Source organism: Herbaspirillum chlorophenolicum, assembly GCF_001189955.1.
In the GTDB taxonomy this organism is placed as follows: domain Bacteria; phylum Pseudomonadota; class Gammaproteobacteria; order Burkholderiales; family Burkholderiaceae_D; genus Herbaspirillum; species Herbaspirillum chlorophenolicum.
Genome location: NZ_LFLT01000036.1, coordinates 1 through 43,718 on the forward strand (window position 1 = coordinate 1; position 43,718 = coordinate 43,718).

Annotated in this window: 34 protein-coding genes; 17 read left to right on the forward strand and 17 right to left on the reverse strand. The window is 62.1% G+C overall.

The annotated features are described in order from the left end of the window. Positions 1 to 258 precede the first annotated feature (258 nt). The 10 genes from AKL28_RS18280 to AKL28_RS18325 all read left to right on the forward strand — a co-directional run bounded on the left by AKL28_RS18280 (position 259) and on the right by AKL28_RS18325 (position 10,027). Positions 259 to 1,275 carry a patatin-like phospholipase family protein gene (locus tag AKL28_RS18280; RefSeq protein ID WP_050469590.1) on the forward strand — a complete coding sequence of 339 codons (1,017 nt, stop codon included), beginning with the start codon at positions 259 to 261 and terminating at the stop codon, positions 1,273 to 1,275. 93 nt (positions 1,276 to 1,368) lie between these two features. Then, positions 1,369 to 2,274 carry an alpha/beta fold hydrolase gene (locus AKL28_RS18285; protein WP_050469591.1) on the forward strand — a complete coding sequence of 302 codons (906 nt, stop codon included), beginning with the start codon at positions 1,369 to 1,371 and terminating at the stop codon, positions 2,272 to 2,274. Positions 2,275 to 2,423: 149 nt separating this feature from the next. Continuing rightward, positions 2,424 to 3,266: a 3',5'-nucleoside bisphosphate phosphatase gene (locus AKL28_RS18290; RefSeq protein WP_050469592.1), complete on the forward strand. Its 843-nt coding sequence runs from the start codon at positions 2,424 to 2,426 to the stop codon at positions 3,264 to 3,266. 76 nt (positions 3,267 to 3,342) lie between these two features. After that, positions 3,343 to 4,218: a protease HtpX gene (gene htpX / locus AKL28_RS18295; protein WP_050469593.1), complete on the forward strand. Its 876-nt coding sequence runs from the start codon at positions 3,343 to 3,345 to the stop codon at positions 4,216 to 4,218. 75 nt (positions 4,219 to 4,293) lie between these two features. Beyond that, positions 4,294 to 4,929, forward strand: a complete 636-nt coding sequence (locus tag AKL28_RS18300; RefSeq protein WP_050469594.1) for an L-threonylcarbamoyladenylate synthase — start codon at positions 4,294 to 4,296, stop codon at positions 4,927 to 4,929. Between the two features lie 90 nt (positions 4,930 to 5,019). Then, the gene (locus tag AKL28_RS18305; RefSeq protein ID WP_050469595.1) at positions 5,020 to 5,682 is read left to right on the forward strand and encodes a site-2 protease family protein; all 663 of its coding nucleotides are present in this window, start codon (positions 5,020 to 5,022) and stop codon (positions 5,680 to 5,682) included. A gap of 30 nt (positions 5,683 to 5,712) precedes the next feature. Then, positions 5,713 to 6,912 (forward strand): tryptophan--tRNA ligase, encoded by a 1,200-nt coding sequence (locus AKL28_RS18310; protein WP_050469596.1) that lies wholly within the window; start codon positions 5,713 to 5,715, stop codon positions 6,910 to 6,912. Positions 6,913 to 7,084: 172 nt separating this feature from the next. Further along, positions 7,085 to 7,963, forward strand: a complete 879-nt coding sequence (gene dapA / locus AKL28_RS18315) for a 4-hydroxy-tetrahydrodipicolinate synthase (RefSeq protein WP_050469597.1) — start codon at positions 7,085 to 7,087, stop codon at positions 7,961 to 7,963. Between the two features lie 58 nt (positions 7,964 to 8,021). Beyond that, positions 8,022 to 9,206: an outer membrane protein assembly factor BamC gene (gene bamC / locus AKL28_RS18320; protein WP_050469598.1), complete on the forward strand. Its 1,185-nt coding sequence runs from the start codon at positions 8,022 to 8,024 to the stop codon at positions 9,204 to 9,206. 35 nt (positions 9,207 to 9,241) lie between these two features. After that, on the forward strand, positions 9,242 to 10,027 hold the full coding sequence (locus AKL28_RS18325) for an MBL fold metallo-hydrolase (RefSeq protein ID WP_050469599.1): 786 nt from the start codon (positions 9,242 to 9,244) through the stop codon (positions 10,025 to 10,027). A gap of 426 nt (positions 10,028 to 10,453) precedes the next feature. On the opposite strand, the gene AKL28_RS25110 is transcribed toward AKL28_RS18325, so the two are convergent. Both AKL28_RS25110 and AKL28_RS18335 read right to left on the reverse strand, forming a co-directional pair. After that, entirely contained in the window at positions 10,454 to 10,711 is a 258-nt protein-coding gene (locus AKL28_RS25110; protein WP_082221567.1) for a hypothetical protein, read from the reverse strand. Between the two features lie 328 nt (positions 10,712 to 11,039). Further along, positions 11,040 to 12,161 (reverse strand): cupin domain-containing protein, encoded by a 1,122-nt coding sequence (locus tag AKL28_RS18335; RefSeq protein WP_050469601.1) that lies wholly within the window; start codon positions 12,159 to 12,161, stop codon positions 11,040 to 11,042. Positions 12,162 to 12,390: 229 nt separating this feature from the next. Between AKL28_RS18335 and AKL28_RS18340 the strand changes: the two genes are divergently transcribed. After that, positions 12,391 to 12,930 carry an FKBP-type peptidyl-prolyl cis-trans isomerase gene (locus tag AKL28_RS18340; RefSeq protein ID WP_050469602.1) on the forward strand — a complete coding sequence of 180 codons (540 nt, stop codon included), beginning with the start codon at positions 12,391 to 12,393 and terminating at the stop codon, positions 12,928 to 12,930. A gap of 113 nt (positions 12,931 to 13,043) precedes the next feature. Here AKL28_RS18340 and AKL28_RS18345 read toward each other — a convergent pair whose 3' ends face one another. The 5 genes from AKL28_RS18345 to AKL28_RS18365 all read right to left on the reverse strand — a co-directional run bounded on the left by AKL28_RS18345 (position 13,044) and on the right by AKL28_RS18365 (position 21,619). Continuing rightward, a complete protein-coding gene (locus AKL28_RS18345) occupies positions 13,044 to 13,970 on the reverse strand; it encodes a hypothetical protein (RefSeq protein ID WP_156226399.1) in 927 nt (308 codons plus the stop codon). 43 nt (positions 13,971 to 14,013) lie between these two features. Continuing rightward, positions 14,014 to 16,719 carry a DNA mismatch repair protein MutS gene (gene mutS, locus AKL28_RS18350; RefSeq protein WP_050469603.1) on the reverse strand — a complete coding sequence of 902 codons (2,706 nt, stop codon included), beginning with the start codon at positions 16,717 to 16,719 and terminating at the stop codon, positions 14,014 to 14,016. Between the two features lie 501 nt (positions 16,720 to 17,220). Next, a complete protein-coding gene (locus AKL28_RS18355) occupies positions 17,221 to 18,804 on the reverse strand; it encodes a DHA2 family efflux MFS transporter permease subunit (protein WP_174525355.1) in 1,584 nt (527 codons plus the stop codon). A 32-nt stretch (positions 18,805 to 18,836) separates the two neighbouring features. Continuing rightward, a complete protein-coding gene (locus AKL28_RS18360; RefSeq protein ID WP_050469604.1) occupies positions 18,837 to 20,069 on the reverse strand; it encodes an HlyD family secretion protein in 1,233 nt (410 codons plus the stop codon). 5 nt (positions 20,070 to 20,074) lie between these two features. After that, positions 20,075 to 21,619 (reverse strand): efflux transporter outer membrane subunit, encoded by a 1,545-nt coding sequence (locus tag AKL28_RS18365; RefSeq protein WP_082221568.1) that lies wholly within the window; start codon positions 21,617 to 21,619, stop codon positions 20,075 to 20,077. A 254-nt stretch (positions 21,620 to 21,873) separates the two neighbouring features. Between AKL28_RS18365 and AKL28_RS18370 the strand changes: the two genes are divergently transcribed. Next, positions 21,874 to 22,476: a TetR/AcrR family transcriptional regulator gene (locus tag AKL28_RS18370; protein WP_050469605.1), complete on the forward strand. Its 603-nt coding sequence runs from the start codon at positions 21,874 to 21,876 to the stop codon at positions 22,474 to 22,476. A 191-nt stretch (positions 22,477 to 22,667) separates the two neighbouring features. Next, entirely contained in the window at positions 22,668 to 23,867 is a 1,200-nt protein-coding gene (locus AKL28_RS18375; RefSeq protein ID WP_050469606.1) for a branched-chain amino acid ABC transporter substrate-binding protein, read from the forward strand. Between the two features lie 25 nt (positions 23,868 to 23,892). Here AKL28_RS18375 and guaD read toward each other — a convergent pair whose 3' ends face one another. The 6 genes from guaD to AKL28_RS18405 all read right to left on the reverse strand — a co-directional run bounded on the left by guaD (position 23,893) and on the right by AKL28_RS18405 (position 33,212). Further along, positions 23,893 to 25,194, reverse strand: coding sequence for a guanine deaminase (gene guaD, locus AKL28_RS18380; protein WP_050469607.1), 1,302 nt, complete (start codon positions 25,192 to 25,194; stop codon positions 23,893 to 23,895). A 219-nt stretch (positions 25,195 to 25,413) separates the two neighbouring features. Beyond that, positions 25,414 to 26,496, reverse strand: a complete 1,083-nt coding sequence (gene xdhC / locus AKL28_RS18385) for a xanthine dehydrogenase accessory protein XdhC (RefSeq protein WP_050469608.1) — start codon at positions 26,494 to 26,496, stop codon at positions 25,414 to 25,416. A 25-nt stretch (positions 26,497 to 26,521) separates the two neighbouring features. Next, on the reverse strand, positions 26,522 to 28,891 hold the full coding sequence (gene xdhB / locus AKL28_RS18390) for a xanthine dehydrogenase molybdopterin binding subunit (RefSeq protein ID WP_050469623.1): 2,370 nt from the start codon (positions 28,889 to 28,891) through the stop codon (positions 26,522 to 26,524). A 31-nt stretch (positions 28,892 to 28,922) separates the two neighbouring features. After that, complete coding sequence (xdhA, locus tag AKL28_RS18395) at positions 28,923 to 30,407, reverse strand: xanthine dehydrogenase small subunit (RefSeq protein WP_050469609.1); 1,485 nt, start codon at positions 30,405 to 30,407, stop codon at positions 28,923 to 28,925. Between the two features lie 316 nt (positions 30,408 to 30,723). Then, a complete protein-coding gene (locus AKL28_RS18400; RefSeq protein ID WP_050469610.1) occupies positions 30,724 to 32,022 on the reverse strand; it encodes an NCS2 family permease in 1,299 nt (432 codons plus the stop codon). Positions 32,023 to 32,291: 269 nt separating this feature from the next. Further along, complete coding sequence (locus AKL28_RS18405) at positions 32,292 to 33,212, reverse strand: LysR family transcriptional regulator (protein WP_050469611.1); 921 nt, start codon at positions 33,210 to 33,212, stop codon at positions 32,292 to 32,294. 182 nt (positions 33,213 to 33,394) lie between these two features. Between AKL28_RS18405 and gcl the strand changes: the two genes are divergently transcribed. From gcl to pyk, 4 genes are all read left to right on the forward strand, one after another. Next, positions 33,395 to 35,170 (forward strand): glyoxylate carboligase, encoded by a 1,776-nt coding sequence (gene gcl, locus AKL28_RS18410; protein WP_050469612.1) that lies wholly within the window; start codon positions 33,395 to 33,397, stop codon positions 35,168 to 35,170. Between the two features lie 113 nt (positions 35,171 to 35,283). Continuing rightward, a complete protein-coding gene (gene hyi, locus AKL28_RS18415) occupies positions 35,284 to 36,063 on the forward strand; it encodes a hydroxypyruvate isomerase (RefSeq protein ID WP_050469613.1) in 780 nt (259 codons plus the stop codon). 41 nt (positions 36,064 to 36,104) lie between these two features. Next, positions 36,105 to 36,995: a 2-hydroxy-3-oxopropionate reductase gene (gene glxR / locus AKL28_RS18420; protein ID WP_050469614.1), complete on the forward strand. Its 891-nt coding sequence runs from the start codon at positions 36,105 to 36,107 to the stop codon at positions 36,993 to 36,995. Between the two features lie 186 nt (positions 36,996 to 37,181). Then, positions 37,182 to 38,600 (forward strand): pyruvate kinase, encoded by a 1,419-nt coding sequence (gene pyk / locus AKL28_RS18425; protein ID WP_050469615.1) that lies wholly within the window; start codon positions 37,182 to 37,184, stop codon positions 38,598 to 38,600. 17 nt (positions 38,601 to 38,617) lie between these two features. Here the strand turns inward: pyk and AKL28_RS18430 are convergent, their stop codons facing one another. From AKL28_RS18430 to AKL28_RS18445, 4 genes are all read right to left on the reverse strand, one after another. After that, the gene (locus AKL28_RS18430; RefSeq protein WP_156484687.1) at positions 38,618 to 39,262 is read right to left on the reverse strand and encodes a hypothetical protein; all 645 of its coding nucleotides are present in this window, start codon (positions 39,260 to 39,262) and stop codon (positions 38,618 to 38,620) included. A 26-nt stretch (positions 39,263 to 39,288) separates the two neighbouring features. Further along, entirely contained in the window at positions 39,289 to 39,813 is a 525-nt protein-coding gene (locus tag AKL28_RS18435; RefSeq protein WP_156226400.1) for a hypothetical protein, read from the reverse strand. A gap of 244 nt (positions 39,814 to 40,057) precedes the next feature. After that, positions 40,058 to 41,797: a methyl-accepting chemotaxis protein gene (locus tag AKL28_RS18440; protein ID WP_050469618.1), complete on the reverse strand. Its 1,740-nt coding sequence runs from the start codon at positions 41,795 to 41,797 to the stop codon at positions 40,058 to 40,060. A 368-nt stretch (positions 41,798 to 42,165) separates the two neighbouring features. Then, positions 42,166 to 43,539 (reverse strand): 8-oxoguanine deaminase, encoded by a 1,374-nt coding sequence (locus AKL28_RS18445; RefSeq protein WP_050469619.1) that lies wholly within the window; start codon positions 43,537 to 43,539, stop codon positions 42,166 to 42,168. Positions 43,540 to 43,718 lie beyond the last annotated feature (179 nt).

The following is a 43,718-nucleotide window of genomic DNA, read 5'->3' on the forward strand; positions in this document are numbered from 1 at the left end:
CCCGGAGGGTTCGGATGAGAAGGGGCGCATTGCGGCGTTGCGGCGCTTGCGCAGGGCACCACCCTGCGCGGCGCACCGCGCCTTGCACTGCACCCCTTCTCATCCGAACGCGGGGGCTGAAAGAGTACATAACACGCTCTGGTGTGTTATACCATGCTTAGTGCAGTGCAGCATAAACTTGTCCGATGACAGAAAAATGACATATCGGCAGGACAATAGTGTATCCGGCGGGAGGACATTGAGTCTCGAAAGGACATCATGCAAAACAAGATTGTCAGTCTGGCCCTGCAAGGCGGCGGTTCGCACGGCGCCTTCACCTGGGGCGTTTTGGACGGTTTGCTGGAAGATGGCCGCCTCGCGTTCGAGGGTATCAGCGGCGCTTCTGCAGGCGCCATGAACGCTGTGGTGATGACGCAAGGCTATGTGCAGGATGGCCGTGAAGGCGCGCGTGCCGCGCTGGAACGTTTCTGGACCAGCCTCTCGACACGCGAGCCCTTCGATTTCATCCAGCCCGATGTCGCTGCGGCCGTGGCCAATCCCGCTCCCATCCCGGGCATGCGGACCTTGCTGGCGATGACGCGCTTTTTCTCCCCTACACAGTTGAACCCGCTGGACATCAATCCCCTGCGCGACATCCTCATCGAGCAGGTCGATTTCGAACGGCTGCGCGAGCAGCGCGATGTCAAGCTGTTCATCGCCGCGACCCAGGTCAGCACCGGCATCCTGAAGATTTTCCGTAACCGTGATCTGTCGGTAGATGTGCTACTGGCTTCGGCTTGTTTGCCTTCATTCCATCGGCCGATCGAGATCGATGGCGAGGCCTATTGGGATGGCGGCTTGACCGCCAATCCACCGATCTTTCCGTTGCTGCATGCCTGTTCCGCGCGCGACGTGATGGTGGTGCTGCTGCATCCTAGCCGGCGTGCGGGTACGCCGGCCACCAGCCATGACATCGGCCAGCGTCTCTCCGAGATCAGCTTCAGCTCGGCATTCTTCACCGAACTGAGCGCACTGGCGCTGGCCAAGCGCGAGGCTGAGAATTCCGCGGTGGCCTTCGGTTCGCTGGAGCGGCGCCTGCGCCAGCTCAACATGCACATGATCGACGCCAATGAGCTGATGGAGCAATTGACCAACCTCTCCAAGCTCAATACGCAAGCCAGCTTTATCCGCAGCCTGCACCAGCAGGGACGCGAGCGGGCATCGGAGTGGCTGGAGCAGAATTTTGCGCGTATCGGCAAGGAGTCCACCTTCGACCTGGGGCGTTTCCTGCAATAAGCGGCTTAGGCGCCGATATGCGCACTTCACGCACGATCGTTCTAATTTGTCTATACTCTGCTGCTTCATCCATGCAGCACGACAGAGACGACCATGACCCAGCCTCGCGCCAACGATAAACCATCCCGATCGGAATTCCTGCAGGTGCGCGGCCTGCGCTACCACGTGCGCCACTGGGGCAATCCCGGCGCGCCGAAGATCTTCATGCTGCATGGCTGGATGGATGTCTCGGCCTCGTTCCAGTTCATGGTGGATGCGCTGCAGGGCGACTGGCATGTGATCGCCCCCGATTGGCGTGGTTTCGGTTTGTCTGAACGCACCCATGCCGATTCCTACTGGTTCCCCGATTACCTGGCGGATCTCGACGCCATCCTGGCGCACTATGCGGGCGAGGAGGCCATCGACTTGCTGGGCCACAGCATGGGCGGCAATGTCGCCTCCCTGTATGCCGGCGTGCGGCCGCAGCGTATCCGCCGGCTGATCAACCTGGAAGGTCTGGGCCTGCCTTCGGCCAAGGCCGAGCAGGCGCCGGGCCGCTTCGCGCAATGGATGGACGAGGTGCGCAACCGTCCGCTCATGCGTGGCTACGATTCGCTGCAAGAAGTGGCGGCACGGCTGCAAAAGAACAATGCGCGGCTGTCCGACGAGCGCGCCGCCTTCCTGGCGCCGCATTGGGCGGCGCAGGATGCGGCCGGCCTCTGGCAGATACTGGGCGATCCGGCGCACAAGCAGGTCAGCCCCATCCTCTACCGGGTCGATGAAATGACGGCCTGCTGGAGCCGCATCGCGGCGCCGGTGCTCTGGATCGAAGCCAAGGAGAGCGACATCTGGCGCTTCTTCGGCCAGCATGCGTTGATGCGCGACGAAATCGATCGCCGCATCGGCTTCATTCCGAAGGTGCAGGTAGAGATGGTCGGTGACGCCGGCCACATGCTGCACCACGACCAGCCTGAGCTGCTGGCGACGCTGATCGAACGCTTCCTGGCCCAGCCGGCCTGAGGCTGCCGTGCCGTGGCATTGCGTCTTCGTGCGGCGACGCCGCACGTCGATGCGCGGTACAATGGATAACGTTTCCAGCCTGTTTTGCAGCTTGTCTGACCGGTGGTGGCCATAAGCGACCAGCCCGGTATCCAGCCTGCTCTATCCTTATGTCCCAGCTCAAGTTCGACCTGCATTGCCACTCCAACGTCTCCGACGGCCTGTTGCCGCCGGAAGGGGTGGCGGCGCGCGCCAAAGCCAATGGCGTGGATGTATGGGCGCTGACCGACCACGATGAACTGGGCGGTGTGGCGCGCGCGAGGGCGGAGGCCGAGGCACTGGGCATGCACTACGTGGCCGGCGTGGAAATCTCGATCACCTGGGCCGGGCAAACGGTGCATATCGTGGGATTGCGGGTCGATGAAACCAATCGTACGCTGATCGAGGGTTTGGCCGCCACGCGTAACGGCCGTGAGCGCCGTGCGCGCGAGATCGCGAGCGAGCTGGAAAAGGTTGGCATCTGCGGCACCTTCGACGGCGCGCTCAAGCATGTCGGCAACCCGGATTTGATCTCGCGCACGCACTTCGCACGTTACATGGTCGAAGCAGGGCACTGCGCCGATACCAGAGAGGTATTTGCCAATTATCTCACCGAGGGCAAGCCGGGCTACGTGCCTCATCGCTGGGCCACGCTGAAGGAATCGGTGGACTGGATACGCGGCGCCGGCGGCGTGGCGGTGATCGCCCACCCGGGGCGCTACAAATATACGCAAACGCAATTCGGCGCGTTGTTCGACGAATTCAAGCAATTGGGCGGCGCCGCCATCGAAGTCAATACCGGCAGCCATACGCCGGAGCAATACGAGGAATATGCGCAGATAGCGCGCAGTTACGGTTTCCTGGCCTCGATGGGGTCCGATTTCCACGGCCCGGGCGAATCGCGGGTCGATTTGGGCGGTTTGCCGCCGTTGCCCAAGGGCCTTACGCCTGTGTGGCATGACTGGGGCTTGTAAGCCGGCTGTTGCCAACTCTTGAATTTCCGGTAGAGAATCCTATCTAATAACCACTTTCCCGATAGGAGTTTTCCCAATGAAACGAATCTTGCTGTTTATTGCGACCAACATTGCCGTGCTGGTTGTGATGAGCGTCATCTTGTCGTTGCTGGGCGTGGATCGCTTCCTCACACAGGCCGGCCTGAACCTGCCGATGCTGCTGGTGTTTTCGCTGGTGGTCGGCTTCACCGGGTCGATTATTTCCTTGCTGATGAGCAAGAGCATGGCCAAGTGGTCGACCGGCGCGCGCGTGATTGAAACGCCGGTCAACGGTACCGAGGTCTGGCTGGTCCAGACCGTCGGCACGCTGGCCCAGCGCGCCGGTATCGGCATGCCCGAGGTGGCGGTGTACGATGGCGAACCCAATGCCTTTGCTACCGGCGCCTTCCGCGACTCGGCATTGGTGGCGGTGTCCACCGGGCTCTTGCAAAGCATGACCAAGGACGAGGTGGAAGCGGTGCTGGGCCACGAAGTCGCCCACATCGCCAATGGCGACATGGTGACCATGACGCTGATCCAGGGCGTGGTGAACACCTTCGTGGTCTTCCTTTCGCGCGTAGTCGGTTATTTTGTCGACTCGGCCTTGCGCCGCAATAATGATAATTCCGGTCCCGGTATCGGCTATATGGTGACCGTGATGGTGTGCCAGATCGTATTCGGTATCGGCGCCTCGATCATCGTGGCCTGGTTCTCGCGCCAGCGCGAATTCCGTGCCGATGCCGGCTCGGCGCGCCTCTTGGGCAGCCCGCAGCCGATGATCCAGGCACTGGCGCGACTGGGCGGCTCCAGTCCCGCCGGCCTGCCGCAGTCGATGGCGGCCATGGGCATCAGCGACAAGCCGGGCATCATGGAGCTGTTCTCGACGCACCCGCCGTTGGAGCAGCGTATCGCGGCCCTGCGCGGCCAGCGTTAACATAAGCAAGCGACAGGAACGGCGGTGGCGACACCGCCGTTTTGCATTTTTCGGATATGAGTTGAAAGTGATGTCATGAGTCAGTTTTTCGAAATCCATCCCGACAATCCTCAATTGCGCCTGATCAAGCAGGCGGCGCAGATCATCCACAAGGGGGGGGTGGTCGCCTTGCCGACCGATTCCTGCTATGCGCTGGTCTGCCAGCTGGACAACAAGGACGCAGTCGAACGCGTGCGCCGTATCCGCGGCGTGGACGACAAGCATCATCTGACGCTCCTGTGCCGCGACTTGTCTGAAATTTCCCAGTACGCCAAGGTCGACAACCGCCAGTACCGCTTGCTCAAGGCCGCCACGCCGGGCGCCTATACCTTCATTCTGGAGGCCACCAAGGAAGTCCCGCGCCGCCTTTCCCACCCCTCGCGCAAGACCATCGGCCTGCGCGTGCCGCAGAACCGTATCGCCCACATGCTGCTGGAAGAGCTGGGCCAGCCGCTCCTGGGCACCACCCTGAACCTGCCGGACGACGAATTGCCGCTGACCAACGCCGACGACATCCGCGCCCAGCTGGAAAAGCAGATCGAACTGGTGATCGACAGCGGGGCCTGCAGCCTGGAGCCCACCACGGTGATCGACCTCACCGATGACAACGAAGTGGTGCTGGTGCGCCAGGGTCGGGGCGATGCCAGTATCTTCGGCCTGCAGGCGGCCTGAGCGCCTGTCCGCAATTCCCCAGCAGGGCCGGGTTCCGAAGTTTTGGAATTTCCCCGGCCCGGTCTTGCCTCTCTGATAAAATCCCCGCCCATGAACGATCTCATCCAGACTGTCGCGGTGTATGCGCTTCCCGTTTTGTTCGCCATTACACTGCACGAGGCAGCGCACGCCTACGCGGCAAAGTTTTTCGGTGACAACACGGCGTATTCGATGGGGCGCATGAGCCTCAATCCGCTCAAGCACATCGACCCCTTCGGCACCATCCTGATCCCGGTACTGCTGTATTTCGCTACCAGCGGCGCCTTCCTGTTCGGCTATGCCAAGCCGGTGCCGATCAATTTCGGCCATTTGCGCCGTCCTAAGCGCGACATGGCCTGGGTGGCGCTGGCCGGGCCGGGCGCCAATTTCCTGATGGCGCTGCTGTGGACGCTGGTGATCTACGGGCTGGTGCTGGGCGGCGTGCAAGAGGAGTTCTTCATGCTCATGGCCAAGGCCGGCGTGCTGACCAACCTGGTCATGTTTGCCTTCAACCTGTTCCCGATCCCGCCGCTGGACGGCGGACGCGTGCTGACCAGCCTGTTGCCGAACAAATATGCGTATAAATTCGCGCAGATCGAACCCTACGGCTTTTTCATCGTGATGGCGCTGGTGCTCCTCAAGGTGATCTACACTTGGTGGATGGCGCCGGTCATGTATGCCGCAAGCCTGTTGCTGCAACTGATTACGTACCCGATCACTTTCCTGTTCCATTGAACAGCCACTGCCAAGAACACAGCCACCGCCATGTATCCTGACCGAGTCGTCTCCGGCATGCGCCCCACGGGCGCGCTGCATCTGGGCCACTATCACGGCGCCCTGAAGAACTGGGTGAAGTTGCAATCCGAATTGCCTTGCCTGTTCTTCGTCGCAGACTGGCATGCGTTGACCACCCACTACGACGATCCGTCCGTCATCGAAACCAGTACCTGGGAAATGGTGATCGACTGGCTCGCTGCCGGCGTCGACCCTTCGCAGTCGACCCTGTTCATCCAGTCGCGCGTGCCCGAGCATGCCGAGCTGCACCTGCTGCTGTCGATGGCCACGCCGCTGGGCTGGCTGGAGCGCGTGCCGACCTACAAGGACCAGCAGGAAAAGCTGTCCGACCGCGACCTGGCGACCTACGGCTTCCTCGGTTATCCATTGCTGCAGGCCGCCGATGTGCTGATCTACCGCGCCAGCCAGGTGCCGGTAGGCGAGGACCAGGTGCCGCATATCGAAATCATGCGCGAGATCGCGCGCCGCTTTAACCACCTGTACGGCAAGGAAAAGGGTTTCGAAGAGAAGGCCCGCGCGGCCGTCAAGAAACTGGGCGGCAAGCGCTCCAAGCTGTATCTGGAACTGCGCACGCAATTCCAGGAGAAGGGCGATGACGAAGCGCTGGAGCAGGCCAAGGCGATGCTGGACGATGCGCAGAACCTGTCGATGATCGACCGTGAGCGTTTGTTCGGCTACCTCGAAGGCAGCCGCAAGCTGATCCTGACCGAGCCGCAGGCGCTGCTGACGGAAGCGTCGCGCCTGCCGGGGCTGGATGGCGCCAAGATGTCCAAGAGCTACGGCAATGCCATCGCCCTGCGCGAAGACAAGGAATCGGTCACGAAAAAGGTGCGCACCATGCCGACCGACCCGCAGCGCGTGCGCCGCAGCGATGCCGGAGATCCGGACAAATGCCCGGTATGGCAATTCCACATGGTGTATTCTCCGCCTCAGGTGCAGGAATGGGCTGCCAAGGGGTGCCGTTCAGCCGGGATCGGTTGCCTGGAATGCAAGCAGCCGGTAATCGATGCCATCTTGCAAGAGCAGCAACCGATGCTGGAACGGGCGCAGCCTTACCTGGACGACCCGTCCCTGGTGCGGGCGATTGTGGCCGATGGCTGCGAAAAGGCGCGTAAATTGGCGCAAGACACCATGCGCGACGTGCGCGAGTCGATGGGGCTGGGGTATTGATGCCGAAGCGGAAAGGGCTGTGCAGCCCTTGTCCACATGCCGGAAAGCTTACGTCCGGTCCGGTTTTTTTACTTCCGCTTTCATCTATCCGCCCCGCGAATTGACCGATCCCGGCCTCTATCCGCTACAATCGGTCTTTTATTTCTGACCATACTTCAAAAGTACGCACATCATGATCAAGGGTAGCATTGTTGCAATCGTCACTCCCATGCATCCGGACGGCAGCCTCGATTTCGACGGCCTGCGCAAACTGATCGACTGGCACATCGCCGAGGGAACCGACAGCATCGTCATCGTCGGCACTACCGGCGAGTCGCCCACTGTTTCGATGGAAGAACACTGCGAACTGATCAAGGTCGCGGTGGAGCATACTGCCAAACGCATTCCCATCATCGCCGGCACCGGCGGCAACTCGACGGCTGAGGCCATCGAACTGACCGAGTTCGCCAAGAAGATCGGCGCCGACGCTTCGCTGCAGGTCGTGCCTTACTACAATCGCCCGACCCAGGAAGGCATGTATCTTCACTTCAAGAAGATTGCCGAGTCGGTCGACCTGCCGGTCATCCTGTACAACGTGCCAGGCCGCACCGTGGCCGATATGAGCAACGAAACCATCCTGCGCCTGGCGCAAGTGAAGGGCATCGTCGGCGTCAAGGACGCCACCGGCAACATCGGCCGCGGCACCGACCTGATTCGCCTGGCGCCGAAATCGTTCGCCATCTATTCCGGCGACGACCCGACCGCGATTGCTCTCATGCTGTACGGTGGCGCCGGCAACATCTCGGTTACCGCCAACGTCGCGCCGCGCGACATGCATGAACTGTGCGTGGCTGCCATGGGCGGCAACATCGCGCGTGCGGTCGAACTGAACAACAAGCTGCTGCCATTGCATAACAAACTGTTTGTCGAACCCAATCCGGTGCCGCTGAAGTGGGCCATGCAGGAGATGGGTTTGATCGGTTCCGGCATGCGCTTGCCGCTGGCGCCGCTGGGCGCCGGCTTCCACGATACCGTGCGCGCGGCTTTGCGCGAGTCGGGTGTATTAAAATAACGGACTTGGCTGCTTCGGCCGTCTTCTGAAAAACGATCCCGCTTTCAATAGTAACGATATGACTAATCGCAAGAACGTTCGTCCTGTAGTCCGCACCGCGTACAGTACTCTTACCCAACGCAGCATCGTCGTCGCACTGGCTCTCGCGGCACTCGCAGGATGCTCGTCGGTTGGCAGCATACTCGAAGGCGACCGTATCGATTACAAGAGCGCGGAAAAGGCTCGCGGCCCACGACTGGAAGTCCCTCCCGACCTGACTCAGCTCCAGCGCGACAACCGCTATTCGATCCCCGAGGCAAACAAGGGCGTGGCTACCGCTTCCGGCTATACGCTGGAGCAACAGACCAAGCCGACGGCTGAAGTCGCCTCCGTGGCGCCGCAAGCCAACGGCAGCGACATCCGCATCGAGCGCGACGGCACCCAGCGCTGGCTGGTGGTCAAGCAGTCGCCCGAAGTCCTGTGGCCGCAGATCAAGGATTTCTGGCAGGACAGCGGTTTCCTGATCAACATCGAATCGCCGGACACCGGCGTGATGGAAACCGACTGGGCTGAAAACCGCGCCAAGATCCCGCAAGACTTCGTGCGCAACACACTGGGCAAGGTATTCGACTCACTGTACTCGACCGGCGAACGCGACAAGTTCCGCACCCGCCTGGAGCGCGGCCCGAACGGCACCACTGAAATCTTCATCAGCCACCGCGGCGCCGAAGAAGTGCTGACCGGCTCGGCCAAGGAAACCTCGGTATGGACCGCGCGTCCGTCCGACCCGGGCCTGGAAGCTGAATTCCTGGCGCGCCTGATGGTGCGCCTGGGCGCCGAAGAAACCAAGGCCAAGGCTGCCGTGGCCAATGCCCCGTCGCTGCAGGCGCGTTCCAAGCTGTTGAAGAGCACTTCCGGTTCCAGCGTCCAGGTCGATGAAAGTTTCGACCGCGCATGGCGCCGCGTCGGCCTGGCACTGGACCGTGTCGGCTTCACAGTGGAAGACCGCGACCGCACCCAAGGTACCTATTTCGTGCGCTATGTCGACCAGAACCAGGACGCCAAGGACAAGAAGGATCAGGGCTTCTTCTCGCGCATCTTCTCCAGCTCCAAGGATAAGGACAAGACCGCCGCCAAGTACCGCATCGTGGTCAAGGGCAGCGGCGACAGCAGCAACATCGTGGTCCAGAACGGCGAAGGCAAGCCTGAGGTCTCCGATACCGCTGACAAGATCCTCGGTCTGTTGAACGACCAGCTGAAGTAAGTCGATGTAATGGCAATGCGTTATCGGGGCCGCACATGAAGTTCGCGAGCCTCGGTAGCGGCAGCGAAGGCAATGCGCTGCTGATTTCGGCCGCAGCCGGCTCAGATCGTCCCAATGCGGGGACGACCGTGATGCTGGACTGCGGCTTTGCTTTGCGCGAGACCGAAAGGCGCATGCTGCGCGCCGGCATCGATCCTTCGGATATTTCCGCCATCGTGGTGACCCACGAACATTCCGATCATGTCAGCGGCGTATTCAAGTTCGCACGCCGTTACCGTATTCCTGTCTGGCTCAGCTACGGAACCTATCAGGCAATCGCGGACCATGCCGCCGATGTCGACATCCAATTGTGCGCAGACGGCCAGAAGATCGCCATCGGCGACCTTGAACTCACTCCCTACACCGTGCCGCACGACGCACGCGAACCAATCCAATACATCGCGAGCGATGGCGACCGGCGCCTTGGTGTGCTGACTGACGCCGGGCAATCGACATCGCACATGATCCAGGCATTGGGCGCCTGCGATTCGCTTCTTCTCGAATGCAATCACGATCGCGCCATGCTGGAGAATTCTTCTTATCCGGCTTTTCTCAAGCGCCGCATCGGTCGGGCGTATGGACACCTGGCCAATGAAACCAGCGCCGAGATCCTGCAGTTGCTCGACAAGAGCCGCCTCAAGCATGTGGTCGGCGCTCACTTGAGCCGCCAGAACAATACTCCCGAACTGGCCCGCGCAGCCTTGGAGAGCATCCTTGGCAGCAGCTTCGGTGGTATCGATATCGCCTGCCAGGACGAGGGTTTCGGCTGGCTCGACGTGTAAAGAAAAAGCGAGCAGGTCAGTTGTCTGTCAGCTTTGTCGAAAACATCCCTGAAACATTCTGTTGCGATTTCATGTCGGGTTGCACCTTCGGCTTGCCGATATCCGATGTCTTTTTCCTATCCCGATACAAAGGCAGGAATTCTCATGCAGGCATTGAGGGCAAGAAGCCAAATGGGCAGTGACTGGATTAAACGGAAGTGAAGGGGCCGTGAAGGGCGCTAAATGCGCATGTCAGGACTTTGTCAGGGCTGGTGAGGAAGAAGGGTGTCCTGGCCGTAAAAATGCGTCAGGGCTGTTCTATTGAAGGATAGGAGGGACCTTTGTGCGCCGCCTGATCTGCCGATGGTGATCGGAGAGATGCATGGACAAAATTGCGGACGAAAAAAAACCGGTCCTGAGACCGGTTTTTTGAAAATAATCTGATGATTATTTTGCCGGAGCAGCGTCAGCTGGCTTAGCAGCGTCAGCAGCAGGAGCAGCGTCAGCCGGCTTGGCGGCGTCAGCAGCAGGAGCAGCAGCGGCGTCAGCAGCAGGAGCGGCAGGCGCAGCAGCAGGAGCTTCAGCAGCTGCAGGTGCAGCAGCAGGTGCTTCAGCAGCAGGTGCTGGTGCAGGAGCTTCTTCCTTCTTACCGCAAGCAGCCAGGGCAACAGCCAACAACGAAGCGATCAACAGAGTCTTTTTCATGAATATTCCTTCAATATTTAAAAATTGTGCGATGAATAATTACCGGTAATTATCGCTCTACAGGAGGCTCTCGCCGTACTTGGAAACCTTGCGGTTTCGTTTCGGTTCTTGCTTCTTTTTACTGCCGAAACTTGCTCGGACAACGAAAACTTTCCAGCCCGTCATTATAGCTATTTTTTGCCGAAATCACACCGAAATCATTCTTTTTCGTAAGAATTTGTAAGTTCTTACAATTAAAACCATGAGGCCGGAGGGCCTTTATCCAAGCCGTTTTCCGTCGATTGTCGAATGGTCAATCCGGTGTGTTTTGGGGAGATTTTGAAGCAAATCAAGAGAACTCTATCCACCCGCTTTCATGCCATTGATGCAGGGCTTCGAGCAGGTCTTCCGAGGCGTCTGCGAATTCCGATTTTTCCAGCCGGCGATGGTTGGCCAGTTTCATGAGGATGGTTTTGTCGGCGCGTCCGACCTGGAACGACTCGCCGTTGATGAACACGTTCGAACCGCGATAGAGCATCTGCGATTTGCGATGCAATGCCAATCCGCGCTTTTTCGCGCCCTGGAAAAAGCGAGCAAACGATAACTGCTCGGCGGGCGGTTCGAAGAACACGCTGGGTTTGGGTTCCGACAAGTGCTGGCCGAGGAAAATGGTGATGTCGTCGTCGGTGAAACGGATCTTGTTCAATTCGTCTCGCATGCGGCCGATCATGCCGGTCGGCAGTTCTGCCGGGTTGGCACTGTGCTTGAGGTCGGGATCGGCATAGCGGCCGGGCAGGTCGATGGTGTCCATCATGAAGTCGAGGAAGGACTCGCCCAGTTCCTGGTAGGCCGGCGCGCGAAATCCGATGGAATACGTCATGCATTCGCCGACTGCGGTGCCGTCGTGCGCGTAGTGCGGCGGCAGGTAGAGCATGTCGCCCGGTTCGAGCACGAATTCTTCTTCCGGCTGGAAGTTGCTCAATATTTTCAGCGGCACGCCATCTTCCAGCGACAGGTCGTCCTGTGCGCTGATGCGCCAGCGGCGCTGGCCATGCGCCTGCAGCAGGAACACGTCATAGGAATCGAAGTGCGGACCGACGCCACCGCCATCGCTGGCATAGCTGATCATCAGGTCGTCCAGGCGCGCGTCGGGGATGAAGCGGAACCGGCGCAGCAGCGCATCGGCATCGGGGTGATGCAGGTTCACGCCTTGCACCAGCAGCGTCCATGCTTTTTGCTTGAGTGCGGGCAGTTTGGCGATGGGGCCGTGTTGCATGTCCCAGCCATCCGGGCGGTGCGTGATCAGGCGCGACTCGACGTCGTCCCTCCTGGCCAGGTCGAACAGTTCTGCACGCGGCAGCGGCGCCTGAAAGCCGGGAATGGCCTGGCGGATCAGCAGTGGTTTCTTGTGCCAGTAGTCACGCAGGAATTGGGCGGGCGTGAGGCCGCCGAGCAGGGCAAGTTTTTCCATGGCGACATTATAGAACGGCGCAAAGGCGGTGCAGTTTGATGCAGGTATAATCCCGCTTTGATTTATCGAGCTTTGATTTAAGAAGAGTCCTTGCCGCGCGGGAATGGCAAGGGGGAATGCTCTTTGGCCCCACTATGCCCAGCCATGAACGGCAAGCGCCGCAGAAAGCGGCATTGAAAGCATGGCAGGCCGCTCCCGCACCCAATACCGTTAGTAAAGGACCCATACGATGAAAATCGCAAAGAACACCGTAGTCTCCGTGAAATACAAATTGTCGGACGCGCAAAACAACCTGATCGAGGAAAGCAGCGAGCCGATGGTCTACCTTCACGGCGGTTACCAGAACACGCTGCCCAAGATCGAAGAAGCGCTGGACGGCAAGGAAACCGGTTTCAACACCACCATCCAGGTCGAGCCGGAAGATGCCTTCGGCGAGTACGACTCCAACCTGGTCAAGATCGAACCGCTGTCGCGCCTGCCGCAGCCAACCGAAGTCGGCATGCAGTTCGAAGGCTCGCCGGACGATGATGGCGAAGAATCGGTCATCTTCACCGTCACCGAAGTAGCCGACGGCAAGGCCGTGCTGGATGGCAACCATCCGCTGGCCGGCATCGCGCTGCGCTTTGAATTGTCCGTGACGGAAGTGCGTGCCGCCTCCGAAGAGGAAATTACCCACGGCCACGTGCATGGCCCGCATGGACATCATCACCATCATGATGACGATGCCGGTGAAGACGGCGACCATTTCCGCAGCCACCCGCTGAGCTGATCCGGACTCCGGCTCGCTTCAAATGAAAACGCCCGCAGCATTTGCTGCGGGCGTTTTGCTTTCCGGGAGCGGGGACCTGTTCAGATCCCGGAACATGCCGGGGAAATGCGAGTTCAGCGCCGTTCGCCATCCGCATCGGCCACCGCAAACAATTGCGGCAGATGGTCGTCCACCACGATCTTCAGCCAGCGCTCTCCCGTGCCTACGCTGCCCAGGTTGCCGCTCCACAGGATATGCGGCGGGGCCTTGTTCTTTATGGTTTCGCCATGCACGACCAGTACCCGGCCCCGGTACTTGCCGGCCAGATCGGAGAAGGTGCGGCGCATCTCGGCGAAACCGTCGCGCTGGGTACGGAAAAAGGAGCGCTTTGGGGGCGAGCCAAAGGGATTACCGTCGGTGAAGAACACGATGGCGGCCGACTTTTTCAGGGCAGCGAAGGCGAACAAGTGCTGCAGCCAGTTGCGGTTGGCGATCAGGCGGTCTTCGAACTCGTTGTTGCGGCCGCCGTCGAGCAAAAAGTGGTTGTTGCCGGCCGGCAGGTTGACGGTGGCGAACAGGACGTTGCCGACCTCCCAGCGCGAATTCTCTGCATAGCTGCGGAACTTGGCCGTGAGCGATTGGCGCAGCAGCGGCAGCTTGCTGGCGCCGAAAGAGAATTCCCCGGTGTAGAACAGTTCGCGCATGCGCGCCAGGCGCTCGATGGCGTCGGAACGTTGTTCGTGGTCTCGGCAGGAAATCCAGTCGCTGGCGGCCAGCGACATGATCACGCCATTTTGCGCGTGCGAGAGGATGTCATGCCGCTGGCTGTACAGCGCATCGTCGCAAGGCTCGGAAGGCGATTTGATGCCGTTGACCACGACGAAGGCCAGATTGTCGGCATCGGTTTCGGCAATTGCCCGGCGCAAGGGTTCTTCTCCACTGCCGCCGGCAAACGCATGGCTGATCATGCCGAAAGCGAAGTCTTGCGGCGCTGCCGATGCCGGCCATGCCGCCAGGGCAGCGGCAACGGCAAGCAGGGCAGTGGGCAGGAAGCGTGTCATTGTCGGTTCGGCATCGGTTTCGGTCTGCGGTCAAGCCACCAGGTCAGTTGTTCCGGCTCAGTTCCTTCAGTTTGTAGAGCGCATCCAGCGCCTGGCGCGGGGTCAGCGCATCGGGGTCGATTTGCCCCAGCGACTGCAGTACGGCTTGCGCTTGCGGATCCGGTTCGACTGCAATGGGCGGCGCTTGTTCAGCCGTTATCCCATCCCCCTCCTGTGCGGCAGTGTGCACCGGTTCTTCGTCGCGTTCGATGAATTGCTGGGTACTGAACAGGTCGAATTGCGGCGTCGGCTGCATGGACTGGCTTTCCAGCGCGGAGAGGTGCTTGCGCGCGGCGCGGATTACCGGCGCCGGCACGCCGGCCAGCTGCGCCACTTGCAGGCCGTAGCTCTGCGAAGCCGGGCCGCTTTGCACTGCATGCAGGAACACGATGGTGTCCTTATGCTCGACTGCCGACAAGTGTACGTTGGCAGCGGTCGGGTGGATTTCCGGCAGTTGCGTCAGCTCGAAATAGTGGGTGGCAAACAGCGTGAAGCTGCGGGTCACATCGATCAGGTGCTTGGCGATGGCCCAGGCCAGTGCCAGGCCGTCGAAGGTCGAAGTGCCGCGCCCGACTTCATCCATCAGCACCAGCGAATGTTCGCTGGCGTTGTTGAGGATGGCGGCCGATTCGGTCATTTCGACCATGAAGGTGGAGCGGCCGCCGGCCAGGTCGTCGGCCGCGCCGATGCGGGTGAAGATGCGGTCGATCGGGCCGATCACCGCACCAGTCGCCGGCACGAAACTGCCGACATAGGCCAGCAGCGTGATCAGCGCCACCTGGCGCATGAAGGTCGACTTACCGCCCATGTTGGGGCCGGTGATCAGCAGCAGCTTGCGTTCGGCGGCCAACTGGCAGTCGTTGGCGATGAAGCGCTCGATCTGGTTTTCCACCACAGGGTGGCGACCCTGTTCGATCTGGATGCAAGGTTCGGCCACCAGCTGCGGCGCGCACCAGTTGTTGCGCGCGGCGTGGTCGGCCAGCGCCACCAGCGTGTCGAGCTGGGCCAGCGCATGGGCGATGGCCTGCAGCGTCACGATATGCGGCGCCATGTCGTTCAACAGCTGTTCGTACAGGAATTTCTCGCGTGACAGTGAACGTTCCTGCGCCGACAGCGCCTTGTCCTCGAAGGCCTTGAGCTCGGGGATGATGTAGCGCTCGGCGTTCTTGAGCGTCTGGCGGCGGCGGTAATCCTCCGGCACCTTGTCGCTCTGGCCGTTGGTGACTTCGATGTAGAAGCCGTGCACCTTGTTGTATTCGACGCGCAGGTTGGCGATGCCGGTGCGCGCGCGTTCGCGCGCTTCCAGATCCAGCAGGTACTGGCCGGCGTTTTCCGACAGGCCGCGCAGTTCGTCCAGCTCGGCATCGTAGCCGCGCGCGATCACGCCGCCGTCGCGCACCATCGCAGCCGGTTCCAGCATGATGGCGCGTTCCAGCAGGTCCAGGCATTCCACTGGTGTGGCCAGCGCTTCATGCAATTGCTTGAGCAGCGGCGCATCGGCATCGCGCGCGCACATGTCGACGTAGGCGCGCAGCGAGCCAAGCTGCTGCAGGCCGGCGCGCAAGCCCGCCAGGTCGCGCGGGCGCGCCGACAGCAGGGCGATGCGGGTGGTGATGCGTTCGATATCGGGCACTGCCGCCAGCGTGGCCGACAGGCCCGAGCAGGCATCGGTGCGCATCAGCGCATTGATGGCGGCGTGGCGCGCGCGCGCCACGGCCTGATCGCGCAATGCGTGGTGCAGCCAGTGGCGCAGCAGGCGCGAACCCATCGCGGTGCGGCAATGGTCGAGCGTGGAGAACAGCGTCGGCGCCAGCGCATTGGCATCCTGGGCGCGGATGGTCTCGGTCAGTTCAAGGTTGCGGCGGGTGGCTGCATCCAGGCCGATGAATTCGTTTTCCGATTCGACAGTAAGTGCGCGCACATGCTGCAGGCCGCGGCCTTGCGTGGATTGCGCATAGCGCAGCAGCGCGCCGGCGGCGCCGATGGCCGTCGTCAGGCCTTGCGCGCCGAAGCCGTCCAGCGTCGCTACCGACAATTGCTCCAGCAAGGCCTTCTCACTGCTGGGCTGGTCGAAATGCCAGTCGGGCACAGTCACGGCGCGATTGGGCAGCAGCGATTCGCATTGTTCCAGCTGGCTGTCGGCGATCAGGATTTCGGCCGGCGAGATGCGTTCCAGTTCCTGCTTGATGCGGGTTTCCAGCACATTGGCATCGACCGTGAACTCCATCAGCTTCAATGCGCCGCTGGCCATCGACAGCCACGATAGGCCGACCTGCACTTGCTTGCGTGGGCGGCCGCCGGCGATCTGCATCGCCAGCAGGCAGCGTTCGGCCTTTTCCGGCAGCAGGTCGGAGTCGGTCAGTGTGCCGGGGGTGACTACGCGCACCACCTTGCGATCGACCGGTCCCTTGCTGGTGGCCGGGTCGCCGATCTGCTCGCAGATTGCCACCGACTCGCCCAGCTTGATCAGGCGCGCCAGGTATTGCTCGACGGAGTGGAACGGCACGCCGGCCATCTTGATCGGCGTGCCGTTGGAAGAACCACGCTGGGTCAGCGTCACGCCCATCAGGCGCGAGGCCTTCTCGGCGTCGTCGAAAAACAGTTCATAGAAGTCGCCCATCCGGTAGAACAGCAGGGTCTGCGGATGGTCGGCCTTGATGCGCAGGTATTGCTGCATCATCGGCGTATGGGCGGCGAGGTCTTTGGTCATCAGGCTATTGGTTCCGGTCCCGAAGCTCGGGTATTGCGTGTTAGGGATTGCGTTTGCCGGGCTCGCCGTGGCGCAAGAAGCGCCCACAGCTGGCGGCAGGGAAGGCTGGCCGGGCGGTAGCGGAAAGCGCTGCGCCCGGCATGCCATAAATCAAAAATGCGGACCTGGGTCCGCATGCATGAGGTGGGATTGTACGCGCAATGGGGCGGTGCAGCCAAGCGAGGTGCGGAGCGAATGTTCTTCTGCGGGGAAAGGGGCAGAGATTAAGTCGATAGTGCGTGATCGTTACTGCTGTGCATCACGGTAGCGCTGATCCGTATATCGAGCACATCGGTCAACTTCAGTCGAACGGGAAAAATGGGAGGGGAAAAGTGTCGTGAAATCGCAAATCCCCTATTTCTGAGGTTTCGTCGTGACAAAAAAACAGGCGGTCGCTTGCGCAACCACCTGCCCAGCCCGGAGAAGGGGAGAGACCCCGGACTGTAGGGGGACCGGTAAAAATCAGTGCGCCGCCGAGGTATCGGCTACCCGCGTCGGCTTGGGCGCCAGCCAGACCGCCATGGCGGCCAGCGAGAACGAGATCGCGGCCATCATGAAGATGTGGTTGGTGGCCAGCATGATGGCCTGGTTCTGCACGGTCTGCGCCAGCGAGGCGGTGGCCTGGTCGGCCGGCATGCCGGAGGCGGTCAGCGTGTTGACGGCATCGCCCATCCTGTCCACCAGGCCGGACAGCTCGGCATGGAAGTAGGTGGCATCGTTCTCCCAGCTGGTATTGACAATGGACGTGGCGATGGCGCCGGACATGGTGCGGCAGAAACTCATCAGGCCGGCCGCCGAGGCGGTTTCTTCCGGGTTCACGGAGGACAGCGCCAGGCCGGTCAACGGGACGAAGAACAGCGGCAGCCCGATACCTTGAAGAAACAGCGGCCAGCCGATCTGGAACATCGACATGTCGGTGGTATTGAAGGCGCGCACGAAGGTCATCGTGCCCAGCCAGACCACGCCGATGCAGACCAGCTTACGGGCGTCCACGGTGGTCGACATCTTGGCCACCATGGGCGCGGTCATCACTGCCAGGATGCCGGTCAGCGCCGAGACGCAGCCTGACCACGTCGCGGTGTAGCCCATGTAGCCCTGCAGCCACAGCGGCGTGAGTACCACCGAGCCGAAGAAGGCGCCGAAGGCCAGGCAGATGGTTGTCACGCTGGCAGTGAAGCCGCGGTGGCGGAACACCCGCAGGTCGACGATGGGGTTCTTTTCGGTCAGCTCCCAGATCAGGAAGGCGATGAAGAACACCACGGCTACTACCGCCAGCAGCACGATCTCGGTGGAGGCGAACCAGTCTTTTTCCTTGCCTTCGTCCAGCATGAATTGCAGCGCGGCGACCCAGACCACCATCAGGATCAGCCCGATGCGGTCGATCGGCAGCTTGGCGGTGGTGGTTTCATAGCGCTTGAGCATGCGCCAGCCGATATAGCCGCATACCAGCGCTACCGGTACGTTGATCCAGAAGATGTAGGGCCAGCTGTACTGGTCGCACAGCACGCCGCCCAGGATCGGGCCGGCGATGGGCGCCACCAGCGTGGTCATGGCCCACAGCCCGATGGCGGCAGGCGCCTTTTCCTTGGGGAAGATGCGCAGCAGCAGGGTTTGCGAAAGCGGCATCAGCGGGCCGCCGGCCAGGCCTTGCAGCACGCGGAAGGCGATCAGCATACCCAGCGAATTGGCCAGGCCGCATAGCGCCGAAAACAGGCCGAACATCACCATCGACAGGATGAACACGCGCACCGTGCCGAAGCGGTTGGCCAGCCAGCCGGTCAGGGGAACCGTGATGGCTTCGGCCACCGCGTACGAGGTGATGACGTAGGTGCCCTGGCTGGTGGAGGCGCCAAGCGAGCCGGCGATGGTCGATACCGAGACGTTGGCGATGGTGGTGTCGAGCACCGCGATGAAATTGGCTGCCGCCAGCAGGATGCCGGCGCCGACCAGCTTGCCGCCGGTCAGCGGGGCATCGAACAGGCCCGGCGCTGGCACCGGCTTGGGCGCAGGCAGCGATCCTGCATCTGCGCTAACAGTGGATGACATGGAAAACCTCTTCTTGTCTTGTCACGCGCCGCTTACAGCGCGGCTGCCTTGCCGCTGGCATTCTGCGCGGTCTTGGGGAGAGCGTCGCCGGCCTGGACCTGGCCGCGGGTATCGATCTCGACCACCATCGACAGGCCTACCGACAGCGGACGCTGCGCCAGCTCCTTGGGATCGATCGAGATGCGCACCGGCAGGCGCTGCACCACCTTGATCCAGTTGCCGGTGGCGTTTTGCGCGGGGATCACCGCGAAGGCCGAACCGGTACCGCCGGACAGGCCGGTCACCACGCCGTGGTATTCCACCGAGCCGCCGTAGATGTCTGCCTTCATGGTGACCGGCTGGCCGATCTTGACCTTGGTCAGTTGGCCTTCCTTGAAGTTGGCGTCCACGTGCATCTGTTGCAGCGGCACCACCGACAGCAGGTTGGCGCCGGTCTGCACGCGCTGGCCGACCTGCACCTGGCGGCGTGCGACCACGCCGTCCAGCGGGGCGCGCAGCACTGTGCGTTCCAGGTCCAGCTTGGCCTGGTCGCGTTTGGCGCGCGCCAGCAGCACTTCGGGGTTGTTGTCGACGGTGGTGTCGGCGGTCAGCACGGTGCTGGCCTTTTGCGCGCCGAGGGTCGCCTTGGTGTTGGCGCGCGACTGCACTTCACTGGCTTCAGCCGCCTTCAGGCTGGCTTGGGCATTCAACAGTGCGGTGCGCGCGTTGCTCAGTTCCTCGCCGGAGACCGAGCCGGACTTGGCCAGCGCTTCACGGCGCTGCAAGTCGATTTCGGCGCGCTTCATGTCGGCCTGGGCCGACAGCAGTTGTGCGGCTGCACGCTTTTGTTCGGCTTCGCGCGCCAGCACTTGCGCGGCCAGGCCGGCATCGTTGGCGAAGAAGCCCTTGACGCGGCGTTCGGTGCGGTCGAGATCCGCTTCGGCCTGGGCCAGCGCCAGCTTGGCGTCGGAGTCGTCGATGGCGACCAGTACGTCGCCCTTCTTGACGGCTTGCGTGTCCACCACCTTGACGTCGGCCACGATGCCGTTGATGGCCGGCGTGAGCACCGAGATTTCGGTGGCGGTGTAGGCGTTGTCGGTCTCGACGTAGCGCGAGCCGATCAGGTACCAGTAGGCGCCATAGCCGATGCCGGCAATGGCAATCACGCCGCCGAAGATGGAAAAGAGCTTCTTGCGCTTTTGTGCTGCCGCTGCTGCGTCAGCGCGTTGCTTGGCCGCGTCATCCGCCGCCATGGTTTGGGTTGCCTGTGCGTCGCTGTGGGACATGATGATTAACCTTTCGCTTGCGTATCTGTCGTGTGGGATGTGCCGCTGTCGTTACTGCCGCTGTAGCCGCCGCCAAGCGCGCGCACCAGTGCGACGTCAAGGGTGAACATGCGCGAGCGCAGGTTAGAGAGTTCGCGCAGGTTGGTGATCAGCGTGTCCTGCGCGTTGAGCACATCCAGGTAATTGGCCAGGCCGCCGTTGTAGCGGTTGCTGACGATGCGGTAAGCCTCTTCGGCGGCATCGGCGGCGAGCTGGACTTTTTCGAGCCGTCCGGACAGCGCTTTTTCGCTGACGGTGACGTCGGCCACGTCTTGCAGCGCCTGCGTCACGGCCTGGTCGTAATTGGCCACGGCTTCGTCATAGCTGGCGCTGGCCGAGCGGAACTGGCCGCGCAGGCGGCCGCCATTGAAGATCGGCAGCGAGATGGCCGGGCCGATGCTGCCGATGTCGGAGCCGCGGCTGGTCAGCATGTCGATGCCCAGCGACTGGAAGCCGAAGTAGGCCTTGAGGTTGACGTTGGGATAGAAGGCGGCACGCGCCACCTTGATCTGCTTGCCGGCAGCTTCGGCGCGCAAGCGCGCGGCGACGATGTCGGGGCGGCGGCCCAGCAGGTTGACGGGGATCTGGTCCGGCAATTGAAACGGCTTGCTCATGTCCACCTTCGGGCGCACCAGCAGCAGGCCGCGGTCCGGTCCGGCACCGGCCAGCGCGGCCAGCTTGTTGCGCTGGAGTGCGATCGATTCATCGGTGGCGCGCAGGTCGGCCTCGGCCATGGCGCGGCGCGCCTCCATCTGCTTGACCGAGCCGAGCGTTTCCAGGCCATTGGCATAGCGCTGGTTGAACAGGTCGAGCGATTCGACACGCACCTTCAATGCGGCTTCGTTGGTGTCGCGCTGCGTGTACAGGTGTTCCAGTTCGGCATAGGCCGAGGCGATCGAAGTGCCCAGCGTGATGCGCGCCTGGGCGGCGTCGGCGCGGGCCGCTTCCAGCTCGGAGGTGGCCGCCGCCAGTGCGGCGCGGTTCTTGCCCCAGAAGTCGATCTCGTAGCTGAAGTCCAGCGTGGCGCGGGTTTCGTTGTTGTAGTCCTGGGGTACGAAGGCGGGCGGGATGCCGTCGTTATAGGACTGCTTCACGTGATTGAGCGAAGCGTTGGCGCTGACGTCCGGATACAGCGCCGCGCCTTGCTGCTGTGCCGCGCCTTCGGCCTTGAGCAGGCGGGCGCGGGCTACTGCCATTGAAGGGGCGCCTTGCAGCGCTTCGCCGATCAGCGCATTCAACTGGCCATCGCCATAGGCAAGCCACCATTGGTCGGCCGGCCATGCTGCCAGGGGCGTGGCGCTGGCCAGCATCTGGCCGCTTTGGTAGCTGTCGATGGCCTTGGGTTCGGCGCGCGGACCAAGGTCGGTAAAGGAGGCGCAGCCGGCCAGCGTCAGCGCCAGCAGGGCGGCGGCCGAAGCCAGCGCGGTGCGGTGCAGACGGCGTCCGGCCGGTGCGGCGACGGCAAAGCCTGGCGTCGCCGCACGAAGGGCGGGGGTGTCTGTAATGTTCATGGATGTGGATGACAACGATGATTTTAAACTGTACAGTACAGTATAGTATTGAGGTTTTAGACGCGTCAAGGGGAATTGCGAAAAATTGCTCGCATCTATGGCGATTCTGCTACGCATGGTTTTTGTCGGTGAATTTGGCGGCTTTGTCGTCCATCTGCGCCTATAATTGCGGCTTGGCACGATAAGTGTAAAAGTCAGGAAAGTTGCCCGAAGGTAGGGAGAGCAGGCAGCGACTACGCAACCCAGGAAAAGGCATGCGCAAGAAAAGTGAAGAGCGCCGGCAGGCGATGATCGATGTCGCCGCGGAAGTGTTCAACGAAATCGGTTTCGAGGGTGCCTCGATGGCGGAGATCTCGGCCCGCATCGGCGGCTCCAAGGCCACGCTGTACAACTACTTCACTTCGAAGGAAGAGATCTTCGTCGAAGTGATGCTCAAGCAGGTCGGCTGCCAGTTCGAACAGGCCTTCACCGCGCTGAACGATGAGGACGATGTGCGACTGGGCTTGCTGCGGCTGGCGCGGCATTATCTCGATATTGTCCTCAAGCCGGATGTGGTGGCGGTCAAACGCCTGGGCATGTATTACGCCGGCAAGTCCGACCTCGGTCCGATGCTCTACGAGCGCGGACCCAAGCGCGGCTGGCAGCGCATCGCCGACTTCCTCAAGGTGAAGATGGAGCAAGGCAAGCTGCACAAGGGTGACGCCTGGCTTGCCGCGCTGCAGTTCCGTGCGCTGGTGGAGGCCGAATGGGTGGAGGCGCGCATGCTCAATGTGGTGACTTCGCCGCAGGCCGCCGAATTGCAGGCCTCGACCGAGCGCGCGGTGGATGCGTTCATCTATCTGTACCAGCCGCGTTGACTGGCGCACTGTTACCGCTTTCGTTCAAGCCGCTGTTTTCAGCGGCTTTTTCATGTTGATCCCCCAAAACTTGGCCGAAGGCCAGGCAACGTACAATAAGCACTTTCGGCGCAGGCCTTGTTGTTGGCACAGCCGGAAAGGTGAATGGCACAAAGGCAACGCTTGAGGTCAAGACCGAGGGGGAGGGGAGATTGCTGAAGATTGTCAGAGACCTGCTGCGCATGGGCGCGATCGTGTTATGCGCATCGGTCGCGGCGGGTGCCGCTTGTGCGGCCAAGCCGGCAGGAAAGGAGCCGGCTGCGGCGGTCAAGCCTGTCGGAATAGGATTTGCCGGCCCGCTTGCCAACCCCATATTAAAGAGCGCGCGCGATGGTGCGTTGCTGGCGATCGAGGAGCGTAATGCCCGCCAATTATCGGCGGCCCATGGCGCGCGCCCTGCCATGCAATTTGTCCTGCTGGAGCAGGATGACCGCTCGGAATCCCATTTGGCCCAATACACGGCACAGTATTTTGTGCGCAGCGGCGTCATCGGCGTGATCGGGCACTGGTCTGCCGACGTCGCCCTGGCCGTGGCGGATACCTACGAAGAGCATGCCATCGCGCAGATGATGTTCACAGCATCGACCCCTCAATTCACCGAAAAAGGCTACAAGACGGCTTTTCGCTTGCTCAGCAGCAGCGACCGCACTGCCGCCTATCTGGCCGAGTCGGCGTTGGCTACGCTGGGTGCACGGCGCGTGGCGGTAGTGGCCAATAACTCGGCGTTTGGCCAGTCGCTGGCCAAGGCATTTATCGAGCAGATGGCGGCACGGCGCGAGCCGGCGCAAGTGGTCTATCAAACCACGGTCAGCAGCAAGACATCGGATTTCAATGCCGCCCTGCAAGCCTTGGAAGCCAGCCAGCCGGACCTGATTCTGTTCAGCGCCAATGCCTTGCAGGTAGCGCCATTCGTCAATAGCGTGGCGCGTTCGAAGCTGGCATCCTCGTTGCTGTTGACCGGCGGTTCGGTCAACCAGAAATTCTCCCTGCCATCGGGCAGCAGGATGTCGCTCTACACATTGGAGCCGGATGCGGATCTGCGGGATTGTCCTGCCTGGAAGGGATTCCTGGAGCGCTTTGAACAGCGTTTCAAGCGTCCTCCCAGCAGTTTCTCGCGCTACGCGTACAACGCCGCCAACACCTTGATGGAGGCCGCCGTGCAAGCCGGTGGCGGCGGCCCCAGGCTATTGGCCGAGCTGCGCCAGAAAAGCTACAAAGGATTGAGCGGCCCGATCGCCTTCGACAAGAACGGCAATGCCAGGAACGACTTTTACACCTTGTACCGGAACGGCGCCGCAGGCTGGGCGCCATTGAAGGAATTTTCCTCCGGCGCGGCGCCCGCTTGCCACTGAAGCGGCAAGGGGCGCCGGCCTTGCTTCAGCTCCGGCTGTGCGCCAGCTTGCCTGCGGAATAGGTCGCGGCGATGGCGCGGTCATCCCCCAGGATCGCCAGCGCGAACAACTGCTCTTCCAGGCTATCGGTGTTGGCGCTGCGGCGCGCCAGCAAAGGCGTGGCGCGCGGATCGAGCAGGATGAAATCGGCATCGCAGCCGGGCGCGAAGTTGCCGATGGTACCTTCCAGCTGCAGTGCGCGGGCGCCGCCTAGCGTAGCCAGGTAGAACATGCGCTGCGCCGGCAGGTAGGTGCCGCCCATGCGGCCGACCTTGTATAGCTCATTCATGGTCTGCAGCATCGAGAAGCTGGTGCCGCCGCCCACGTCAGTGGCCAGCGACAGCGGTACGCGCGCCTTGTCCGCATTCGCGAAGTCGAACAGGCCGCTGCCCAGGAACAGGTTCGAGGTCGGGCACACCGTGGCCGCCGACTGCGTGGCCGCCATGCGCGCGCGGTCCTCATCGTCCAGCCAGACGCAGTGCGCATACAGCGCGCGCTGGCGCATCAAGCCGTACTGGTCGTACACGTCCAGGTAGCTGCGGGCATCGGGATACAGCTCCTTCACCCATTTCACTTCATCGGTATTTTCCGCCACGTGGGTCTGGATGTAGGCGTCCGGATACTGCGCCGCCAGCTCGCCGGCCAGCTTCATCTGCTCGTGCGTCGAGGTCGGCGCAAAGCGCACCGTGATGGCGTAGTGCTGGCGTCCCTTGTTGTGCCAGCGCTGGAGCAGTTCCTCGCTCTCGCGCACGCCGCCCTCGGCGGTATCGCGCAGGAAGTCGGGCGCGTTGCGGTCCATCAGGCACTTGCCGGCTACCATGCGCAGGTTGCGCGCGTGGCTGGCTTCGAAAAAGGCATTCACCGATTGCGGATGCACGGTGCAATACACCGCCGCGCTGGTGGTGCCGTTGCGCAGCAGCTCGGCCAGGAAGAAGTCGGCCACTTCAGCGGCATGCTCGCCGTTCTCGAAGCGGCGCTCGGCCGGGAAGGTGTAGTTGTCCAGCCAGGGCAGCAGGCCCGGCGCCGGCGAGCCGATGATATCGGTCTGCGGATAGTGGATGTGGGTGTCGATGAAGCCGGGGCAGATGATCTTGCCGCGGTGGTCCTGCACCTGCACGCCGGCGGGGACCGACGTGATGAGCCGGTCGTAGTCGCCGGCCGCCTTGATCTTGCCGTCTTCCACCAGCAGCAGGCCGTCGGCATGCCATTGCGTGGCGCGCTCGTCAAAGGCGGGATCGTTGGTGAAATGCAGCAGGCTGGCGCGATAGGCTTGCATGGATGTGCTCATGGTATTTCCTCGTTGCTGGCCGCCGCGCGCGGACGAAGAAGGGCGCGCGGTCGGCGTCGATTCAATGGTCATCATACTGGAAGGCGCAGGCGTGACCACGCTTTCCTGATGGGTTCAAGCGGAATCGTGGGGAGGATCCGGCGAGGCCGGAATGGCATGCGCCTTCGTGGCGCGATCGTCTTGTCCGGAGGGATCCTCTGGGTGACGGCAGGGTTTTCCTCAGCCTCTGCCGTCCAACGCGTGTGTGGCCAATGCCGGAGGGAATTTGTTGCGGGCCGGCTGCGTGAAGCGCAACTCCCACAATTGCATCAGCTGGGCCACCACCGCGATGGCGATGCTGGCCGGTTCCTTGCCGTAGATGCCGGGAATGCCGATGGGGCAGGTCATGCGGTTTAACTGTTCCTGCGTGTAGCCACGGTCTGCCAGGCGGTGCTCGAACTGCTTGCGCTTGGTGTAGGAGCCGATCAGGCCGAACCAGCCGATATCCGTACGCTTCAGGATGCGTTCGGTCAGTTGCTGGTCGAGGGCGTGGCTGTGGGTCATGACGAGATAATACGCGCCCGGCTCGGCCATGTCGACTGCGGCATTGGGCACATCGGTGGCTTCCACCGTGACTTGCGGCGGCAGGCTGTCGGGGAACATGTCTTCGCGTTCGTCCACCCACAGCACGCGGCAGGGAAGGTTGGACAATACCTTGACGATGGCCGTGCCGACATGGCCGGCGCCGAACAGCACCACTTGCGGCTGGTGCGCGCGGCACAGGTCGAGCAGCCAGCGGCGGCCATAGGCATCGCGCGTGACGTAAGTCTTGCGCACGTCGCGAAACAGCGTGGCGTGCAGGCCGTTGTCCGGCCCGTTGAGGTCGCAGGCTTCGCCGTCGGTTTCATACAACTGCAGCGGATCGGCATTGTCCAGCGGCAAGGTGCGCCAGATGTCGATGCCGCTGCGCCAGTGCTGCTCCAGTTCCTTGAGCGTGCCCGAGCAGGACTGGTCGACCCGCTCAAAGGCCAGGAACACCACGCCGCCGCAGCATTGGCCCAGGCTCGGACCGAGCGCGATGCGCTCCAGCCGGCGCTGGGCCGGCAACTGGCTGGCGTCATCCTCCAGCATGGCGCGCGCGATCTGCGCTGCACGCCATTCCAGATGGCCGCCGCCGATGGTGTCGTACTGTTTGTCAGCGGTATAGACCATGCGCGCGCCGGCCTCGCGCGGCGTCGAGCCCTGGATCTCGGCCACCGTTACCAGCACCGCCGGGGTGGCGGCATCCTGCAATTCCCTCAAAGCGGCAAGCCATGTCGTCATGAATGCTCCTTGATCAGGTTCGGTCTTATTGTTTCACCGCGGCTGCGCGCACCGCGTCCACCGCGTCGAGGATGGCCTCGGACGTGGCCGGCGCACGCAGCGGCGGGTTGACGCGATGTTCGCCTACTGCCGACACCGCGTCGCGGATCGCCAGGAACACCGAGAACGGCAGCAGCAGCGGCGGTTCGCCGGTGGCCTTGGAGCGGTGGATGGTGTCGGATACGTTGCTGTTCTTGAACAGTTCGGTGCGGAAGGCCGTTGGGCAATCGGACACGCCCGGGATCTTGTAGGTCGACGGCGCGTGCGTCATCAGCTTGCCGTCCTTGTTCCACCACAGCTCCTCGGTGGTCAGCCAGCCCATGCCCTGGATGAAGCCGCCTTCCACCTGGCCCACATCGATGGCCGGGTTCAGGCTTTCGCCGGCGTCGTACAGCAGGTCGGCCTGCAGCAGTCTCCATTCGCCGGTCAGCGTGTCGATCACCACTTCAGCCACCGCCGCGCCGTAGGCGTAATAGAAGAACGGGTGGCCGTTCATGGTCTTGGAGTCCCAGTGCACGCGCGGAGTCGAGTAGAAGCCGTCCGACCACAGCTGTACGCGCTGCAGGTAGGCCTGCATCACCAGGTCGGGGAAGGCCACCGACTGTTCGCCGGCAATCGCCAGGCCGTCGGCGAAGCGCACTTCGGCAGCGTCGACATTGAAGCGCTTGGCCGCCACTTGCGCCAGCCGCGCCCGGATCTGCAGGGCAGCATCCTGCGCCGCCTTGCCGTTCAGGTCGCTGCCGGTGGAGGCGGCGGTGGCCGAGGTATTGGCGACCTTGCTGGTGTCGGTCGCGGTGCAGCGCACGCGCTCCAGCGGCAGGCCCAGCGCGTTGGCGACTACCTGCGCCACCTTGGTGTTCAAGCCCTGGCCCATTTCGGTGCCGCCGTGGTTCACCAGCACCGAGCCATCGGTGTAGACATGCACCAGCGAACCGGCCTGGTTCAGGTGCGGCACATTGAAGGAGATGCCGAATTTCACGGGCGTCAACGCCAGGCCCTTCTTCAGTACGGTGTTGCTGGCGTTGAACGCGATGACGGCCTGGCGCCGCGCCTGGTAGTCGCTGGTGCGTTCCAGTTCGTCGACCAGCGCGTGGATCACGTTGTCTTCGACCTTCTGGCCGTAGTGGGTGGTGTTGCGCGCGTTGGGGCCTTCGGCATCGCTCTTGCCGTAGAAGTTGGCGCGGCGCACTTCCAATGCATCCTTGCCGAGATTGCGCGCGATCTCGTCGACGATGTACTCGATGGCGATGGCGCCCTGCGGGCCGCCGAAGCCGCGGAAGGCGGTATTGGACTGGGTATTGGTCTTGCCGCACATGGCGTGGATCTCCACGTCCGACAGGTAGTAGGCATTGTCGAAGTGGCACACCGCGCGGGTAGCCACCGGGCCGGACAGGTCGGCCGAGAAGCCTGCGCGCGAAACCATGTCGATCTTGGCCGCGACGATGCGGCCGTTGTCGTCATAGCCGATCTCGTAGTCGTAGGCGAAGCAGTGGCGCTTGCCGGTGACGATCATGTCGTCGTCGCGGTCGGCGCGCAGTTTGACCGGACGGCGCAGGCGCACCGCCGCCACCGCAGCCGCGCAGGCCCACAGCGCCGACTGCGATTCCTTGCCGCCGAAGCCGCCGCCCATGCGCCGGCACTCCACCAGCACGTCGTGCGAGGCCACGTGCAACACATGCGCGATGTGGTGCTGCATCTCGCTCGGGTGCTGGGTCGAGCAGTAGACGTGCATGCCGCTGCCTTCCTTGGGGATGGCGTAGGAGATCTGCCCTTCGAGATAGAACTGCTCCTGGCCGCCGACGTCGAACTGGCCTTTCAGCTTGTGCGGCGCCTTGGCAAAGGCCGCGGCCGGCGTGCCGCGCGTCAGGTGCATCGGCGGCAGCACGTAGGACTGCGCCGCATGCGCTGCGCGCGGGGTCAGGATAGGCGCCAGTTCCTCGTAGTCGATCACCGCGCAGCGTGCGCCGCGGCGGGCGTTGTCGTGGCTGTCGGCCACCACGATGAAGATCGGCTGGCCCACGTACTGCACCAGGCCGTCGGCCAGCACCGGATCGTCATGGATGATGGCGCCGCACTGGTTCTCGCCGGGGATATCGTCGGCGGTAAACACCGCCACTACGCCAGGCGAAGCCTTGACCTTCGACAGGTCGATCGCACGGATCCTGGCATGGGCCTTCTGCGACAGGCCCAGCGCCGCATGCAGCGTGCCTTGCAGTTCGATGATGTCGTCGGTGTAGGTGGCTTCGCCGGTCACGTGCAGCACCGCAGACTCGTGCGGATGCGGTTTGCCGACCTCGGCCCAGCCCTTGGGCGGCAGTGTCAGCTTGGACATGAATTGTTCACTTTGCTTGTTCATCACATTCTCCTGCTCATTCTCTTTGTCACGCTCACGCCGCCACGACTGCGAAGGCGCGTACAGCGTCGGCCGCCAGCGGCGCATCGGCACGGGTTTCCAGCCAGTAGCGGTACAGCAGGTTTTGCGCGGTGCGCAGGCGGTAAGCCGAGGTGGCGCGCATGTCCGACAGCGGCGCGTAGTCCTGCGCCATGGCTGCCATCGCGGCGCGCACTTGCTCTTCGCTCCAGTCCTTCCCGTTCAGGATGGCTTCGGCCTGCGAGGCGCGCTTGGGGGTAGCCGCCATGCCGCCGTAGCACATGCGCGCTTCTTTCACCTTGCCGCCGTCCAGTGTGAAAGCGAAGGCGGCGCATACGGCCGAGATATCTTGATCGAAACGCTTGGACAGCTTATAGACGCGGAATTGCACATCCGCGCGCGGCAGCGGCACGCGCACCGCCTGCACGACTTCATTGGGCTGCAGCGCCGACTTCTGGTAAGCGATATAGAACTCTTCCAGCGGCATCACGCGCTGGCCGTCCACGCCATGCAGCACGATCTGCGCACCGAGCGCGATCAGCCATGGCATGGAGTCGCCAATCGGCGAGCCGTTGGCGACGTTGCCGCCCAAGGTGCCGGCATTGCGCACCGGCATCGAGGCGAAGCGCTGCCACAGTTCCGACAATTCCTTCGGATAATGCTTGTTCAGTTCGCCATACGCCTGCTCCAGCGAAATGCCGGCGCCGATTTCCAGGAAGCCGTCCTTCTCTTCCATCCGGCGCAGTTCTTCCACCTGGCCGATATAGATGATGTCGCCCAAATCGCGCATGTGCTTGGTCACCCACAGGCCAACGTCGGTCGAGCCGGCCAGGATGCGCGCCTTGGGGAGGCTGCTGCGCAATTGCGCCAGTTGCGCCAGCGTGCGCGGCGCATGGAACGTCTGGCCGTTGTGGGTCACCGCCAGCGGTTCTTCGCGCTGGATGCCGCGCAGCGCCTCGGCCAGTTGCTGGCGGTCAAATTCCACCGCCGGCAACTGGCCCATGCGGCGCGCGGCATCGATGATGGGGCGGTAGCCGGTGCAGCGGCACAGGTTGCCCGACAACGTGTCGTCGATCTCGCGCTTGGTCGGTTCGATGCCATCCTTGTCATGCTTCAGGTACAGGCCCCACAGCGACATCACGAAGCCCGGCGTGCAGAAGCCGCATTGCGAACCGTGGCATTCCACCATGGCCTGCTGCACCGGATGCAGGCAGCCGTCGGCTTGCTTCAGGTCTTCCACGGTGAACAGCGCGCGGCCGTCCAGCGTCGGCAAAAATTGGATGCAGGAGTTGACCGTCTTCAATTCCAGCTTGTCGCCGAGCAGCTCGCCGACCACCACTGTGCAGGCGCCGCAGTCGCCTTCGGCGCAGCCTTCCTTTGTGCCGGTGCAATGCAGGTCCTCGCGCAGGTGCTGCAGCACGGTGCGGGTATTGGGCAGGCCCTGGGCCTGGTGGATCTCTCCACGGTAATAAAACTGGATGGGGCGAATCGGTTCTGACATGTGTTTGCTCTATGTAATTGTCTACAAAACAGTTGCTGCTTTGCGGCGCGCTCCAGGGCGGATCGTGGGGCGCACTCTTATTGTTCGAGCGAGCGGGAAGCGCTTGTTCCGCACATGGGCGGATCTTTTTCTGCTTCCTGCACTGCCGTTTCTTGCGTGGATATGCATTCAAGAAACGTGCCGGGGTTCTCAAAGGATGGAACTGATTGTCCGCTTCGTTTTGTTGGAAACGATTGTCCAATTCCATCGTTTGACAATCCCGGGATGCGCCGCCTGGAGGTGGCGCATCCCGTTACTGCTGTTGCCTGCCGCTGCCTTATTCGCCGAGGTAGACCAGCTTGAACAGGAAGATGGCGGCAATGATCCAGATTACCACCGACACGTCCTTTACGCGCCCGGTCAGCAGCTTCAGGCCGGCGTAGCTGATGAAGCCCAGCGCCAGGCCGTTGGCGATCGAGTAGGTGAAGGGCATGACCAGCGCGGTGATCACGGCCGGCACGCATTCGGTGGTGTCATCCCAATCGATGTGCACCAGCTCGCGCACCATCAGGCAAGCCACGAAGAACAGCGCCGGCGCAGTCGCATAGGCCGGCACCACGCCCGCCAGCGGCGCGATGAACAGGCACAGCAGGAACAGCACGGCAATCGCCACTGCGGTCAGGCCGGTACGGCCACCCGCTTGCACGCCTGCCGCACTTTCAATATAGGCAGTGGTGCTGGAGGTGCCAAGCAGGGAACCGGCGACGATGGCGGTGCTGTCGGCCATCAGCGCCTTGTTCAGGCGATCCATCTTGCCTTCCTTCATCAGCCCGGCGCGCTGGGCCACGCCCATCAGCGTGCCGGTGGCGTCGAACAGTTCAACCAGGAAGAACACCAGCACCACGTTGAGCAAGCCCATCGACAGCGCACCCTTCACATCCAGCTGCAGGAAGGTCGGCGCCAGCGACGGCGGCGGCGCGAACACGCCGCTGAAGTGGTTGCCGCCGAACAAGAAGCTCAGCACGGTGACCAGCAGGATGCCGATCAGCAGTGCACCGCGTACCTTCAGCCTGTCCAGCGCCACGATCACCAGGAAGCCGATGATGGCCATCACCGCCGCCGGATGGTGCAGGTCGCCCATGGTGACGAAGGTGGCGGGATTGGCGGCGATGATGCCGGCGCTCTTCAGGGAGATGATCCCCAGGAACAGCCCGATGCCGGCCGGGATGGCCGTCCTCAGCGACTTCGGGATGCTCTTGATGATCAGTTCACGGATGCGCAGCAGGCTGACGATCAGGAACAGGCAGCCCGAGATCAGCACCGCGCCCAGCGCAGCCTGCCAGGGGAACCCCATGCCTTTGACTACCGCGTAAGCGAAGTAGGCGTTGAGACCCATGCCAGGCGCCAGGCCGATGGGGTAGTTGGCGTACAGGCCCATGATCAGGGTACCGACGGCGGCGGCCAGGCAGGTGGCGACGAATACCGAATCCTTGGGCATGCCGGCGTCGCCCAGGATGGAGGGATTGACGAAGATGATGTAGGCCATTGTCAGGAAGGTTGTCAGGCCTGCCAGCAATTCGGTGCGGACGGTGGTACCGTTCTCGCTGAGTTTGAAGTATTTGTCTAGCGCGTTCATTATTGGTTGTCTCCGTTTGGTCCTTTTTTATACGCCGGAAAACTTGCCTGCTTGCGAGACAGGCAAAAAATGGGCGTTGCTTTGTGCGTATTGGTTGCAGCGTACGTAATGTCGTTTAATTTCATGGTGAGGACGTAAGTCGCGGGAAATAGCCACTATAAACATATTGTTATATGTGTATAAGGCGCTTAAAAAAGGCTTGTTGCAAGAGGATTGGTGCGGCGCATTGAGGATGTATGGGTATGGAATCCCGTTGATGCCGATAGCGTTTATGGCTTCGCCACCGCCCGGTTCCAATAATCCGGCTGCGCATAAACCTCCTTCAGGTAATCGATGAAAAACCGCGTCTTGGCCGGCAAATGCCGTTGCTGCGGATATACCGCCATGATGTCGTAATGCGGCAGGGCGTAGTCGTCCAGCACCGTCACCAGCTCTCCCGAAGCCAGTTGCGCCTGGATTTCCCAGGTCGAGCGCCAGGCCAGGCCCAGGCCTTCGCCGGCCCAGCGGTGCAGCAATTCGCCGTCGTTGCAGTCGAGATTGCCCTGCACCTTGACGATCACCGGCTTGCCATTTTGCTGGAAATACCAGCCGCGCTGCTGGCCGCCTTGCAGGTTGAAGGCCAGGCAATTGTGCTGGGCCAGGTCGTCCAGCGTCTTGGGCATGCCGTTGCGGTGCAGGTATTCGGGCGAAGCGCACACCACCCGGCGGTTGCTGGCCAGGCGCACGGCCACGAAGCTGGGTTCGATCGCGCCGCCGATGCGGATGCCCAGGTCGTAGCCTTCGCGCACCAGGTCGACCACACGGTCGGTCAGGTTGAACGAGATCTGCACCTCGGGGTGCGCCGCCAAAAAGGCCGGGGCATGCGGCGCCACATGCAGGCGGCCGTAGGCGGCAGGGGTGGAGACCACCAGGTGGCCGGTAGCCTTATGGCGGCCTTCGGCGATGCTCTTCTCTGCCGTCTCCATCTGCTCCAGCAGCTTGCGGCAGTGGTCGAGGAAGACGCTGCCTTGCTCGGTCAGCGTCAGGTGGCGCGTGGTCCGGTGCATCAGCTTGGTGCCCAGGCGTTTTTCCAGGGCATCGATGCGCCTGCCCATCATCACCGGCGTCACTTTCTCTTCCAGCGCCGCCGCCGCCAGGCTGCCTTTGTCGACCACCAAGACAAAAGCTTCAATTTGTTTGAGTTTGTCCATTATCCGATCCAATTCAATACTTTTTCTATATTTCCATACTTTTGATAAGTAATAAATAGATTTTTTTTGTTCTTATCAATCGAAATTGTAGCGACTAGGATGGGCTCCAGAACGAATCAGAGAATGGTGCGCCGCCAAGGGCGACCACCACCTTATAGCAATCTGGAATCCTGGAGAACAACATGGCAAAGATGAGAGCAGTCGACGCAGCAGCCTACGTGCTGGAAAAAGAAGGTTGTCTGCAAGCCTTCGGCGTGCCGGGCGCGGCGATCAACCCGTTTTACTCGGCATTGAAGCGCCACGGCGGCATCAAGCACATCCTGGCGCGCCACGTCGAGGGCGCCTCGCACATGGCCGAAGGCTATACCCGCGCCAAGGCCGGCAACATCGGCGTGTGTATCGGCACCTCGGGTCCGGCCGGCACCGACATGATTACCGGCCTGTACTCGGCCCAGGCCGACTCCATCCCCATCCTGTGCATCACCGGCCAGGCGCCGCGCGCCCGCTTGTACAAGGAAGACTTCCAGGCGGTCGACATCGAATCCATCGCCAAGCCGGTCACCAAGTGGGCCGTCACCGTGCGCGAGCCGGCGCTGGTGCCGCGCGTATTCCAGCAGGCTTTCCACCTGATGCGCTCGGGCCGCCCCGGCCCGGTGCTGATCGACATGCCGTTCGACGTGCAGATGGCCGAGATCGAGTTCGATCCGGACACCTACGAGCCGCTGCCGGTCTACCGCCCCGGAGCCACCCGTGCGCAGATCGAAAAGGCGCTGGCCATGCTCAATGAATCGGAGCGCCCGCTGCTGACCATCGGCGGCGGCGTGGTCAATGCCGATGCTGCGGCACTGGCGGTGGAGTTCGCCGAACTGACCGGCGTGCCGGTCATCCCTACGCTGATGGCCTGGGGCGCGATCCCCGACGACCACCCGCAGATGGTCGGCATGGTCGGCCTGCAGACCAGCCACCGCTACGGCAACGCCACCATGCTGGCATCCGACTTCGTGCTGGGCGTCGGCAACCGCTGGGCCAACCGCCACACCGGTTCCATCGACGTCTTCACCAAGGGCCGCAAGTTCGTCCACGTCGACATCGAGCCGACCCAGATTGGCCGCGTGTTCGGCCCCGACTACGGCATCGTCAGCGATGCCGGCGCGGCGCTGAAACTGTTCGTCGAGGTGGCCAGGGAACTGAAGGCCGCCGGCAAGCTGCCGGACCGGTCAGCCTGGCTGGCCGAATGCCAGCAGCGCAAGAAGACCATGCTGCGCCGGACCAACTTCAATGAAACGCCGGTCAAGCCGCAGCGCGTGTATGAAGAAATGAACCGCGCCTTCGATCGCGAGACCTGCTACGTGGCCACCATCGGCCTGTCGCAGATCGCCGCCGCGCAATTCCTGCACGTCTACAAGGACCGCCACTGGATCAATTGCGGCCAGGCCGGCCCGCTGGGTTGGACCATTCCTGCCGCACTGGGCGTGGTCGCCGCCGATCCGAAGCGCAAAGTGGTGGCGATCTCGGGCGACTACGACTTCCAGTTCATGATCGAAGAGCTGGCCGTGGGCGCGCAGTTCAACCTGCCTTATTTGCACGTGCTGGTGAACAACTCCTACCTCGGCCTGATCCGCCAGGCGCAGCGCGGCTTCGACATGGACTACTGCGTGCAACTGGCGTTCGAGAACGTCAACGCGCCGGAACTCAACGGCTACGGCGTGGACCACGTCGCCGTGGTCGAAGGCCTGGGCTGCAAGGCGATCCGCGTGACCGACCCCAACGGCATCCAGGACGCCTTCGTGCAAGCCAAGCGCCTGATGGAGGAATTCCGCGTGCCGGTGGTGGTGGAAATCATCCTGGAGCGCGTGACCAACATCGCGATGGGCACCGAGATCGATGCCATCAACGAATTCGAGGAACTGGCGACCAAGCCGGAACACGCACCGACTGCCATCAGCATGCTCGACTGAGCGGCTGAAACGCACCGATCCGAAGAGGAGACAAAAGTCGCCGGCAAGAGCGATACCACTGAACGGCCACACCAAGTCCAGCCTATCCGGCGGGCCAAGAACAAGGAGCACCCATGACCAAACTCGCTGCCAACCTCACCATGCTGTTCACCGAGCAGCCTTTCCTCGACCGCTTCCAGGCTGCCGCCGACGCCGGCTTCAAGGCGGTCGAATTCCTGTTCCCCTACGCCTTCGACCCCGAGCAGATCGCCGACCGCCTGCGCGCGGCCAAGCTGCAACTGGTGCTGCACAACCTGCCGGCCGGCAACTGGGACGGCGGCGAACGCGGCATCGCCTGCCATCCGGACCGCGTGGCTGAATTTCGCGTCGGCGTGGACGCTGCCATCCGCTATGGCAGCGCATTGGGCGTGAAGCAGTTGAACTGCCTGGTCGGCATCCTGCCTCAGGGCGTCTCGCGCGAAGTTGCGCGCGAAGTCCTGGTCGGCAACCTGAAGTACGCCGCCGGCAAGCTGAAAGAGCAGGGCATCCGCCTCCTGATCGAACCGATCAACAGCTTCGACATCCCGGGCTTCTTCCTCAACACCACCCGGCAGGCGGTGGAACTGATTCTCGCCACCGGCTCGGACAACCTGTTCGTGCAGTACGACATCTACCACATGCAGCGCATGGAAGGCGAACTGGCCAACACCATCAAGGCCAACCTTTCGCTGATCGCCCACGTGCAACTGGCCGACAACCCGGGCCGCTTCGAACCCGGCACCGGCGAGATCAATTACCGCTACCTGTTCCGCTTCCTCGACGAGATCGGCTACGACGGCTGGATCGGCTGCGAGTACAAGCCCAAGGCCGGAACGAAAGAAGGGCTGGGCTGGATCAAGGAACACGGCCTCTAAGCCATCGCTAAACACCACACCAATCATCAAGGAGAAACATCATGGCAAAAGTCGGATTCATCGGCCTGGGCATCATGGGCGCACCCATGGCGGAAAACCTGCAAAAGGGCGGCCACAAGCTCTACCTGCACGACCAGAAGAACCCGCCGGCGGCATTGCTGGAGGGCGGCGCCACCGTCTGTACCTCGGGCGCAGAAGTTGCCAAGCGCGCCGACATCATCATCGTCATGGTGCCGGACACCCCGCACGTGGAAGCCGTGTTGTTCGGCGACAAGGGCGTGGCCGAAGGCCTGTCGGCCGGCAAGATCGTGGTCGACATGAGTTCGATCTCGCCCATCGCCACCAAGGGCTTCGCGCAAAAGATCAACGCGCTGGGCTGCCAGTACCTGGACGCCCCGGTCTCGGGCGGTGAAGTCGGCGCCAAGGCGGCCTCGCTGACCATCATGGTGGGCGGTTCGGAAGGTGCCTTCAATGACGTCAAGCCGCTGTTCGAACTGATGGGCAAGAACATCACTCTGGTCGGCGGCAACGGCGACGGCCAGACCACCAAGGTCGCCAACCAGATCATCGTGGCATTGAACATCCAGGCCGTGGCCGAAGCATTGCTGTTCGCCTCCAAGGCCGGCGCCGACCCGGCGCGCGTGCGCCAGGCGCTGATGGGCGGTTTCGCGGCATCGCGCATCCTGGAAGTGCACGGCGAGCGCATGGTCAAGCGCACCTTCAATCCGGGCTTCCGTATCGAACTGCACCAGAAGGACCTGAACCTGGCATTGCAAGGCGCCAAGCAACTCGGCGTCAGCCTGCCCAACACCGCCGCCGCGCAGGAACTGATGAACGCCTGCGCCGCCAACGGCATGAGCGGGCTGGACCACTCGGCGTTGTGCCGCGCGGTGGAGATCATGTCCAACCACGAGATCGCCAAGGCTTCCTGAGCTGACTAGTGCATTACCGCCGTCGTCCTGACGAAAGTCGGGACCCAGCGACGTTCAACGGCGTTTGATGCGCAACGAACGCTACTGGGTCCCGGCCTTCGCCGGGACGACGTGGTTTTTGAGATTGCAGCTTGTTTCAAGCATTACTTCAAACAACAACCAAAACACTTCCCCCGGAGACTCACCATGCGCCGCCAACGCCAGGCAAAAATCGTCGCCACTCTAGGCCCCGCCAGCGCTTCTCGCCAAATGATCCAGGCGCTGTTCGAAGCCGGCGCCGACGTTTTCCGTTTCAACTTCAGCCACGGCACCCACGCCGACCATCAGGCGCGCTACCAGATCGTGCGCGAAGTCGAACGCGAAGTCGGCCGCCCGATTGCGGTACTGGCCGACCTGCAAGGCCCCAAGCTGCGCATCGGCCAGTTTATCGAGGGCAAAGTGACACTGCTGCAAGGACAGGAGTTCACGCTCGACCGCGACGCGAAACCGGGCGACATCAACCGCGTCTGCCTGCCGCACCCGGAACTGTTCGAGGCAATCGCCGCCGGCCAGTCGCTGCTGCTGGACGACGGCAAGCTGCGCCTGCAGGTGGAATACAGCAATGGCGCGATCATCCGTACCCGCGTGGTCAACGGCGGCGTACTGTCCGACCGCAAGGGTGTCAACGTACCTGACGCCGTGCTGCCGATCCCGGCGCTGACCGAGAAAGACCGGCGCGACCTGGCCTTCGCGCTGGACATGGGCGCGGACTGGATCGCACTGTCCTTCGTACAGCGTCCGGAAGATGTGGAAGAAGCGCGCAGCCTGATCGGCGGCCGCGCCGCCGTGCTGTCGAAACTGGAAAAGCCCGCCGCGCTGGACCGGCTGGATGAGATTGTGCGGGCATCGGACGCCATCATGGTGGCACGCGGCGACCTCGGTGTGGAGCTGCCGCCCGAACGCGTGCCCGGCACGCAAAAGCGCATCCTGCGCGTGTGCCGCCAGCACGGCAAGCCGATCGTGATCGCCACGCAAATGCTGGAATCGATGATCACCGCACCGGTGCCCACCCGCGCCGAAGTCTCGGACGTGGCCAGCGCCATCTACGACGGTTCCGACGCCGTGATGCTCTCGGCCGAATCGGCCAATGGCGCCTATCCGCTGCAGGCGGTATCGATGATGGACCGCGTGATCGCCGAAGTGGAGCGCGATCCCTTGTACCGGAACATGCTCGACGCCCAGCACGAGACGCCGCAGCCCAATCGCTCCGACGCCATCTGCTCGGCCCTGCGCGACGTGGCCGGCATCGTCGGCGCCACTGCCACCGTGACCTACACCAGCTCCGGCCACACCAGCCTGCGCGCTGCCCGCGAACGGCCGATGGCGCCCATCCTCAGCATCACCCCGCAACTGGCGACGGCGCGCCGCCTGGCATTGGTATGGGGCGTGCACTCCACCATCAGCGACCAGATCCACAATGAAAGCGACATGGTCAGCGCGGCCTGCCAGACGGCATTGAAGGAAGGTTTCGCCAAGAAGGGCGACCAGATTGCGATTACCGCCGGCATGCCGTTTGGGCAGCCGGGGAGTACTAATCTGTTGAGGTTGGCGGAGGTGTGGGGTTGATAAAGCTGGTAGGCCGGTTATTGGCTTGCCAGCTTGGCTAATCCGCCACTGCGCTGCATATCTAACAGGCATTTGATTAGCATCTGTTCCAGCATGTCATCAAATACCTGCCTGGATGGACGAAGCTGGATGTCGTCCGGAAATTTGGATTTTGCAGTTACCGAGTAATACGCGCCGGGAACAGCCGAAGAGTTGACGGTCATGCCCCGGTGCTGGATGGATAGTGAGAGTTCGAACTCCTCCTTGGTCGTGACATATCCGTCTCCCCAGCTTCTGCCGAGCTGTGTGCCTTTATCGATGGCATCAGCTATATCGGAAACGTCATTGAGCGTTACTGTCACCGTTCCCGCTTCTCCTTTCTGAACGATTTCGACCATACCGGTGTGTTGGAATGCCTCCGTGAATTTTTGTCTGAGCATGTTCATGTCAGGTGCCGGAACCTGGATTTCCATGAAGCTTCTCTCTTTGGATGGAATATGGCCATTCAGTTGCCATTCGACTTCCAGTTTCAGTTTCAGCGGCTCGTTGTTATTAGTGAGATCCGCTACATTGACCCTAGCCAGGGATGTATCAGGATAGGCACCGACTGAAATGGAAGTGCAGCCGGGTAGGGCGATTGCTAGGCTGCAAGCAATTGCGAGAAAAGGCTTTTGGATATTCATGGCGAGGACGGTGATTCGATGAATTGTCATTTCTCAAAAAATCCGAGTTTGGCGGAACCCTGGGCTTCAATTTTTTCGCCGACGACCGTCTTGCTGATTTCTTCTTCGATCCAAACGGCCGAATATGTTTCGCTCAGTTTCCCACGCACTACATAGACCTTGTCAACCTCAGGTGTGAAGCTGACGATGCCTTTCACGCCGTATACGGTGTTTGCCATCGCCATGATGGGGGCAGCATATGTGGTCCGAGCGGAGACGCTGACCTTCAGCGGCTGCGCTGGAATCGGACGTTGTACCTTTTGGACGGCCATGATGGCTCCTCGGCCCTCATTGACGCGGCGTGTGGTGAACAAGGCATTATCGATTTCATCGCCATTCACAGACAACGTATAGAAGATGTCCGCCTTGCTCATGCTGTAGACATCAGATGAATCCTTAAGTATCGCAGTAGGGCCGGTATAACCTTCCGGTACTGCTGTCTTGTATGTGGCGCAAGCGGACAGTGCGATAGTTGAGGCCACGATCAGACTAGTGCGAAATGCTGTTTTCATACTGAATTCCCCTTATTTTATTAATGCTCTTTGACCCCGAGTGCAAGGAATCTAGACTGTTGATTCTAAATCAAGTGGATGAGCTTATTTTTTCTGCCCGTTTGCATCAATGATCGCGCAACGTGAATTTGTAGAAATTTCCAGTCTCGCCAGCTCTTTCGGATAACCAAATCAAAAATAGCTTGCGAAGAAAAGACAAAGGCGCCCGTAGGCGCCTTTATAAAGGGATGCCGAAAGATTCCGCTCAGAACTGCTCCCAATCATCATCAGCCGCCTTGGTTGTTATCGCGGCAGACGCGTGTGCAGGTTTGGCTTCCGTTGTTGTCGGTTTGTGAGCGAAAGTGCGAGTTGCGGGAATCGGCTTCTTCATCACCGGCGTGGTGGCCTTTGGCGCAAGGTGGCCCAAGATCGTCGCCAGGGAGGGAGCAGTCGTTATTTCCGCATCCAGCTTGAACACGCTAACCGCCTCCATCAACTGCGCCGCCTGCTCCTGCATCGCCTGCGCCGCGGCAGCAGCTTCTTCCACCAATGCAGCGTTCTGCTGCGTCGATTCATCCATCAGTGTGATGGCGCGGTTGATTTCTTCGATGCCGGTGCTTTGCTCCTGGCTGGCGGAACTGATCTCGGCGACGATGTCGGTCACGCGCTTCACGCTGGAGACGACCTCGGTCATGGTGGAACCGGCTTGCGCCACCAGTTTGCTGCCGGTGTCGACCTTGGTCACCGAGTCGTCGATCAGGGCTTTGATTTCCTTGGCGGCGGTAGCGCTGCGCTGGGCCAGCGATCGTACTTCGGAGGCGACCACCGCAAAGCCCCGGCCTTGTTCGCCGGCGCGGGCGGCTTCGACTGCGGCGTTGAGCGCCAGGATGTTGGTCTGGAAAGCGATGCCGTCGATCACGCCGATGATGTCGACGATCTTCCTGGAGGATTCATTGATCGAGGCCATGGTGTCGACGACCTGATTGACCACCGTGCCACCTTCGACCGCCACGCCCGAGGCGGAGACTGCCAACTGGTTGGCCTGGCGCGCGTTGTCGGCGTTCTGCTTGACGGTGGAGGTCAGTTCTTCCATCGCCGAGGCGGTTTCTTCCAGTGAACCTGCCTGCTGTTCGGTGCGCGAGGACAAGTCCATGTTGCCGCTGGCGATTTCCCCGGAAGCGTGGTTGATGGTGTCGGTGCCGCTGCGCACGCGGCTGACGATGCTGCAGAGGTTTTCGTTCATCAGTTTCAGGGCCGCCATCAGTTCGCCGGTTTCATCCTTCGACTTGACTTCGACGTGCGTGCTGAGGTCGCCGTCGGCTACGCGCCGGGCCACGGCGACCGCGTTGATCAGCGGACGCGTGATGCTGCGCGAGACCAGCAGCGCCACCGCCGCGGCCAGCAGCAGGGCCACTACCGCCAGGCTATTGATGATGGTGCGGGCGCTGCCGGAGTCTTGTGCTGCGGCGTCTCCCGCCGCGTCCATCAGCCCGCCCTGGTAGTCGAACATGGCGTCGAGTGCGATGAAGTACTTGACCTGCACCGGCATGAATTGCTGGGGCAGGAAGACCTTGGCCTCATCGACCTGGCCGGCCTGTGCCAGCGCCATCAGCTTGTCGCGCGCCGGAATGTAGGCGTCGCGCGCGGCGATGGTGGCTTCGATGTAGCGCTTGTCCTCGTCGGTGCGGGCGACCTCGCGCATTTTCATCAGGCCTTCGTTCATCTTCTTGTCCGCTGTGGCGGCATCGGCCGCCAATGCCTTGATGCGTTCGGCATCTGCGGTCAGCAGGATGTCGCGGATGTCGAGCGCGATCTTGTTGACCTGGATCTGGATGGTGTTGGCCATCACGGTCTTGGGATAGCGGTCCTTGACGATCAGGTTGATGCCGTCCGTCAGCCGGGCTAGCTGGGTGTTGCCGAGGGCGGCAATGGCGATCAGGAGCGCAATCACGACCCCGAAGCCGATGGCGAGGCGGGCGCCGATTTTCATGTTGGCAATTTTCATGGTGGACCTTCTGCGCTAGCGTTGTTCGGGAAAAAGGAGTGATGGAATGACGGGGCGCCGTTTCCCACAGGCATTGATACGCACGTGCAGAACCGGCGCGAGGCCGGATGCACTTGTGAGGCTGCTGTGAGAGTTGAGCGATGAAGCGGACGATTCCCCGTCACCTTGATTGCAAGTCTTGTGCCAAAAAATCAGGCGAGTTTTTTATTGTTCTGCGGCGGCAAGCTGGCATGCCGGTCGGCTGCCCTTGCTCTTCTGGTGTTGCGGCGCCGTCGGAAAAGCCTTGGGTGAAGGCTGTTCCGATCCGCTATGCGACGCCTGGGGCATCTCTGGCGATGCCCGGTTGACGGGGGATGTTGGCGCGTCCCTCAGCACGCCGCTTCGGCCAGTTCCAGCGACAGTGCGTTGTGGCGCTCTATCACTGTGCCGAGGTCGATGGTGGTGCATTGCCCCTCGCGCACTACCACACGGCCGTTGATGATGCTCCAGGCCACATTGGCCGGGGTACAGAACACCAGTGCGGCCACCGGGTCGTGCTGGCCGCCGGCGAAGCCGATCTGACGCGTGTCGAACAGCACCACGTCGGCCGACATGCCGGGTTTCAGGGCGCCGATGTCGTCGCGGTTCAATACCTTGGCGCCGCCCAGCGTGGCGATCTCCAGTGCCTGGCGCGCGGTCATGGCGTCCGGGCCGAAGCCGACGCGCTGCAGCAGCATGGCTTGCCGCACTTCGCCCATCATGTGGGCGGAGTCGTTGGAGGCGCTGCCGTCCACGCCCAGGCCGACCGGTACGCCGGCATCGATCATCTTGCGGATGGGCGCGATGCCGGAGGCCAGCCGCATGTTGGAGCAGGGGCAGTGCGCCACGCCCGTGCCGGTGCGGGCGAACAGGGCGATGCCGTGGTCGTCCAGCTGCACGCAGTGGGCGTGCCAGACATCGTGGCCGACCCAGCCGCAGTCTTCGGCGTATTCGGCCGGGGTCATGTTGAATTTCTCGCGGCTGTAGGCGATGTCGCTGACGTTTTCGGCCAGGTGGGTGTGCAGCGAGACTTTGTAGTGGCGCGCCAGGTTGGCCGCTTCGCGCATCAGGTCGCGCGAGACCGAGAAGGGCGAGCAGGGGGCTACCACGATGCGCTGCATGGCATGGCGGGAGGCGTCGTGGTAGCTCTCGATCAGGCGGCGCGTGTCTTTCAGGATGGCTTCTTCGTCTTCCACCACGCGGTCCGGCGGCAGGCCGCCCTTGGACTGGCCCACGCTCATCGCGCCGCGCGCGCCGTGGAAGCGCATGCCGATTTCGGCGGCGGCTTCCAGGCTGTCGTCCAGGCGGGTCTTGTTGGGGTAGATGTAGAGGTGGTCGCTGCTGGTGGTACAGCCGGAGAGGATCAGTTCGGCCATCGCGGTCAGTGTCGAGACCTTGATCATTTCGGGCGTCAGGCCGGCCCAGATCGGGTAGAGGTTGGTCAGCCAGTTGAACAGTTCGCCGTTTTGCGCGGCGGGGATGGCGCGCGTCAGGCTTTGGTACATGTGGTGGTGGGTGTTGACCAGGCCGGGGATGACTACGTGATGCGCGGCGTCGATGATTTCGTCGGCTGCTTGCGGCAGCTCGGCGTTGGGGCCGACTTGTTCGATGATGTTGTTGCGGATGAAGATGGCGCCGTTTTTGATTTCTTCACGGGTGTCGTTCATGGTGACGACGACTTTTGCGTTCTTGATCAGCAGGGTTTTGTCTTTTGCTTGTTGCATGTGCGGGACTCCTTTTGTTGTTCCTTATTGGTTGGTGCTGGTTTTTTTGTCGGCGCAGGTGACAGTGGAGTCCCTTTTTATCCCTATTAACGCTGCGTCGGAGGGGTTGTTTTTGTTACTTGTTGCTTGTTGCTGTTGGGTAGTCTGGTCTTGCTGCGTGTTGGTGTACTGGCTTGATG

Excerpts from the sequence above, each read along its gene's own strand:
- AKL28_RS18280 (WP_050469590.1), top strand. The coding sequence starts at position 259 with ATGCAAAACAAGATTGTCAGTCTGGCCCTGCAAGGCGGCGGTTCGCAC.
- AKL28_RS18285 (WP_050469591.1), top strand. The coding sequence starts at position 1,369 with ATGACCCAGCCTCGCGCCAACGATAAACCATCCCGATCGGAATTCCTG.
- AKL28_RS18290 (WP_050469592.1), top strand. The coding sequence starts at position 2,424 with ATGTCCCAGCTCAAGTTCGACCTGCATTGCCACTCCAACGTCTCCGAC.
- htpX (WP_050469593.1), top strand. The coding sequence starts at position 3,343 with ATGAAACGAATCTTGCTGTTTATTGCGACCAACATTGCCGTGCTGGTT.
- AKL28_RS18300 (WP_050469594.1), top strand. The coding sequence starts at position 4,294 with ATGAGTCAGTTTTTCGAAATCCATCCCGACAATCCTCAATTGCGCCTG.
- AKL28_RS18305 (WP_050469595.1), top strand. The coding sequence starts at position 5,020 with ATGAACGATCTCATCCAGACTGTCGCGGTGTATGCGCTTCCCGTTTTG.
- AKL28_RS18310 (WP_050469596.1), top strand. The coding sequence starts at position 5,713 with ATGTATCCTGACCGAGTCGTCTCCGGCATGCGCCCCACGGGCGCGCTG.
- dapA (WP_050469597.1), top strand. The coding sequence starts at position 7,085 with ATGATCAAGGGTAGCATTGTTGCAATCGTCACTCCCATGCATCCGGAC.
- bamC (WP_050469598.1), top strand. The coding sequence starts at position 8,022 with ATGACTAATCGCAAGAACGTTCGTCCTGTAGTCCGCACCGCGTACAGT.
- AKL28_RS18325 (WP_050469599.1), top strand. The coding sequence starts at position 9,242 with ATGAAGTTCGCGAGCCTCGGTAGCGGCAGCGAAGGCAATGCGCTGCTG.
- AKL28_RS25110 (WP_082221567.1), bottom strand. The coding sequence starts at position 10,711 with ATGAAAAAGACTCTGTTGATCGCTTCGTTGTTGGCTGTTGCCCTGGCT.
- AKL28_RS18335 (WP_050469601.1), bottom strand. The coding sequence starts at position 12,161 with ATGGAAAAACTTGCCCTGCTCGGCGGCCTCACGCCCGCCCAATTCCTG.
- AKL28_RS18340 (WP_050469602.1), top strand. The coding sequence starts at position 12,391 with ATGAAAATCGCAAAGAACACCGTAGTCTCCGTGAAATACAAATTGTCG.
- AKL28_RS18345 (WP_156226399.1), bottom strand. The coding sequence starts at position 13,970 with ATGACACGCTTCCTGCCCACTGCCCTGCTTGCCGTTGCCGCTGCCCTG.
- mutS (WP_050469603.1), bottom strand. The coding sequence starts at position 16,719 with ATGACCAAAGACCTCGCCGCCCATACGCCGATGATGCAGCAATACCTG.
- AKL28_RS18355 (WP_174525355.1), bottom strand. The coding sequence starts at position 18,804 with ATGTCATCCACTGTTAGCGCAGATGCAGGATCGCTGCCTGCGCCCAAG.
- AKL28_RS18360 (WP_050469604.1), bottom strand. The coding sequence starts at position 20,069 with ATGTCCCACAGCGACGCACAGGCAACCCAAACCATGGCGGCGGATGAC.
- AKL28_RS18365 (WP_082221568.1), bottom strand. The coding sequence starts at position 21,619 with ATGAACATTACAGACACCCCCGCCCTTCGTGCGGCGACGCCAGGCTTT.
- AKL28_RS18370 (WP_050469605.1), top strand. The coding sequence starts at position 21,874 with ATGCGCAAGAAAAGTGAAGAGCGCCGGCAGGCGATGATCGATGTCGCC.
- guaD (WP_050469607.1), bottom strand. The coding sequence starts at position 25,194 with ATGAGCACATCCATGCAAGCCTATCGCGCCAGCCTGCTGCATTTCACC.
- xdhC (WP_050469608.1), bottom strand. The coding sequence starts at position 26,496 with ATGACGACATGGCTTGCCGCTTTGAGGGAATTGCAGGATGCCGCCACC.
- xdhB (WP_050469623.1), bottom strand. The coding sequence starts at position 28,891 with ATGAACAAGCAAAGTGAACAATTCATGTCCAAGCTGACACTGCCGCCC.
- xdhA (WP_050469609.1), bottom strand. The coding sequence starts at position 30,407 with ATGTCAGAACCGATTCGCCCCATCCAGTTTTATTACCGTGGAGAGATC.
- AKL28_RS18400 (WP_050469610.1), bottom strand. The coding sequence starts at position 32,022 with ATGAACGCGCTAGACAAATACTTCAAACTCAGCGAGAACGGTACCACC.
- AKL28_RS18405 (WP_050469611.1), bottom strand. The coding sequence starts at position 33,212 with ATGGACAAACTCAAACAAATTGAAGCTTTTGTCTTGGTGGTCGACAAA.
- gcl (WP_050469612.1), top strand. The coding sequence starts at position 33,395 with ATGGCAAAGATGAGAGCAGTCGACGCAGCAGCCTACGTGCTGGAAAAA.
- hyi (WP_050469613.1), top strand. The coding sequence starts at position 35,284 with ATGACCAAACTCGCTGCCAACCTCACCATGCTGTTCACCGAGCAGCCT.
- glxR (WP_050469614.1), top strand. The coding sequence starts at position 36,105 with ATGGCAAAAGTCGGATTCATCGGCCTGGGCATCATGGGCGCACCCATG.
- pyk (WP_050469615.1), top strand. The coding sequence starts at position 37,182 with ATGCGCCGCCAACGCCAGGCAAAAATCGTCGCCACTCTAGGCCCCGCC.
- AKL28_RS18430 (WP_156484687.1), bottom strand. The coding sequence starts at position 39,262 with ATGAATATCCAAAAGCCTTTTCTCGCAATTGCTTGCAGCCTAGCAATC.
- AKL28_RS18435 (WP_156226400.1), bottom strand. The coding sequence starts at position 39,813 with ATGAAAACAGCATTTCGCACTAGTCTGATCGTGGCCTCAACTATCGCA.
- AKL28_RS18440 (WP_050469618.1), bottom strand. The coding sequence starts at position 41,797 with ATGAAAATTGCCAACATGAAAATCGGCGCCCGCCTCGCCATCGGCTTC.
- AKL28_RS18445 (WP_050469619.1), bottom strand. The coding sequence starts at position 43,539 with ATGCAACAAGCAAAAGACAAAACCCTGCTGATCAAGAACGCAAAAGTC.